51 protein-coding genes (2 of these 51 cut by a window edge) are annotated in these 56,455 nt (G+C 72.7%); 23 read left to right on the forward strand and 28 right to left on the reverse strand.

The window, feature by feature from the left end; all coding sequences use genetic code 11:
- The 4 genes from QRT03_RS09535 to QRT03_RS09550 form a co-directional block, all read right to left on the reverse strand.
- Window positions 1-1,742, reverse strand: partial view of an oxidoreductase gene (locus tag QRT03_RS09535; RefSeq protein ID WP_286052451.1) — the 5' portion only. Its footprint begins 247 nt before the window's first position; 1,742 of the gene's 1,989 nt are visible here — the first part of the coding sequence; its start codon is at window positions 1,740-1,742; the stop codon falls past the left edge of the window.
- Between the two features lie 268 nt (window positions 1,743-2,010).
- Window positions 2,011-2,835, reverse strand: coding sequence for a crotonase/enoyl-CoA hydratase family protein (locus QRT03_RS09540; protein ID WP_286052452.1), 825 nt, complete (start codon window positions 2,833-2,835; stop codon window positions 2,011-2,013).
- Between the two features lie 184 nt (window positions 2,836-3,019).
- Complete coding sequence (locus QRT03_RS09545; RefSeq protein WP_286052453.1) at window positions 3,020-3,514, reverse strand: SCO family protein; 495 nt, start codon at window positions 3,512-3,514, stop codon at window positions 3,020-3,022.
- Window positions 3,511-4,971 (reverse strand): linalool dehydratase/isomerase domain-containing protein, encoded by a 1,461-nt coding sequence (locus QRT03_RS09550; protein ID WP_286052454.1) that lies wholly within the window; start codon window positions 4,969-4,971, stop codon window positions 3,511-3,513. The genes QRT03_RS09545 and QRT03_RS09550 overlap by 4 nt, the downstream gene beginning before the upstream one ends.
- Window positions 4,972-5,078: 107 nt before the next feature.
- Between QRT03_RS09550 and QRT03_RS09555 the strand changes: the two genes are divergently transcribed.
- Genes QRT03_RS09555 through QRT03_RS09565 form a run of 3 tightly spaced genes read left to right on the forward strand, consistent with a single transcriptional unit; the run spans window position 5,079 to window position 8,309 of the window.
- Window positions 5,079-6,593 carry a class I adenylate-forming enzyme family protein gene (locus QRT03_RS09555; RefSeq protein ID WP_286052455.1) on the forward strand — a complete coding sequence of 505 codons (1,515 nt, stop codon included), beginning with the start codon at window positions 5,079-5,081 and terminating at the stop codon, window positions 6,591-6,593.
- A gap of 31 nt (window positions 6,594-6,624) precedes the next feature.
- Window positions 6,625-7,719: a GAF domain-containing sensor histidine kinase gene (locus tag QRT03_RS09560; RefSeq protein WP_286052456.1), complete on the forward strand. Its 1,095-nt coding sequence runs from the start codon at window positions 6,625-6,627 to the stop codon at window positions 7,717-7,719.
- Window positions 7,713-8,309: a response regulator transcription factor gene (locus tag QRT03_RS09565; protein ID WP_286052457.1), complete on the forward strand. Its 597-nt coding sequence runs from the start codon at window positions 7,713-7,715 to the stop codon at window positions 8,307-8,309. The genes QRT03_RS09560 and QRT03_RS09565 overlap by 7 nt, the downstream gene beginning before the upstream one ends.
- A gap of 1 nt (window position 8,310) precedes the next feature.
- On the opposite strand, the gene QRT03_RS09570 is transcribed toward QRT03_RS09565, so the two are convergent.
- On the reverse strand, window positions 8,311-9,828 hold the full coding sequence (locus QRT03_RS09570; RefSeq protein ID WP_286052458.1) for a CocE/NonD family hydrolase: 1,518 nt from the start codon (window positions 9,826-9,828) through the stop codon (window positions 8,311-8,313).
- A gap of 90 nt (window positions 9,829-9,918) precedes the next feature.
- On the opposite strand from QRT03_RS09570, the gene QRT03_RS09575 reads away from it, so the two are divergent.
- Window positions 9,919-10,509 carry a TetR-like C-terminal domain-containing protein gene (locus QRT03_RS09575; protein ID WP_286052459.1) on the forward strand — a complete coding sequence of 197 codons (591 nt, stop codon included), beginning with the start codon at window positions 9,919-9,921 and terminating at the stop codon, window positions 10,507-10,509.
- Window positions 10,510-10,522: 13 nt separating this feature from the next.
- Here QRT03_RS09575 and QRT03_RS09580 read toward each other — a convergent pair whose 3' ends face one another.
- The 3 genes from QRT03_RS09580 to QRT03_RS09590 are packed head-to-tail and all read right to left on the reverse strand — an operon-like array spanning window position 10,523 to window position 14,702.
- On the reverse strand, window positions 10,523-12,481 hold the full coding sequence (locus QRT03_RS09580) for an acetoacetate--CoA ligase (protein WP_286052460.1): 1,959 nt from the start codon (window positions 12,479-12,481) through the stop codon (window positions 10,523-10,525).
- Window positions 12,478-13,674 (reverse strand): cytochrome P450, encoded by a 1,197-nt coding sequence (locus QRT03_RS09585; RefSeq protein ID WP_286052461.1) that lies wholly within the window; start codon window positions 13,672-13,674, stop codon window positions 12,478-12,480. The genes QRT03_RS09580 and QRT03_RS09585 overlap by 4 nt, the downstream gene beginning before the upstream one ends.
- Entirely contained in the window at window positions 13,671-14,702 is a 1,032-nt protein-coding gene (locus QRT03_RS09590) for a VOC family protein (RefSeq protein ID WP_286052462.1), read from the reverse strand. The genes QRT03_RS09585 and QRT03_RS09590 overlap by 4 nt, the downstream gene beginning before the upstream one ends.
- Window positions 14,703-14,919: 217 nt before the next feature.
- On the opposite strand from QRT03_RS09590, the gene QRT03_RS09595 reads away from it, so the two are divergent.
- The 4 genes from QRT03_RS09595 to QRT03_RS09610 all read left to right on the forward strand — a co-directional run bounded on the left by QRT03_RS09595 (window position 14,920) and on the right by QRT03_RS09610 (window position 19,263).
- Window positions 14,920-15,840 carry a LysR family transcriptional regulator gene (locus QRT03_RS09595; protein ID WP_286052463.1) on the forward strand — a complete coding sequence of 307 codons (921 nt, stop codon included), beginning with the start codon at window positions 14,920-14,922 and terminating at the stop codon, window positions 15,838-15,840.
- Between the two features lie 114 nt (window positions 15,841-15,954).
- Complete coding sequence (locus QRT03_RS09600; protein ID WP_286052465.1) at window positions 15,955-17,067, forward strand: FAD-dependent monooxygenase; 1,113 nt, start codon at window positions 15,955-15,957, stop codon at window positions 17,065-17,067.
- A gap of 15 nt (window positions 17,068-17,082) precedes the next feature.
- Window positions 17,083-18,102: an SMP-30/gluconolactonase/LRE family protein gene (locus QRT03_RS09605; RefSeq protein ID WP_286052466.1), complete on the forward strand. Its 1,020-nt coding sequence runs from the start codon at window positions 17,083-17,085 to the stop codon at window positions 18,100-18,102.
- Window positions 18,103-18,123: 21 nt separating this feature from the next.
- Window positions 18,124-19,263: an alpha/beta hydrolase family protein gene (locus QRT03_RS09610; protein WP_286052467.1), complete on the forward strand. Its 1,140-nt coding sequence runs from the start codon at window positions 18,124-18,126 to the stop codon at window positions 19,261-19,263.
- A gap of 50 nt (window positions 19,264-19,313) precedes the next feature.
- On the opposite strand, the gene QRT03_RS09615 is transcribed toward QRT03_RS09610, so the two are convergent.
- The 4 genes from QRT03_RS09615 to QRT03_RS09630 are packed head-to-tail and all read right to left on the reverse strand — an operon-like array spanning window position 19,314 to window position 22,952.
- On the reverse strand, window positions 19,314-19,766 hold the full coding sequence (locus tag QRT03_RS09615; protein ID WP_286052468.1) for a VOC family protein: 453 nt from the start codon (window positions 19,764-19,766) through the stop codon (window positions 19,314-19,316).
- Window positions 19,763-20,638 carry an SMP-30/gluconolactonase/LRE family protein gene (locus tag QRT03_RS09620; protein WP_286052469.1) on the reverse strand — a complete coding sequence of 292 codons (876 nt, stop codon included), beginning with the start codon at window positions 20,636-20,638 and terminating at the stop codon, window positions 19,763-19,765. Before QRT03_RS09620 ends, QRT03_RS09615 begins: the two co-directional genes overlap by 4 nt.
- The gene (locus tag QRT03_RS09625) at window positions 20,635-22,053 is read right to left on the reverse strand and encodes an FAD-dependent monooxygenase (protein WP_286052470.1); all 1,419 of its coding nucleotides are present in this window, start codon (window positions 22,051-22,053) and stop codon (window positions 20,635-20,637) included. Before QRT03_RS09625 ends, QRT03_RS09620 begins: the two co-directional genes overlap by 4 nt.
- 11 nt (window positions 22,054-22,064) lie before the next feature.
- Window positions 22,065-22,952 carry an NAD(P)-dependent oxidoreductase gene (locus tag QRT03_RS09630; protein WP_286052471.1) on the reverse strand — a complete coding sequence of 296 codons (888 nt, stop codon included), beginning with the start codon at window positions 22,950-22,952 and terminating at the stop codon, window positions 22,065-22,067.
- A gap of 102 nt (window positions 22,953-23,054) precedes the next feature.
- Here QRT03_RS09630 and QRT03_RS09635 point away from each other — a divergent pair, with 102 nt between their 5' ends.
- The 3 genes from QRT03_RS09635 (at window position 23,055) to QRT03_RS09645 (ending at window position 25,817) form a co-directional block, all read left to right on the forward strand.
- The gene (locus tag QRT03_RS09635; RefSeq protein WP_286052472.1) at window positions 23,055-23,684 is read left to right on the forward strand and encodes a TetR/AcrR family transcriptional regulator; all 630 of its coding nucleotides are present in this window, start codon (window positions 23,055-23,057) and stop codon (window positions 23,682-23,684) included.
- 264 nt (window positions 23,685-23,948) lie between these two features.
- Entirely contained in the window at window positions 23,949-24,884 is a 936-nt protein-coding gene (locus tag QRT03_RS09640) for a helix-turn-helix transcriptional regulator (protein WP_286052473.1), read from the forward strand.
- A gap of 129 nt (window positions 24,885-25,013) precedes the next feature.
- Complete coding sequence (locus QRT03_RS09645; RefSeq protein ID WP_286052474.1) at window positions 25,014-25,817, forward strand: SDR family NAD(P)-dependent oxidoreductase; 804 nt, start codon at window positions 25,014-25,016, stop codon at window positions 25,815-25,817.
- 96 nt (window positions 25,818-25,913) lie between these two features.
- Here QRT03_RS09645 and QRT03_RS09650 read toward each other — a convergent pair whose 3' ends face one another.
- From QRT03_RS09650 to QRT03_RS09665, 4 genes are all read right to left on the reverse strand, one after another.
- The gene (locus QRT03_RS09650; protein WP_286052475.1) at window positions 25,914-26,843 is read right to left on the reverse strand and encodes an oxidoreductase; all 930 of its coding nucleotides are present in this window, start codon (window positions 26,841-26,843) and stop codon (window positions 25,914-25,916) included.
- Between the two features lie 35 nt (window positions 26,844-26,878).
- Window positions 26,879-27,712: a helix-turn-helix domain-containing protein gene (locus QRT03_RS09655; protein ID WP_286052476.1), complete on the reverse strand. Its 834-nt coding sequence runs from the start codon at window positions 27,710-27,712 to the stop codon at window positions 26,879-26,881.
- 95 nt (window positions 27,713-27,807) lie between these two features.
- Window positions 27,808-28,758: a 4-hydroxy-tetrahydrodipicolinate synthase family protein gene (locus QRT03_RS09660; protein ID WP_286052477.1), complete on the reverse strand. Its 951-nt coding sequence runs from the start codon at window positions 28,756-28,758 to the stop codon at window positions 27,808-27,810.
- Entirely contained in the window at window positions 28,755-30,500 is a 1,746-nt protein-coding gene (locus QRT03_RS09665) for an acetolactate synthase catalytic subunit (RefSeq protein WP_286052479.1), read from the reverse strand. The genes QRT03_RS09660 and QRT03_RS09665 overlap by 4 nt, the downstream gene beginning before the upstream one ends.
- A 116-nt stretch (window positions 30,501-30,616) precedes the next feature.
- Between QRT03_RS09665 and QRT03_RS09670 the strand changes: the two genes are divergently transcribed.
- From QRT03_RS09670 to QRT03_RS09690, 5 genes are all read left to right on the forward strand, one after another.
- A complete protein-coding gene (locus QRT03_RS09670; protein WP_286052480.1) occupies window positions 30,617-31,531 on the forward strand; it encodes a LysR family transcriptional regulator in 915 nt (304 codons plus the stop codon).
- 154 nt (window positions 31,532-31,685) lie between these two features.
- The gene (locus tag QRT03_RS09675; protein WP_286052481.1) at window positions 31,686-32,660 is read left to right on the forward strand and encodes an NAD-dependent epimerase/dehydratase family protein; all 975 of its coding nucleotides are present in this window, start codon (window positions 31,686-31,688) and stop codon (window positions 32,658-32,660) included.
- 44 nt (window positions 32,661-32,704) lie between these two features.
- Entirely contained in the window at window positions 32,705-33,469 is a 765-nt protein-coding gene (locus tag QRT03_RS09680) for an alpha/beta fold hydrolase (RefSeq protein WP_286052482.1), read from the forward strand.
- A gap of 15 nt (window positions 33,470-33,484) precedes the next feature.
- The gene (locus QRT03_RS09685; protein ID WP_286052483.1) at window positions 33,485-34,906 is read left to right on the forward strand and encodes an aldehyde dehydrogenase (NADP(+)); all 1,422 of its coding nucleotides are present in this window, start codon (window positions 33,485-33,487) and stop codon (window positions 34,904-34,906) included.
- On the forward strand, window positions 34,903-35,790 hold the full coding sequence (locus QRT03_RS09690) for a 3-carboxyethylcatechol 2,3-dioxygenase (RefSeq protein ID WP_286052485.1): 888 nt from the start codon (window positions 34,903-34,905) through the stop codon (window positions 35,788-35,790). The genes QRT03_RS09685 and QRT03_RS09690 overlap by 4 nt, the downstream gene beginning before the upstream one ends.
- A 27-nt stretch (window positions 35,791-35,817) precedes the next feature.
- Here the strand turns inward: QRT03_RS09690 and QRT03_RS09695 are convergent, their stop codons facing one another.
- The 6 genes from QRT03_RS09695 to QRT03_RS09720 form a co-directional block, all read right to left on the reverse strand.
- Window positions 35,818-36,690: an LLM class F420-dependent oxidoreductase gene (locus QRT03_RS09695; RefSeq protein ID WP_286052486.1), complete on the reverse strand. Its 873-nt coding sequence runs from the start codon at window positions 36,688-36,690 to the stop codon at window positions 35,818-35,820.
- A gap of 26 nt (window positions 36,691-36,716) precedes the next feature.
- Window positions 36,717-37,994 (reverse strand): epoxide hydrolase family protein, encoded by a 1,278-nt coding sequence (locus QRT03_RS09700; protein ID WP_286052487.1) that lies wholly within the window; start codon window positions 37,992-37,994, stop codon window positions 36,717-36,719.
- Window positions 37,981-38,958 (reverse strand): SMP-30/gluconolactonase/LRE family protein, encoded by a 978-nt coding sequence (locus QRT03_RS09705; RefSeq protein ID WP_286052488.1) that lies wholly within the window; start codon window positions 38,956-38,958, stop codon window positions 37,981-37,983. The genes QRT03_RS09700 and QRT03_RS09705 overlap by 14 nt, the downstream gene beginning before the upstream one ends.
- Complete coding sequence (locus QRT03_RS09710) at window positions 38,958-40,298, reverse strand: MFS transporter (RefSeq protein ID WP_286052489.1); 1,341 nt, start codon at window positions 40,296-40,298, stop codon at window positions 38,958-38,960. Before QRT03_RS09710 ends, QRT03_RS09705 begins: the two co-directional genes overlap by 1 nt.
- Before the next feature lie 192 nt (window positions 40,299-40,490).
- On the reverse strand, window positions 40,491-41,801 hold the full coding sequence (locus QRT03_RS09715) for a Coenzyme F420 hydrogenase/dehydrogenase, beta subunit C-terminal domain (RefSeq protein WP_286052490.1): 1,311 nt from the start codon (window positions 41,799-41,801) through the stop codon (window positions 40,491-40,493).
- 26 nt (window positions 41,802-41,827) lie between these two features.
- On the reverse strand, window positions 41,828-42,295 hold the full coding sequence (locus QRT03_RS09720) for a VOC family protein (protein ID WP_286052491.1): 468 nt from the start codon (window positions 42,293-42,295) through the stop codon (window positions 41,828-41,830).
- 256 nt (window positions 42,296-42,551) lie between these two features.
- Here QRT03_RS09720 and QRT03_RS09725 point away from each other — a divergent pair, with 256 nt between their 5' ends.
- Entirely contained in the window at window positions 42,552-43,307 is a 756-nt protein-coding gene (locus tag QRT03_RS09725; RefSeq protein ID WP_286052492.1) for an SDR family NAD(P)-dependent oxidoreductase, read from the forward strand.
- A 266-nt stretch (window positions 43,308-43,573) separates the two neighbouring features.
- Window positions 43,574-44,992, forward strand: a complete 1,419-nt coding sequence (locus QRT03_RS09730; protein ID WP_286052493.1) for an MFS transporter — start codon at window positions 43,574-43,576, stop codon at window positions 44,990-44,992.
- Window positions 44,993-45,050: 58 nt separating this feature from the next.
- On the opposite strand, the gene QRT03_RS09735 is transcribed toward QRT03_RS09730, so the two are convergent.
- Entirely contained in the window at window positions 45,051-45,422 is a 372-nt protein-coding gene (locus QRT03_RS09735) for a DUF1761 family protein (protein WP_286052494.1), read from the reverse strand.
- Entirely contained in the window at window positions 45,419-45,718 is a 300-nt protein-coding gene (locus QRT03_RS09740) for a DUF1905 domain-containing protein (RefSeq protein ID WP_286052495.1), read from the reverse strand. Before QRT03_RS09740 ends, QRT03_RS09735 begins: the two co-directional genes overlap by 4 nt.
- Before the next feature lie 153 nt (window positions 45,719-45,871).
- Between QRT03_RS09740 and QRT03_RS09745 the strand changes: the two genes are divergently transcribed.
- The 3 genes from QRT03_RS09745 (at window position 45,872) to QRT03_RS09755 (ending at window position 48,961) form a co-directional block, all read left to right on the forward strand.
- Window positions 45,872-46,291, forward strand: a complete 420-nt coding sequence (locus QRT03_RS09745; RefSeq protein ID WP_286052496.1) for a DUF7793 family protein — start codon at window positions 45,872-45,874, stop codon at window positions 46,289-46,291.
- 89 nt (window positions 46,292-46,380) lie between these two features.
- Window positions 46,381-47,244, forward strand: a complete 864-nt coding sequence (locus QRT03_RS09750) for a class I SAM-dependent methyltransferase (RefSeq protein WP_286052497.1) — start codon at window positions 46,381-46,383, stop codon at window positions 47,242-47,244.
- A 31-nt stretch (window positions 47,245-47,275) separates the two neighbouring features.
- A complete protein-coding gene (locus QRT03_RS09755; RefSeq protein WP_286052498.1) occupies window positions 47,276-48,961 on the forward strand; it encodes an HNH endonuclease signature motif containing protein in 1,686 nt (561 codons plus the stop codon).
- Between the two features lie 25 nt (window positions 48,962-48,986).
- On the opposite strand, the gene QRT03_RS09760 is transcribed toward QRT03_RS09755, so the two are convergent.
- Window positions 48,987-50,720, reverse strand: a complete 1,734-nt coding sequence (locus tag QRT03_RS09760) for an FUSC family protein (protein WP_286052499.1) — start codon at window positions 50,718-50,720, stop codon at window positions 48,987-48,989.
- 23 nt (window positions 50,721-50,743) lie between these two features.
- Between QRT03_RS09760 and QRT03_RS09765 the strand changes: the two genes are divergently transcribed.
- Window positions 50,744-51,727 carry a TIGR03617 family F420-dependent LLM class oxidoreductase gene (locus QRT03_RS09765; RefSeq protein ID WP_286052501.1) on the forward strand — a complete coding sequence of 328 codons (984 nt, stop codon included), beginning with the start codon at window positions 50,744-50,746 and terminating at the stop codon, window positions 51,725-51,727.
- 17 nt (window positions 51,728-51,744) lie between these two features.
- Here the strand turns inward: QRT03_RS09765 and QRT03_RS09770 are convergent, their stop codons facing one another.
- The gene (locus QRT03_RS09770; protein ID WP_286052502.1) at window positions 51,745-52,776 is read right to left on the reverse strand and encodes an LLM class flavin-dependent oxidoreductase; all 1,032 of its coding nucleotides are present in this window, start codon (window positions 52,774-52,776) and stop codon (window positions 51,745-51,747) included.
- A gap of 100 nt (window positions 52,777-52,876) precedes the next feature.
- On the opposite strand from QRT03_RS09770, the gene QRT03_RS09775 reads away from it, so the two are divergent.
- Window positions 52,877-53,452, forward strand: a complete 576-nt coding sequence (locus QRT03_RS09775) for a TetR/AcrR family transcriptional regulator (RefSeq protein ID WP_286052503.1) — start codon at window positions 52,877-52,879, stop codon at window positions 53,450-53,452.
- A 41-nt stretch (window positions 53,453-53,493) separates the two neighbouring features.
- Here QRT03_RS09775 and QRT03_RS09780 read toward each other — a convergent pair whose 3' ends face one another.
- A complete protein-coding gene (locus tag QRT03_RS09780) occupies window positions 53,494-54,483 on the reverse strand; it encodes an LLM class flavin-dependent oxidoreductase (RefSeq protein ID WP_286052504.1) in 990 nt (329 codons plus the stop codon).
- A 201-nt stretch (window positions 54,484-54,684) separates the two neighbouring features.
- Window positions 54,685-56,455, reverse strand: partial view of a S9 family peptidase gene (locus QRT03_RS09785; protein ID WP_286052505.1) — the 3' portion only. 155 nt of this gene lie beyond the right edge of the window; only the last 1,771 of its 1,926 coding nucleotides appear in the window; its start codon lies off the right edge, out of view — the gene reads right to left on this strand; the stop codon is at window positions 54,685-54,687.

Below are 56,455 nucleotides of genomic sequence, written 5' to 3' on the forward strand. Positions count from 1 at the left end.
ACGACGCCGGCGGCGTGCAGGCGCGGGTAGACGTGCGCGATGTCCAGGTTCATCAGCGTGTTGTCGCCGATGGTCAGGCGCGTGCTCACGATCTCGACGCTCCGGCCCTCGCCCGCGAGCTTCTCCGCGAGTCCCATGGCCAGGTACTCGCCGGTGTCGTCGATGATCAGCACCCGCTGCCCCGCGCGGTCGCTGTCGACGATCGCGGTGATCGGGTCGAGCGCGACGGTGTGCTCCAGGCCGGGGATGCCGCCGTGGTTGCCGACGGCCGCCAGGTAGCCGTCGGTGCGCCAGGACGAGCCGGTGGCGACGACGACGTGGTCGGGCTCCTCCGCCGCGACGCTCTCCACCGACGCCGTCGTCCCGAGCCGGACGTCGACCTTGTACTTGTCGAGCGTGCGCTCCATGTCGGTGACCGTCGCCGCCCAGCGCCCGCGCGTCGGGAGCTGCGCGGCGTAGCGGATCTGCCCGCCGAGCCGATCGCTGCGCTCGAGGAGGACGACCCGGTGGCCGCGCTGCGCCGCGGTCTCCGCGGCGCGCATCCCGGCCGGTCCGCCACCCACGACGACCACGGTGCGGGGCTCGACGGCGGGCTGGAGGGTCCCGAGGCCGAGCTCGGCCTCGCGTCCCGCCGACGGGTTCTGGGTGCAGGTCAGCGACCAGCCCTTGGCCATGCGGTTGAAGCAGCCCTGGTTGCCGCCCACGCAGTGACGGATCTCGTCCTCGCGCCCGGTGAGGGCCTTCGTGACGAGGTGCGGGTCGGCGATGTGCGCGCGGGTCATCGCGACGAGGTCGGCGTCGCCGCGCTCGACGATGCCGTTCGCGGTGCTCAGTTCGGCGATGCCGTTCGCCGTGATCACGGGCTTGTCGACGACCGACTTCGCACGGACGGCCAGGTCCACCAGCGGGGTCCCGGGGATGCTCATCGGCGAGACCGTGTAGTGGAACGAGGCGGCCGCCCCGCCGCTGACGCTGAAGTAGTCGAACAGCCCGGAGGCGTCGAGCGTGCGGAGGATGCGCTCGCCCTCGTCCGGGTCGATGCCTCCCGCCACGAACTCGTCGAGCGAGAGCCGCACGCCGACCGCGAACGAGGGACCGGTGACGTCCCGGACCGCCCGCGCGCACTCGATCACGAGGCGGCAGCGGTTCTCGGTGGAGCCGCCGTAGGCATCGGTGCGCCGATTGGTGAGCGGCGACAGGAAACTGCACAGCAGATAGCCGTGGGCGGCGTGGATCTCCGCGCCGTCCATTCCGGCGACCTCGGCGTTCCGGGCGCTGCGGGCGAATCCGTCGACGAGCGCCGCGATGTCGTCGTGCGACATCGGGCGCGGAATCTCGCCGTACATCGAGGACGGGAGCCCCGACGCACTCCAGAGCGCCCGCCAGTTGTCGAGGTGCATCGTGTTGGTGTCCTCGGCCCCGAAGTGCGAGAGGTCGACGAACACCCGCGCGCCGTGCCGGTGGACGGCCTTCGCCAGGCGCTCGTAGACCGGGATGACCTCGGTCGGCCAGCTCTGCAGCGTCCGCAGCATCATGCCGCGGCTCGAGGGGTGGACGACCTGGGCCTCGGTCAGGATCAGCCCGGCGCCGCCCTTCGCGCGTTCCTCGTAGTAGTCGACGCTCTGCTGCGTCATCAGGTTGTCGCGGCCGTAGGCGAGGGCGTGCGGCGTGACGACCACGCGATTCTTCAGCGTGACGGGGCCGATCGAGATCGGCTGCCAGAGGGCTTCGTAGTCGCGCATCGTCGCGCTCCCCAAGGTGGAGGTGGTGGATGGGGCTCCGCCCTCTTGCTAACCGATGAGTTGGATAGCTGAACGAGCGGTAACTCATCGAAATGTAGGGAGCGGCTCACCGACGTGTCAAGGGCCGGTGGCGGGCCGGCGGCGCGCCACGAGCGGGCACCGAGAGCTGCGACGAGGCCACACGGGCAGCGCTCAATGCCCGGTGATCACGGTCGCCGCGCGGACGTGAGCCGGGCGAGTGCTCCGATCGCCTCGTCGGGTCCGGTCGTCACCGCTCGCGGGGAGCCACGTCCTCGTACACCGGCGGCCGCTTCTCGAACCCGGCGGTGACGGCCTCGATCTGGTTCGGGCTGCCGATCAGGGCCCCGATCTCGGTCTGCTCGGCGGCGAAGCCGGTGGCGAGGTCGACGCGGCCGGCGAGGTCGAGCAGGCGCTTCGCGGCCCGGACCGCGTGCGGGCTGCGCGCCGCGATCTCCCGGGCGAGCTCGATCCCGGCGGCGTGGGGGTCCGGCGCGGTGCGGGTGCACAACCCGAGCGCGGCGGCCTCCTCGCCGTCGACGAACCGGCCGGTCAGCGTCAGCTCCTTCGCGACGTCGCGGCCGACCAGTTCGGGCAGCACCTGCGACCCGGTCATGTCCGGGACGAGCCCCCAGCGCGTCTCGAGCACCGACAGCCGGGCATCCGGGGCGACGATGCGGATGTCGGCGCCGAGCGCGATCTGCAGTCCGCCGCCGAGCGCGTTGCCGTGGATCGCGGCGATCACCGGCACCTCGAGCTCGGCCCACACCCACGCCGCCCGCTGACCCGTCGCCCGCGCCGGCCCCGACGTCGGCGGGAGCTGCGCGGACGCCGAGAGCCGCTCACCGCCCGCCATCGCGCGGAACGAGCCGAAGTCCAGGCCGGCGCAGAAGTCCGGCCCTTCGCCGGAGAGCACCACGACCCGCACCGAGGGGTCGTGCCGCAGCTGCTCCCCGGTGCGCACGATCGCCTCGAACATCGCGGGATCGAGGGCGTTCCGCTTCTCCGGGCGCGCCAGCCGCACGTCCGCGACGCCCTCGACGACCTCGACCCGGACCCGCTGCTCGGCGCTCACGCCCCCATGGTGCGCTCCCTGCATCGTGATCGACTTCCGGGCGGCAGGGTGCCCGCGTGGAGGGGCACTTCGCCGCCCGGATGTGGATCATGCGCGTCACCCGAGGGCGGCGGCCACCCACGGTGACGGATTTCCTGGCGCCCAGTGCCAGCAGTGACGCATTGCTGGCACGGGACGTGCAGGCTCACGCCGCGAGCGCCGCCTCGAGGTCCGCGGTGAGCGTCTCCTCCTCGGCGGTGTCCGGCCAGTGCCGGACCCACCGGCCGTCCGGGTCGACCAGGTAGGTCATCGCGGTGTGCGGCACGGCGTAGCCGTCCGGGTCCTCGGGGTCCGCGCGGCGGCGCGCGAACACCCGGAAGGTCTCCTTGGCCGCCTCGACCTGCTCCGGCGTACCGGTCAACCCCGTGAAGCGCGGGTACGACGTCGTCAGGAAGGCCTTCATGACGTCGGGTGTGTCCCGGTCGGGGTCGACCGTCACGTAGAGCGGACGCACCCGGTCGACGTCGTCGCCGAGCCCGTCGAGGGCGGCGGTCAGCTTGGTCAGCGCGCGCGGACACACCACGCGGCACGAGGTGAAGCCGAACTGCACCAGCAGCCACGAGCCGCGGTAGGTCCCGGCGTCGACGGGTGTGCCGTGATGGTCGACCAGGTCGAACCCGATCGCGGTCGGTGCGCTCACGGCACGAGCTCCAGGTCGCGGGCCGGGCCCGGAGGCACTTCGAGGGTGACGGTGCCGTCGGCCGCGATCTCCTGCCCGTCGAACCGCAGCCGCGCGCCGGGTGGGACGCGGTCGATGACCACGGTCGCTTCGTCGCCGCTCCGCCGCCGCAGCCGCGCGTGCAGCACGCCGTCGACCACCTGGGCCCGGCTGACCTCGACGTCCCGCCCGACCTCGGTGAGCGCGGGCTCCGCGAAGTGCTCGGCGCCCCACGGCTCCTGGTAGAGCGTGTGGAGCCCGTCGGGGACGTTGAGGCGGGCGTAGCCGATCAGGACGTTCCCGGACATCGGCTCGATGTCGGTGCGGTTCCCGTCGGCGTCGGTCGGGGTGTCGTTGCGGGGGTAGGACAGGGCGCCGTCGCGCCAGGTCGGGTTCATGAAGCGGTCGGCGTGGGCGAGGATGCCGTCCAGCGTCGCCCGGTCGCCCATCTCGGAGGCCCAGGCGGCGACCCACCCGAGGTCGCAGGTGTCGTTGACGACGGTCTGCCCCATGACGTTCATGGCGGGCGTGGACCGGACCGAGATCGTTCCGTCGGGCCCGGGGATCAGGAAGTCGGCGACCTGGCGCGGGTAGTTCTCGCGGACGAAGTCGCGGTTCCAGGTGTTCATCAGCGCGCCGCACCACGCGTCGACCCACGGCGCCTGCAGCGCGTTCGGCGCGACGACCTTGGTGTCCTCGAGGATCATCTGGTTGTAGTGCCCGGCGTCGTCCAGGCGCCCGAAGTCGGCCCAGGCCTTCTGGTAGCCGGCGACGACCTCCTCGGCGCGGTCGCCGCCGGTGATCACGTCGTGCAGCCGGAAGCCGAGGATGGCGGGCTGGTTGCAGATCTGGAACACGCAGTTCGGCTCGCACGCGATGCCGAGGTAGCCGTTCTGCACCATCTGCCAGTACAGGTTCTCGTTGAGCGACTCCCGGTCGTAGACGAAGCGCTTCGGCTCACCGCCCCAGAAGAACGACCAGTGCTCGAAGGTCAGCGCGCCCGGCTGCGCGTACCGGTCGTCGGCGAACAGGACGTCGTGCAGCAGCGCGCACGACTGCACGTACGCCGAGTACATGATGTTGTCGCGCACCACCGGGTCCCACTCCTCGTGGTAGCCCTCGGAGAGGTGCGCGTTCATGACCATCCCGCCGCGGGACGCGTCGCGCCAGTACATCCAGACGTCGGGCATGAGCAGCTTCTCGATCAGCCGCTGGATCGTCGGGCGGACGACGCCGGGTGCGGCCGGGAGGCGGTGGCGGTGGGTCAGGGCGAGCCCGTAGATCATGTAGGCGAGCTGGAAGCGGTAGCTGCCGAAGTCGTCCTCGCCGGCGCCCTTGCCCTGCATGCCGGACCAGTCGTGCGGCAGCCGACGGGACAGGTCGTCCCAGTGGCGCAGGTGTCCCAGCTGGGCCTCGTCGAGCACGGACGGCGTCGTCATGCGCTCCGACCGTACGCAGCGGGGCGACGCGCGCCACACCCGTTCGGGTGTGCCGTGACACGGACTGCACCGGTCTGATGCGCAGGCACATCGACGTGGAGGTGACGGTGGACGGTCCCGGAGACATCCTGCGCGGGGTCGGCCCGCGGTTCGGCGACAAGCCGGCGCTGGTGACGGCGACGCGGACGCTGAGCTTCGCCGAGCTGGACGCGCTGAGCGACCGGGTCGCCGCCGGGCTCGTCGCGCGCGGGGTGACGGCCGGGCGGCCGGTGTCGCTGTACGCGCAGAACCGGTGGGAGTGGGTCGTCGCGTACCACGGGGCGCTCAAGGCGGGTGCGGTCGTGAACCCGGTGAACGTCATGCTCACGCCGGAGGAGCTGGCCTTCGTCCTGCGGGACTGCGGCGCGGCGGCGGTGTTCACCAGCGCCGAGCAGGCCCCGACGGTGCTCGAGCTGACGCGGGACCTGCCCGAGCCGCTCACGGTGGTGGCGTTCGGGTCGGTGGAGGGCGCGGTCGCGTTCGACGAGCTGCTGGCCTGCGAGGAGCCGGCCCCGGCCGTCCTCACGAAGCCCGAGGAGCCGTCGACGATCGGCTACACGTCGGGCACCACCGGCCACCCGAAGGGCGCGGTGCAGAGCCACCGCGCGGTGCTGCTCAACTGCGCGCTCACCGCGACGATGCACGGGCGGCGTGAGGACGACGTCGTCGTGACCGCCCTGCCCGCGCCGCACGTCTACGGCAACGTCGTCATCAACGGGACGTTGCTGGCCGGCGGCACCGTCGTGCTGATGGAGCGGTTCTCGGCGTCGGAGGCGCTGCGGCTGATCGGCGAGCACCGGGCGACGCTGTTCGAGGGCGTCCCCGCGATGTACGCGATGCTGCTCGCGGATCCGGGTCTCGCCGACGCGGACCTGTCGTCGCTCACGCGCTGCACGGTGGGCGGGCAGACGATCCCGCTCTCGACGATCGAGCGGTGGCAGACCCGCTCGGGCGCGCCGCTGATCGAGCTGTGGGGCATGACGGAGGTCGCGGGCCTCGGCACCACGCACGCGCTGTACGCGCCGCCGGTGCCGGGGTCGATCGGGGTGGCCCTGCCCGGGATCGAGCTGCGGATCGCGGACCTCGAGGACGTCCGGCGCGACGCCCCGACCGGCGAGCCAGGGGAGCTGATGGTGCGCGGCCCGATCGTCATGTCCGGGTACCACGGCAACCCGGAGGCGACCGCCGAGACGATCGAACCGGACGGCTGGCTGCACACCGGCGACGTCGCGACGATGGACGCAACCGGCCACGTGTTCGTCGTCGACCGCCGCAAGGACATGATCATCACGGGCGGCTACAACGTCTACCCGGCCGAGGTCGAGCGGGTGCTGGCCGCGCACCCGAAGGTCGCGATGGTGGCGACGGGGCCCGTTCCCGACGACGTCCGGGGCGAGATCGCGTGCGCCTACGTCGTACCGGTCGCGGGGTCGGAGCCGACCGAGGACGAGCTCGTCGAGTATGCCCGCGAGCACCTCGCGGCCTACAAGCGCCCGCGGCTGGTGCGCTTCGTCGAGACGCTGCCCGCGACGTCGACCGGGAAGATCATGCGTCGTGAGCTCATCAAGCAGTTCACGCCGTGACATCGCCGGGACGGCGGCGTTCGATGAGCAGGTGGACCCGACGGAGCTGACGCGCGAGCACGCCGAGCTGGTCGGCCTGCTCGACCGGCGCGCGGCGGTCCGGGCGGCCCTGGACCTGCTGCGCGCCGAGGGCGAGGTCGCGTGGGTGGCGGAGCCGGCCGACCCGTCCTCCGAGGACCTCGTCCTGGCTCAGCTCGTGGGCGACCGGACCGGCCTGCTGCGGGGTCTGACGGTCGCCCGTGGACACGGGCTGACCGGCAAGGTGCACGCGTCCGCGACGCCGGCGTGGGTCGACGACTACCTCGGCTCGGCCGAGATCACGCACACCTTCGACCGGGTCATCGACCTCGAGGGGGTGCAGCGGCTGCTGGCCGTGCCGGTCCGGCGGGACGACCGGCTCCTCGGGGTGCTGGCCGTCGGCGCGCGGTCGGCGGGGACCTTCGGGGGTCGGGCCGCGGAGCGGGCGGAGGCGGTCGCGCACGAGGTGGCGCTCGCCGTGGCGGTGGCCGAGCGGGCGCGGCTGGCCCGGGAGGTCGCCGTCCACGAGGAGCGCAGCCGGATCGCCGCGAACCTGCACGACAGTGTGGGCGCGCTGCTGTTCGCGATCGGGTCCGGGATGGCGGGGCTGAGCGAGGCGATGGGGGCGGATCCTGAGCTGGCGCTCCGGTTGTCGCGGCTGCAGGACCAGGCTCAGGAGGCCTCGGCGGCGTTGCGGGACTCGCTGCGGACGCTCCGGGCGTCGCCCGCGGCGTTGGAACTGTCGGTGGTGCTGCAGGAGGACTGCTCGGCGTTCAGCGACCGCACGGGCGTGCCGGCCGAGCTGGTGATGCTGGACGACCCGCCGTCGTTGCCGCCGTCGCGGACGGACGTGGTGATCGCCGGCGTGCGCGAGGCGCTGCTGAACGTCGAGAAGCACGCGAGCGCCTCTGCCGTGGTGGTCAGCGTGGCGCGCCGGGCCGGATCGCTCGTGGTCGCGGTGACCGACGACGGCGTCGGGCCGGCCGGGACCGCATCGGGACTCGGGTTGACGACGACGTCGGACGCGGTCGGCCGGCTCGGCGGCACCCTGCGCGTCCTGCCCGACCCGCACGGCGGCACCACCTGGAGGCTCGAGCTGCCGTGCTGAGCACGGTGCGCGTGCTCATCGTCGACGACCACCCCGTCGTCCGCGACGGCGTGGCCTCGCAGCTCGCGCGGCACAGCGACATCGAGGTCGTCGGGCACGCGGGCGACGCGGCGGAGGCGACGTCGGTGTGCGGCCGCGAGCGACCCGACGTCGTGCTGCTCGATGTCCGTCTGCCCGACGCGCTGGCCGCGGACGTCGTCCCGCGGTTGCGGGAGGTGTCGCCGTCGACCCGGGTGCTGCTGTTCACGGCGTTCCCGGAGCACTCGGCGGTGGCGCCGTCGCTCGCGGCCGGCGCGGTGGGGCTGTTGGTGAAGGACGCCTCCGGAACGGAGCTGGGCGCGGCGATCCGGGACGTCGCCCGGACCGGGTCGTACCGCGGCGACGTCCCCGGCACGGACGCGCCGCTGACGCCCCGCGAGTACGACGTGCTCCGTCTCGTCGCGTCCGGACACACGAACGGCGAGATCGGGGCCGAGCTGCGGTTGTCCCCGAACACCGTCAAGACCTACCTGCACAACGTCATGCGCAAGCTCGACGCCCGTAACCGCGCTCAGGTCATCACCAACGCCCGCGCCCACGGGCTGCTCTGACTCACGCGGCGTCGGGGATGACCGGCACGAGCAGGTGCGAGGCGTGCTCACCCCCGACGTGGACGACGGCGCCCACCGCGGGCCGGCTCAGGTCCGGGTGGTCGTGGGACATCGCCACGAGTTCGGAGTCCTCGACGACGAGCTCCAGGCGCAGCCGTTCTCCAGGCGCGAGGGAGATGCTGGTGGGCCAGATCTCGACCTCGAGCAGCGTGGGTTCCCCCGGGACCAGCGGGACCGCCCGGCAGTGCGGGTGCCACGGGCGGTAGGGCTCGCTGCGTTCCGGGTCGGTCTCGCGGTGGGACGCCTTGAGCCACCCCATGGCCATGGGCACGTCCTGCCCCTGCGGCCCGACGGCGGGGAGCACGGCGCCGTCGGCGTCGACGTGGTGGACGCGGACGAGGACGTCGAGGTCGTCCTGCTGCGCGGTGATCCAGAGCCGGAGGGCGACGGGGCCGGTGAGTTCGAGGGGCTCGTCGACCGGCGCCGTCTCGAACGTGGCGGGATACGGCACGGTGGCGGGCTCCACCGGAGGTGCCCAGTCCAGGGTGCCCTCGCCGAGGTGCAGCTCCCGCCACTGCGTGCCCGGCACCGGGAGGTCGGTGGTGTCGCGCCACTCGACCTCGCGCCCGTGCCGGACGGCCAGCCGGACCGGCGCCACGCCGTCCATGCGGTCGGCCTGGTCCTTGAGGAAGCGGTCGAGGAAGCGCAGCTGCAGGTCGAGGGCCCAGTCGGCGTAGTAGGGGTCGATGTGGCTGCCCGTGTGCGCCACGAGCCACTTGTGCTCCGACGAGGCCCGGCGCCAGCCCTCGACGTTGCCGCGCAGGTGGAGCTGTACCCCGCCCCAGTTCGCGGCGGAGAGCAGCGGGACGGTGATCGCTTCGAGGTCGGTCTGCCGGGCGCGGTGGTACTCGTCGATCAGCGGGTGCCGGGGGAGGACCTCGCGCCAGTCATCGCCCTCGGGGCCGGTGCGCTGCGGCTCGATCTGCCGGGCCCACCAGAAGTCGATGAACCCGCGGGTGTACAGCCCGCCCTGGTAGGCGGCCTCCCGGTAGAAGTCCGTGAGGCCCTCCCAGGCGATCACCGCGGCGAGGTGCGGCGGCTGGAGGGCGGCGACCCGCCAGCCCATCATCGCCAGCCACGAGATGCCGCTCGACGCGACCTTGCCGGTCGACCACGGCTGCGTGCCCGCCCACTCGACGACGTCGTGGAAGTCCTCGGCGTCCTGCGGCCCGTAGAGGTCGAGCCGCCCCGGCGACGCCCCGGTGCCGCGGGTGTCGGCGCGCAGGACCGCGTACCCGCGCTCGGTCCACCACACGGGGTCCGGGGTCTCCCAGACCATGTGCTCGTGGTGGGGCACGTTCTCGTACTGCGGATAGCGGTCGGGCCAGTGCACGTCCTTGCCGTAGGGGCTGATCGAGGCGATGACCGGCACCGGCCCGTCGTCGTCAGGACGGAAGACGTCCACGACGATCGGGGTGCCGTCGCGGGTGGGGACGGGGACATCGCGGTCGATCTGCACAACGGCTCCCTCGGCTCCGTGGGCGGGTGTCCGGAGTGTGCGGAGCGCGGCGAAACAAAGGCAAGCTGACTTGCGTTAAGGTGTCCGGTCATGACGGAGGTCCGGCGTCGGCCCGGTGGGCGGTCGGCCCGCGTGCGTGCGGCGGTCCTCGATGCCACGACGGAGGTCCTGCTCGCCCGCGGCCTCGCGGACTTCCGCATTGCCGCGGTTGCGGCGGTCGCCGGCGTGCACGAGACCTCGATCTACCGGCGGTGGGGGAGCCGTGAGAACCTCCTCGCCGAGGCGCTCCTGCACGCCAGCGAACAGCACCTGCCGGTGCCCGACACCGGGCGTCTCCGCGACGACCTCCTCGCCTACGCCGCTGCCCTCGCGAGGTTCCTCGCCACCCCGGTCGGCCGGGCCCTCGACCAGGTGCTCGCCCTCGGCGACGACGGGCCGGCCATGCACGATGCCCGGGAGCGGTTCTGGACCGAGCGGGCCGCCGGCTCGATGCGCATGATCACGCGTGCCGTCGAGCGCGGGGAGCTCCCGGACTCCGTCGACCCCCGTCTGGCCATCGAGATGCTCGTCGGCCCGGTGCACTTCCGGCTCCTGCTCGTCCGCGAGCCCGTCGACGCCCGGACGCTCACGCGCCTCGTCGACACCCTCCTGCACGGCATCGCGGGATCGGCATCGGCGTGAGACCTCGCTGTCTTCATCGCCCCGGCCCCGTGGCAGGTGCGTAGCGGGCGAAGGCGGCGAGGAGATCGGGGTCGTCGACGGCGTCGCGCCCGGCGACCCGGTCGAGCTTCGCGCCCTGGAGCAGGCGTTTGACCGGGACCTCGAGCTTCTTGCCGGTCCGCGTGTGCGGGATGGCGTCGACGGCGAGGACGTCGTCGGGGACGTGGCGCGGGGAGGCCTGCGTGCGGATCGCGGCCGTGATCCGGTCGCGGAGCGTCGCATCGAGGTCGGTACCGGGCTCGAGGACCACGAACAGCGGCATCCAGTAGCCCCCGTCGTCGAGCTCCGCGCCGATGACGAGGGCCTCCCGCACCTCGGGCAGTGCCTCGACGACGGCGTAGATGTCGGCGCTGCCCAGGCGCACGCCGTGCCGGTTCAGGGTGGAGTCGGATCGGCCCGAGACGACGACGGAGCCGCGGGAGGTGAGCGTGACCCAGTCGCCGTGGCGCCAGACGCCCGGGTAGGTCGAGAAGTAGGCGTCGCGGTAGCGCTCGCCGTCGGGATCGGCGACGAAGCGGATCGGCATCGAGGGCATCGGCCGGGTGATCACCAGTTCGCCGACCTCGTCGAGGACCGGCCGGCCGTCGGCGTCCCACGCCTCGAGGGCGACCCCGAGCAGCGGCGCGGAGATCTCGCCGGGCCACACCGGAGTGGTCGGTGAGCTGCCGGCGAAGCCGGAGACGACATCGGTGCCCCCGGTGCTCGAGGCGAGCTGGACCGCGGTGCCGACGTGGTCGTGCACCCAGTGGTACGAGCTCGCGGGCAGCGGTGAGCCGGTGCAACCGAGGACCCGCAGGGCGCCGAGGTCGTGGCTGCGACCCGGATCGAGGCCCGCCTTCGCGCTCGCGAGGAGGTAGCCGGGACTGACGCCGAGGAGCGCGACCCGGTGCGCGGCGGCGAGGGTCCAGAGCCGTCCCGGGTCCGGGTGGGCGGGGCTCCCGTCGTAGAGGACCACCGTCGCCCCGACGAGCAGGCCGGAGACCTGGACGTTCCACATCATCCAGTTCGGGGTCGTGTACCAGAGGAACCGGTCGCCGTCGTGCAGGTCGAGGTGCAGGCCCAGGAGCTTGAGGTGGTCCAGCAGCACCCCGCCGTGGCCGTGGACGATGCCCTTCGGGACGCCGGTGGTGCCCGAGGAGAACAACACCCACAGTGGGGCGTCGAAGGCCACGCGCGCGAAGGTCGGCTCCGCCGGCACGGCGAGGGCCTCGTCCCAGCCCACGGCGCCCGGCGGCAGGCCCAGCCCCACGTGCTCCACGCCGACCGTGTGGCGCAGGGTCGGCAGCACGGCGCGCAGTGCCTTGACCTCGTCGCGGCGGTCGTGCACCCGCCCGTTCCACCGGTAGCCGTCGGCGGCGACCAGCACGACCGGTTCGAGCTGGGCGAAGCGGGCCGCAGCACCTCCGGCTGCGTAGTCCTGGCCGCAGACCGACCAGACGGCGCCGAGGCTCGCGCAGGCGAGGAACGCGACGAGGGCGTGGGTGCCGTTCGGCAGGTACCCCACCACCCGGTCCCCGGCGACGACGCCGTGCCCGCGCAGCCACCCGGCGAAGGCGCCGACCTCGGCGCGGAGCTCGCCGCGGGTGCAGGCGGTGGTCGTGCCGTCCTCGGTCTCGGCGACGACGACGAGCTCGTGGCCGTCGCCGCGCAGCGCGTGCTCGGCGTAGTTCAGGGCGACGTCGGGGAACCAGCGCGCACCGGGCATCGCGTCGTCGACGAGGACGCGGCCCCGATCGCCGTCGACCTGCACGTCGAAGAGGTCGAGCACCGCCGTCCAGAACTCCGCGAGGTGCTCCACCGACCAGCGCTGCAGCGCGTCGTAGCCGTCGAGTTCGACGCCGTGCCGCTCGGTGACGAGGCGGGCGAGCGCCGTGATGCGGGCGTCCTGCACGGCCGCCTCGTCCGGGACCCAGATCGGGTCGATGTCGGTCACGACGGCGTGAGGGCGACCGGGAGGTGCTCGAACCCGCGCAGCATCCGGTTGTCCTTGCGCCGCGCGACGCCGGCCGGGTGGATCTCCGCCACGGACGACACCAGCTCCTCGAGGACGACGCGCCCGATCATCCGCGCGACCGGCGCGCCCAGGCAGAAGTGGACCCCGCGGCCGAAGGCGAGGTGCTCGTTGGGCGTGCGGTCGATCAGGAAGCGGTCCGGGTCCGGGAACTGCCGCGGGTCGCGGTTCGCGCTGCCGAAGGCGACCATCACGCGGGCACCGGGCGGGAGGGCGACCCCGGCGACGGTGGTCTCGGTGGTGGTGACCCGGAAGAACCCGGGCTGCACCGGCGACTCGAACCGCAGCGACTCCTCGACCGCGCCCGGCGCCAGGTCCGGCCGCTCCCGCAGCCGCCGCCACTGCTCGGGGTGGGTCGCCAGCGCGTGCAGGAGGTTGCCCAGCATGTTCACGGTCGTGTCCATCGCCGCGACGAGGATGCCGCCGAGCAGCGAGACGACCTCACCCTGCGCGAGCTCGCCCCGTTCACCCGCCCCGACGATGCGGTCGGCCCAGCCCCCGGTGACATATTCACCGTCGGCCGCGATCTGTCCGACGAGGCCGAAGAGCCCGCCGATGGCCTCCCCGAGCACCGACGACTCCCCGCCGGCCGGGCACCCCATCGAGTCGAAGATCGTCGATGCCCACCGGCAGTACTCGTCCCGGTGCCGGTCGGGATAGCCCATCAGCTCGGCCATGACCGTCGTCGGCACGGGCTGGGCGACGTGGCCGACCCAGTCGATCTCGCCCTCGGCCAGTGCGACGTCGAGGGCGCGGCCCACGAGCTCGCGGACCCGCGGTTCGAGCTGACCGATGGCCTTCGGGGTGAAGTCCCGGGCAACGGCGCGGCGCACGCGCGTGTGCTCGGGCGGATCCGTCGACAGGATCACCCCGCCCTCCTCCGGCGTCGCGACCGGCTCGAGGCCGGCGCCCTGCGCGGACGAGAACGTCTCCCAGTCCTTCAGGACGGCTGCGACGTCGTCGTAGCGGGAGACCAGCCAGACGCCGTAGCGGTCGAGGTGCGTGCACGGCGCCTCGTCCCGGAGCGCGGCGAGCGCCGGGTACGGGTCGGCGCGCTGCTCGGGGGCGAACGGGTCGAAGGCCGACCACGTCGGGGACGCCGAGGTCGTGGTCACGACGGCTCCACCTCCGGCGCCCGGGCCGCCCACGGGTTGGTCAGCTCCTCGTGCAGCTGCGGGGAGACGCCGTCCTCGGTGCCCGCCATCCCGGTCGCGGCCGGGAACGCCTCCATCATCGAGTCGGGCATGTGCCAGTTGCGGAAGAAGTCGTTCGACCCCTCCGACGGCCGCCACGTGCGGGCCCGCCAGTCCGGGACGTAGTTGCGGTAGCCCCCGGAGTTCAGCTCGACGCGCAGGCTGCTCGGCTCGCGGAAGTAGAGGAAGTGCTGCTCGCCGATGCCGTGCACCGACGGTCCGTACTCGATGGGCGTGCCGTGCTCGAGGAGGAGGTCCGCCGTCCGGACGAGGTCCTCGGGATGGTCGGCCCAGAAGGCGATGTGGTGGACGCGCCCCGCCGTCGCAGACGTGTCGACGACGATGCCGAGGTCGTGGGACTTCTCGTTGGTGGTCAGGACCGAGAAGACCGTGACGGGGGCGTCCTCGAGGTCGGTGAAGGCCATGACCCGGAAGCCGAGGACCTCGGAGTACCACTGCGCGAAGCCGCGGACGTCGGAGGCCGCGATGGTCACGTGGTCGAGGAAGCGCGGCGCGGCGGCGTGGCTGCTGCGCCGTTCGGGGCGGTCCGGGTAGACCGACGTGTAGCCGTCCTCCGCCTCGAACGGCGGAACGTCCCAGACCAGGCCCATCCGGTGCCCGAAGGGGCCGACGAACGTATAGGTCCGCCCCTGGGCGGGCGGGTCCTCGCGCCACTCCCCGGTGACGCCGGCCGCCTCCACCCGCGCGACCGCCTCGTCGAGGGCCTCGGCGCTGTCGGTCCGCCACGTCATGGTCGCGAGACCGGCGTCGGGCCCCGGGGATACGACCAGGCTGTGGCGGTAGTGGTCCCCCCAGCACCGCAGGTGGACCTTGCCATCGGCCCGGTCGATCACGCGCAGTCCGAAGCGTTCCACGTAGAACGCGACCGACGATTCCACGTCGGGGCTCGTGATCTCGAGCGAGAGCAGGTGGCTCAGCAGGCGGGCCATGAACGTTCCTCCCGGTGTGCGGGTCCCGGCGGAATCGTCCGGCCGGTCCGTCGGGAAGGGACGCTAAATCGCGGCACGGTTCCGCGGAACCGACGCCTCGTCGATGGCTGACATCGTCACGATCGATGGTGAGGAGACAGTTCCGTCGATCGATGGCATCGATGGCCGGCGGCCAGGCGGGGTAGTGTCCGGGCTCCCCGGAGAGAGTGGGCCGACGATGGACCGCGACTCGTTGCTCCAGCACCTGGACCTGAACCTGCTGGTCGCCTTCGACGTCCTGATCGACGAGTGCAGCGTGACCCGGGCGGCGGAGCGGCTGTCGGTGGGGCAGCCGGCGATGAGCGCGTCGCTCGCGCGGATGCGCAAGTTCTTCGGGGACCCGCTCCTCGTTCGGGACGGGCGCACCCTGCGGCCGACCTCGACCGCGCTGGAGCTCGTCGCGCCCATCCGCGACGCGCTGGACACCATCGAGTCGACGGTGCGCGCCGCCCGGGACTTCGACCCGCGGACCGATCGCCGCACGTTCACGCTCATGGCCAGCGACTTCGTCCTCCTGGTCCTGCTGCGACCGCTCCTGGCCGAGCTCGAGCACGAGGCGCCGAACCTGCGCCTCACCGTCCGGCCGACGACGCCCGACGCGGGCGAGCGGCTGGCGCGCGACGAACTCGACCTGCTCGTGCTGCCGACCGAGCTCCTGGGGCGGGGCGCCGAGCTGCGGTCCGCGCCGCTGTTCACCGAGCGCCTGCTGATCACGATCGACCGCGACCACCCCGACGTCGGGGAGACGATCACCGAGCAGCAGTTCCGGGAGCTGCCCTACCTCGCCTACGAGGGCCGACCCGGGACCACCATCAGCGACCTCCGACTCCGGCGGCTGGGCATCGAGCGCCACGTCGACGTCGCCACCCAGAGCTTCGTCATCCAGCCCCTGATGCTGCCGGGCACCCGGATGGTGGCCCTCCTGCACGAGCGGCTCGTCGCGCACTTCGCGCCCACCCTGCCGATCCGGGTGCTCGACCCGCCCTTCGATGTCCCGCCGCTGACCGAGGCGATGTTCTGGTCCCCCCGCACGGACGCCGATCCCGCGCATCGCTGGCTGCGCGACCGCGTGCGGCACGCCGCCGCGGCCCTGGACTGACGACGCATCGATCGCGTCGATGCCAGGCATCGACATCCGTCGCTACCTGCCTGCCGCTCGCCGCCCCTAGCGTCGGGCTCCGACAGCCGACTGCACCGGCGCGGAGGAGGCATCGTGACGAACGCACTGGTCGTCGGGGGCGGGGTCGGCGGGCTCGCCGCTGCGACCGCTCTCGCAACTCGTGGAATCGACGTCGAACTGACCGAACGCGAATCGGAGATTCACGCGCTCGGCAGCGGGATCACGTTGATCGGCGCCGCGCTGCGCGCCCTGGAACGGCTCGGGCTCTACGAGGAGTGCGTCGCGCAGGGCTTCGTCATGAACGATTTCGAGCTGTTCGACCCGGCCGGTCACCCCCTGACGCGCTTCCCGCTCCCGAAGGCGGTCGGGACGGACCACCCCGGCATGGTGGGGATGATGCGGCCGCAGCTGCACCGGATCCTGCTCGACGCCGCGAAGGCACGCGGGGTCGCGATCCGGACGGGGGCCGCCGTCGTCGGCGTCGAGTCCGGGGCGGATTCGGCCTCGGTCACGTTCGAGGACGGTCGCACGGCCCGGTACGACCTCGTGGTCGGTGCGGACGGACTCCGCTCGACGGTGCGCGAGGCCGTCCTCGGACCCGTCGAGGTGCGCGACCTCGGTCAAGGCATCTTCCGGGTGGTGCTGCCCCGCCCGGAGGAGCTGACCACCGAGTGCCAGCTCGTGGGCGACCCGGAGACGACCGTCGGGTTCACGCCCACCGGCCCGGAGAGCATGTACATGTACGTGCTGTTCGCGGTCGACGAGAGCTACCGGCCGGCGGACATGCCGTCCGCCGTCCGTGAGCGGCTCGCGCCGTTCGGCGGATTCGGCGCCACGGCGCGCGCGGCCGTCGACGAGTCCACTCCGATCAACTACACCCGGTTCGAGAACCTGCTCGTCCCCGCGCCGTGGCACCGGGGCCGGGTCCTCGTCCTCGGCGACGCCGCGCACGCCACGACCCCGCACCTCGCGGCCGGGGCCGCGATGTGCCTGGAGGACGCGGTGGCCCTCGGCGAGGAACTCGCCGGGGCGGCGGACCTCGACGAGGGGCTGCACCGCTTCGCCGCGCGGCGGTTCGACCGCTGCCGCTACGTGGTCGAGACCTCCGCGCAGATCAGCTGGTGGGAGACCCACCCGGACACGCCCGGCGCCGACCACGCCGGCCTCATGGGCGAGGCCCTGCACCGCCTCGCCGAGCCGTTCTGACGGGAGGAGCAGACCGTGGGCACCAGGAACCCCCTCCTCGACTGGGAGTTCGACCCGGACGCCGTCCGCCTCGTCGGGAAGGATCTGCAGCGGCCGGAGTGCATCCTGGCCGAGCGCGACGGCACGCTCTGGACCGCCGACGCCCGGGGCGGTGTCGTGCGCATCCACCCCGACGGCACTCAGGACCTCGTCGTGGCCCGCCCTGCCGAGGGCTTCGACACCGAGCACGACCTGGCGGGGAGCCTCCTCGAGGGCACGCTGCCCAACGGGCTCGCCTTCACCGACGACGGCGACATCCTGATCGCCAACTTCGGCACCGACGCGCTCGAGACCATGGACCGGGCCGGGAACGTCCGCACCCTGCACGACACCATCGACGGGCAGCCGCTCGGCAAGGTCAACTTCGTGCTGCGCGACCGTCGCGGGCGCACCTGGATCACGGTGTCGACCATGGTGAACCCCTGGAGCGACGCCATCGGCCGGCACGTGGCCGACGGCTACGTCGCCCTGCTCGACGACCGCGGGCTGCGCGTCGTCGCCGACGGCTTCGCCTTCACCAACGAGATCCGCTTCGACGCCGACGAGCAGTGGCTCTACGTCGCCGAGACCACCGCCAAGCGCGTGTCGCGACTCCGGATCGCCGACGACGGCTCGGTGCTCGAACGGGAGGTCTTCGGGCCGTCCTCGCTCGGGGACGGGCTCGTCGACGGCATCACCTTCGACGCCGTCGGCAACATCTGGGCGACGATGATCTTCGCCGACCGGTTGGTCGCCCTCACGCCGGAGGGCGAGCTGCTGGAGCTGTTCAACGACGGCTACGCGGCGGCGACCGCGCGGTTCGAGGAGGAGTTCGCCGCCGGCGGGCCGGTCGCCTTCGAGACCCTCTCCCGCACCGGCGGCACGCTCGCCCCGTGGTTGGCGAGCGTCACGTTCGGCGGCCCGCGCCTGGACCAGGTCCTGCTCGGGAGCCTACGCGGGACGACCCTGCCGTCCTTCCCCTCACCGGTCCCGGGGCTGCCCCCGGTGCACTGGTAGACCACCCGCGAGGAGTCGTCGATGTTCGAGATGTTCCCGGGCAACTACGTCTGGAACCTGTCGGTCAACATCGCGCTGAACACCGGTGGGCAGATCGGGGAGGTGACCGAGGCCTGCGCGCCCCTCCTCGAGGCGGCCCGGCAGGGCGAGGACGCGGGGACCGAGCTGTTCTTCCGGTCCTGGACGGCGGTGGCGGACCGGCTGGTCGGGCTCGCCCGGGAGGACGAGGCGGCCGGCCACCTGCTCACGGCGAGCGCCCGCTACCAGCGCGCCGCGGTGTACCACCTCACCGCGGAGCGGCTGCAGAGCAGGCACTTCGGCCCACGCCGGACCGCGTACCGCGCGATGCTCGACGCCTTCGGGCGGGCGATCACGACGGGGCGGCTGAACTGCGCGCGAGTCGAGATCCCGTACGAGGGCGTCGGGATGCCGGCGTTGTTCGTCGCCGCCGAGGGCGCGGGCCCCGCGCCCTGCATGGTGTTCACCAACGGCCTGGACAGCACGAAGGAGATGGTCTTCGGGTCCGGGATCGCGCAGGAGCTGGCCCGACGGGGCGTGTCGACCCTGATCGTCGACCACCCGGGCAGCGGCGAGGCGCTCCGGCTGCGCGGCCTGACCGGCCGGCACGACAGCGAGCACTGGGCCGGGCCGTGCGTCGACTGGCTCGAGACGCGGGACGACGTCGATCCCGGCCGCATCGGCGTCATGGGGTGGTCGCTGGGCGGCTACTACGCGCCCCGCGCGGCGGCGTTCGAGAAGCGGATCGCGCTCTGCGTGGCCTGGGGCGCCAACTACGACTGGGGTGAGCTGCAGAAGCGTCGCCTGGCCCGCGAGGGGGACCGGCCCGTGCCGCACTACTGGGACCACGTCGAGTGGGTGTTCGGGAAGGACACCCTCGAGGAGTTCATGGCCTTCGCGCCGGCGATGAGCCTCGTCGGCGTCACCGAGCGGATCACGGTCCCGTTCCTGGTCACCCACGGCACGAACGACCGTCAGATCCCGCGCGAGTACGCCACGGCGCAGTACGAGACCGCCGTGAACAGCCCGAAGCGCGAGCTCACGTGGTTCACCGAGCGCGAGGGTGGAGTCGAGCACGTCAGCGCCGACAACATGCCCGCCGCGACCGGCTACATCGCCGACTGGGTCCACGACAACCTCTGAGCGACCGGCACCGGCACCCACGGCCTGCTCCTCGTCCTGCGCGCGCGACATCAGGTCCGGGGCCGTGTGATCCACGAGTCGTCGACGTTCGTTGGCAGTTCGGGGCCGTGTTGTTCGAGGGTGTAGAGGCGTAGCCGGGTGCCGTCGGGGTCGGCGAACACGACGAGCCACGCCTGGATCGCGGTGATCTGGTCCGAGTGCTCCACCCCGAGGTGGTCGAGGTGAGCAGCCCATTGCTCGAGTGCGGCGCGGTCGTCGACGGCCAGGGTGAGCGGGTCGAAGCCTGCGTGCGCGGCGGCCTGCTCGGGGTCGAGCCGCAGTTCGACCAGCGGGGAGAGGCCGGGCACCCGGAGGATCACGGCGTAGAGGCGGCCGTCGTCGTCGAGGTGGTCGGCCTCGGTGAGTCGGTGGGCGTCGAAGACCGCGGTGTAGAAGTCGATCGATCGCGTCAGGTCGGTGACCGGGAGCTTCACGTGGTGGATGTCGCGCAGGGGCGGGGTCACGGGTGTCCTCCTCCGGACGTGAGGTCGATGCGCACCAGCCGGGCGGGCTCCGGGGTGTCGGGGGCGGCGAGCATGCCGCCGGTGGTGGTGACGACGAGCGCGCGTCCGTCGGGCTCGAGCGCCACCGAGGTCGGTCCGACGACGCCGTCGACGCGGGTCGCGACGTCGGCCCGCGCGCCGTCCGGTCGCAGCCGCAGGACGGAGTCGAACGTGTGGGTGGCCACGTAGAGGGCGCCGTCGGGCGTGACCGTCAGGTCGTCGCCGACGAGGCGTTCGGCGACGACCTCGAGCCCGGCCGCCCCCAGTCGCAGCACCAGACCGCGCCCGGTGCTGGTCATCACGAGATCGCCGGCGGGGCCGACGGCGAGCCCGTTGACCCCCGGCAGCGGGCCCTGCGGGTCGAGTGGCGTGAGCAGGGGGTCGACCACGAGGTCCTCGACCGCACCGTCGGAGGTGAACCGGACCAGTGCGCCGCGCAGGCAGTCGGCGATAACGAGGCCGTTACCGTGGCGCGTCATCCCGTTGGCGAAGGTGACGCCGGGGAGATCGGCGACCGGGACGTAGCCGTCGTCGCGGACCCGGAGGAGCCGCCATCCAGGGGTGCCGGGCTCTCCGCTGGTGACCAGGGCGGTGTCGCCGTCGGCGACGATCCCGGTCGCGGGCGCACCGAGGTCGACCCGCGTGAGCAGGCGTCCGTCGGCGGCCACGTGGTCGACCCGCCGGTGGCTGGGGCTGGTGACCCACCAGGAACCGTCCGGCCCGGGGGCGAGGTTCTCCAGGAACGTGCCCGGCTCCCAGCTCGCCAGCACCGTGGCCGGTGCCGGGTCGGACGGGACGGCATCGTGCGGCGGGTGCAGGGCGTCGAAGATCATGCGAGCTCCCCGAGGTGCTGTTCGGCCTGCTCGCCGGTGATGCCGAGGGCGTCGACCACGCCGTCGGGTCGCACGAGGGCGGTCGTCGGGAGCGTCGGCGCGGGAACCACGCGGACGCGGCCGTGGGTCCGGGTGGCCGTGGTGTCCGGGTCGGCGAGCACCCACTCCGGGGCGAGGGGGGTCGGGAGGGCCGCCGGCGGCAGCCGGTTCCCGGCCTGGACGCCGTCGCCCGAGCCGTAGCCGATGTCGAGTTGCGAGAGGCGGCCGGCGAGGAAGTCGGTCACGGCCGGGATGCCGCGGACCGCGGCGAGGACGGTGTTGCGCAGCGCCCCGAGGCGGGGATCGGTGAGTGTGGCCAGCGCGGTGAGCTGGCCGGTGAACGCGATGAGCTCCTCGGCAACCGGGCGGCGTTCGCGGTCGTAGCCCTCGAGCAGCGACTCGGGGGCGCCGTGCCGGAGGATCTCGGTGAGGCGCCACGCGAGGTCGGCGGCGTCCTGGATCCCGGTGTTCATGCCCTGGCCGCCGGCGGGGCTGTGGGTGTGCGCGGCGTCACCGAGCAGCGCAACGGGCCCGTCGACCAGGCGGGCGGCGACGCGCTGCTGGAAGCGGTAGGTGGTCGAGGCCGCGATGTCCCGGACGTGCGCGCTGCGCAGCACCCCGCCGGTGCGGGTGGCGAGGACCTTCTCGACGTCGGTGGCGCTCGGCGGGGACGTTCCCGGCGGTACGGAGGCGACGACGCGGTGCATCCCGTCGGGCATCGGCGAGATCAGCGCGACCCCGTCGGGCGCGAGGAAGAAGGCGGTGTCGGTGTCCGCCGAGCCCTCGAGGTCGAGGTGGACGTCGGCGAGAGCGAACAGCGCCGCCGGGGAGTCACCGCGGAACTCGATGCCGCTCGACTCCCGGACCGGGCTGTGCAGCCCGTCGGCGCCGACCAGGTAGCGCGCCTCGACCGTCCGCACGACGCCGTCGGGCCCGGCGACGGTGGCGAGCACCCCTGGCCAGGTCCGCTGCCAGGTCAGCAGCCGGTGGCCACGGAACAGGGTCCCGTCGACCTCGGCCAACCGGTCGGCGATGGTCTGCTCGGTGACGTCCTGGCCGACCAGCAGCAGGTAGGGGTGCGGGCTGTCCAGGGTCTCGTAGGAGACCCGCAGCAGGTCCTCGTCTCCCTCGCGCAACGCGAAGCCGGCACCGCGGACCCCGCGGGCGACCAGGCGTTCGCCGACGCCGAGGCGGTCGAGGTACTCGAGGGTCCGCGGCTGCACGCCGGCGGCCTTCGCGCCCGGTGCGACCTGGGTCTTCGGCTCGAGGGTGACGTGGTCGACGCCGGCCAGGGCGAGCGCGGTCGTCAGGGTCAGGCCGGCCGGTCCGGCGCCGACGACGAGGACGTCGGTCCGTGTGGGCAGGGTGGTGGACACGGGGTCTCCCCTCAGTGGTCGGTGGTCGGACGTCGGATCGCGGCGACGGGGTGGTCGAGCGTGCGGGCCAGGCGGGCCATGTCCCGGGCGCCGTCGCCGGACGCGGAGAGGCGGGCGTAGAGCGCGTCGACCAGGTCGACGACGTCGGTCGGCAGGCCGGCGGCGCGGGCGGCCGCGCCGATGAGCGCGACGTCCTTGCGGATGGCGTCGGTCGGGGTGCTGACGGTGTCGTCCTCGCCCAGCGCGACGGCCCGCTTGTACGCGAGGTACGGGCTGTCGGCGGCGGTCCCGGCGACGACGGTGAAGAAGTGGCGCGGGTCGACCCCGAGCCCGGTGGCGAGGGCGACGGCCTGGGACATCGCGACGTTGAGGGTGGACACCCAGGCGTTGGCGGCGAGCTTGACGCGGTTCGCGGGTCCGGGGTGATCGCCGATCCAGGTGACCGTGGCGGCCAGCGCGTCGAGCACCGGGGCGACCCGCGGGCGCAGGGCCTCGTCGCCCGCGGCCATGACGGAGAGCTCGCCGCGCTCGGCCGGGCCGGCGTTGCCCAGCACCGGCGCCTCGACGAGGTCCAACCCGAGCCGGGTGGCGGTCTCGGCGACGGCGTCGATCTCCGCGCCGACGGTCGCGCTGCACACGACGACGGCGTCCTCGGCCGCCGCGCCCGCGATGCCCGACAGCACGGAGAGCACGGCGTCGAGATCGAACACGACCACGACGACGACCTCGGCGCGGGCGACGGCGTCGGCGAGGTCCTCGACCACCACCGCGCCGTCGTCGGCCAGGGGCCGGGCCCGCTGCGGGGTCCGGTTCCACGCGGTGACCGCGTGCCCCGCGCGCAGCAGGCTGTGGACCATTCCGGTGCCGATCGCACCGGTACCGAGTACGGCGACCCTCACGAGGATCATCCCCCTCAAGCGAGAACGTTCGTTTCGCTAAAGGTATGCCTCGTGATGCATCGGGTCAAACGCTGGTGGTCGTTCTCGTTTAAGGTGTCGTGCATGCCGCGCCTGAGTCCCGAGACCTGGAGCCGCCGTCGTCGCCACGTCCTGGTGTGTGCGTGGGGCTGCTTCTCCCGGGACGGCTTCCACGCGACCTCGATGGACCAGGTCATCGAGGCGACCGGCATGTCCTCCAGCGCGGTGTACCGCTACTTCCGCAGCAAGGACGAGCTCATCGACGCGACCGTCGAGGAGGCCTTCGCCGACGCGGAGACCCTGTTCTCGACGCTGCTCGCCGAGGATCCGCCGCCCGGTCCGGCCCACGTCGTCGCGCGGCTCGTCGAGATCGTCGCGTCCCGCCGCGACGACGAGGACTACGACCTTTCCCGGCTGGCGATGCAGGCCTGGACGGAGTCGCTGCGTCGTCCCCACCTGCGGCACCTGGTCGCGGAGTACTACCGGACCGTGGAGGCGCAGTTCGCCACGCTGGCGCGTCGGTGGTGCGACGCCGGAGTCGTGCCGTCCGGGTCGGACCCGGACGCCCTCGCGCGGGTGTTCACCACGCTGATGCCGGGTCTCGTGGTGATGGAGAACCTCGTCGAGCACACCGCCGCGTCCGAGCTGGTCGCTGGGCTGGTCGCCCTCGGGCGGAGCGCGCCGCATGCGGTCGGACCCGACATGTCAGCGTAGGTCGCCACGCATCGTCCCGACTCGTGGCTCACTGCGGCCGGCGGACCCCGCGTCGCCAGGTGGCGTGGATGTCGAGCGAGCGGGAGATGTCCTGCAGCGGGTCTCCGTCGACGAGGAGCAGATCGGCCCGCAGCCCCGCCGCGATCCGGCCGCGATCGTCCCTGCCTCTCTGGGGAGGGCGGGCTCCGGGAACCGGTAACCGGGGGAATGACATACCCCCTCACCACGGGTGAGGGGCGGTCGCCCGGGGGGCACCATGAGGTCATGACCGCGAACGTGGCGCTGGGAGATTTCCTGCGGGCTCGTCGCAGCGAGGTCTCCCCGGAGTCGGTGGGGCTGGCTGCGGTCGGCTCGTACCGGCGGGTGGCCGGGTTGCGCCGCGAGGAGGTCGCCCAGCTCACGGGTGTGTCCACCGACTACTACACCCGACTCGAGCAGGGTCGACACACCTCGCCGTCGCCCGAGGTGCTCGACGCGATCTCCGAGGTGCTGCGGCTGGACTCCACCGCGCGCCGCCATCTCGATGACCTGGTCGGGGCCGGCCGACGTCGCCGGACCACCCTGCCGCGCCAACGGGTCCGCCCGGGCGTGCTGCGGATGATGGACACGCTCGAGGACCAGGCTGCGTTCGTGCTGGGTCGGCGCACCGACGTCCTGGCCGCGAACCGGCTCGCTCGCGCGCTGCTCGCGGACTTCCACGCGATGCCTGCGCGTGAGCGCAATCTGACCCGCTGGATCCTTCTTGATCCCGCGGCCCGTGAGCTCTACCTGGACTGGCGGACCATCGCCTCGGAGATGACGGCGATCCTGCGTCTGGATGCCGGGCGCTACCCCGACGATCCACGTACCGCCGACCTGGTGGGCGAGCTGGCGGTCAAGAGCGAGGACTTCAACCGCTGGTGGGGTCACCAGAAGGTGCTCGAGCGCGGCGGCGGCTCGAAGCGGTTCCACCACCCCGTGGTGGGGGACCTGGCCATCGACTACGAGGCCATGATCCTGCCGGCCGACCCCGATCAGACGTTGTTCGTCTACACGGCGCAGCCCGGTGCTTCCCAGGAGGCGATGCGGCTCCTGGCGAGCTGGAGCCTGGACTCACCCGGCGTGGCGATCACCGACGCTCCGGACCGTCCGGCGGCCGCCGACTCCGCGACGCCCGCAGCCATGTCGAGCCACATCGGCCGATCGAACACGACCGGCTGAGCGCCGGCCAACGACCACCGGCCCGCGACATGCATCGGGTCGGCATCCCCTGCTGCCCACGACATCCGTGCGCGCAGCCACCGGGCCCACCGACTTCCGGGCCTTCACGAGGAGAAGGAGAACGCCCTCATGAGCACTGCCACCCGTCCGCTCGCCTTGATCACCGGCGGCTCGTCCGGCATCGGCTTCGAGCTCGCCGCCCAGCTCGCCGACCGCGGCTACGACGTCGCGATCTCCGGGCAGAGCGAGCGCGTCCACGACTCGGCCAAGAAGTTGGAGGAGTACGGCGTCGAGGCCTACCCGTACCAGGCCGACGCCTCGACCTACGACGGGGTCGAGTCGTTCTGGAAGTTCGTCGCCGAGCTCGACCGGCCGCTCAATGTGGCCTGCCTCAACGTCGGGATCGGCGTCGGCGGACGGTTCCTCGACACCGACCTCGACGACGAGCTGCGCATGATCTCGATCAACTGCTCGGGCACCGTGCACATGGCCAAGCGCGTCGTCCGCGCCATGCACGCCCAGGGCGCCGATTGGGGCGAGCGGCGGATCATGATCGTCTCCTCGGTCTCGGCGACCACCCCCACTCCCTACGAGCCGGCCTACGGCGCGACCAAGGCGTTCGGGTTCAACTTCGCCGAGTCGATCCGCGAGGAGCTGCGCGAGGAGGGCATCGTGGTGACCGCGCTGCTGCCCGGCGCCACCGACTCCGACTTCCACGCCAACGCCGGCATGGGCAACACCCGCTTCGGTGACAACAGCTGGAAGAACGACAGGACCGAGGTCGCCCGGCAGGGCATCGAGGCCCTGCTCGCCGGGGACGACCACGTCGTCGGTGGTGACGAGGCCACCAAGCAGCAGGTCGTCGACCACCGCTCGATGAGCGAGCCCGAGAAGGCCGCCCGACAGGGTGCCGCGGCTCGACCCACCAGCTGATTCGTCGAGCGTGCCCGGACCCGCCGTCGGCCCGCCTTCGTCGTCCGCGAGTCCTTCAGCTGTCCGGGCCACCCCGAGCCCAGGTGAGCGCGGAGGTCAGGACTGCCGCTGGTCGCGAGCCCACTCCGCGGCGTGGGCGATGAGGACGGCCGTCGGGTCCGGCCGCTCGGGGGCTCGAGATCGGGGTGCCGGCGAGGCGAACGACGTCTCCCTCGCCAGCGGCGCCCACCGGTCCATCGAGTCGAGGAACGCGCTGAACTTGGTGCGCGCCAGGGAGTACGCACGGTCGCCGAGGGGCAGGTGGAGGGGCGGGTCGTCGGTGTCGACCGCCTCCAGGATCACCGCGACCGCCTTCGCGGGGTCGCCGGGTTGCGCCCCGTCGTTGTCGGCGCGGTAGCGACGCCGTGCCCCGGCGGTCTCGGCGTACTCGGGCATCTCCACGGCCGCGGTGCGCATGGAGCGGCCGAGGAAGTCGGTCCGGAACGGACCGGGCTCGACGATGATCGTGGCGATCCCGAAGGGCGCGACCTCCTGGGCGAGCGCCTCGGACAGGCCTTCCACGGCGAACTTCGTGGCGTTGTAGTAGCCGTCGCCGGCGATGCCCGCGATCCCGGCCCCCGAAGACATCATGACGATTCGGCCGCCGGCGCCCTGCTTGCGCAGCGTCGGGAGCACCGCGCGGGTGGTCTCGATCAGCCCGAAGACGTTGGTCTCGAACAGCGGCCGGTACTCCTCGGGGGTCACCTCCTCGACGGCGCCGAGCATGCCGTGGCCGGCGTTGTTGACCAGCACGTCGATGCCGCCGAACGCGCTCTCGGCGAGCGCGACGGCCGCCTCGGCGTCGCCGCCGCGCGTGACGTCGAGAGTGGCGGTCCGACAGGTGTCGGGGTGCCGGGCGACCAGGTCATCGAGGGAGCGGGGGTCGCGGGCGGTGGCGAGCACGGAGTCACCGCGCTCCAGTGCCGCCGAGGCGAGCAACCGCCCCAGTCCGCCGGAGCAGCCGGTGATCAGCCAGCGCAGGGTCATGTCCGTCTCCCGTCGGAGTTCGTGGGGATGGCGAGCTACCGCGCGGGGTCCGCCGCGGATGCTCGCGTCGTGGGGGAGGTGAGGGCTGCGAGGCGTGCCTCGCTCGGGCTGCCGGGCTCGGCGGAGTAGACCGAGAGGTGCTGACCCGGCGCACTCACGACGGTCAGCGACTCGAAGTGCAGCGTGAGCTCGCCGACCTCGGGGTGCCGGAAGCGCTTGACCTCGGTGGTGCGGGGACCGACGTCGTGCTCGGCCCACAGGGCGGCGAACGCAGGACTGCGCAGGGAGAGTGCGCCGACCAGCTGTTCGGTGCGCTCGACCGCGTCGGGTGCCGTGGCGCGCAGGTTGCGCACCGCGGTGCGGGCCGCCTGGTCCCAGTCGAGGTAGAAGTCCCGGGCGACCGGGTCGAGGAAGATCATCCGCAGCAGGTTGTCGAAGGCGGAGAAGCCTCGATAGACGGCGGTCGCCGGCGCGTTGGCGGCCAGGACGTCCTGGCCGGGTCCGACGACGAACGCCGGCACGCCCGCCATCCGGTCCAGGAGCCGCTGCAGCTCCGCAGCGACGCGGGTGACCGGTGCTGACGTGGGGTGCAGGTCGGGGAACCCGATGCGCAGCAGGTGGGCGACAGCCTGGTCGTCGAGGTGCAGAGCACGCGCGATCGAGATCAGCACCTGCCGGGACGGGTGCCGTTCGCGACCCTGCTCGAGGCGCACGTAGTAGTCCGTGCTGACCCCCGCCAGCAGGGCGACCTCCTCGCGGCGCAGCCCGGAGACCCGACGGGCGGGGCCGGTCGGCTGCGCGGCGACCTCGGGCGGCACGAGCGCCCGACGGGCACGGAGGAACTCGCCGAGCTCGTTGCCGTGATCCATGCGATCGACGCTAGCCACGCCGTGCGCGGCGCGCGTGGGTGCGCGACACCCACCTCCGGCTCGCCGAGCTCGGCGGCCGTCCCATCCTCGTGCGATCAGCGTCGGGCCGGCTTCGGCACCATCCGGCCGGTACGGGCCCGTCGGGCGAGTCGGGCCGCCTCCGGAGAACAGCGCAGCAGTGGTCCGCGGACATCGGCGGTCGCGATCCGTCCGTCGGCACAGAGGAGCGCCTTCAGGACCACGGGGTTGGGCTCGGCGAACAGGGCTCTGGTGAGGGGAAGCAGCTCCTCGGCGTACTTGCGGCCCTGCTCGAGATGGTGGTGCAGACCGTGCTGCACCATCGCGACGAATGCGGCGGTGTCTATGCCGGAGGAGGCGGCGATGGCTCCGGTCGCCCCCATCGTGATCGACGGGAAGATGAACGGATCGTCTCCCGCGAGTACGGAGAAGCCCTGACGGGTGGCGGGATCCCATGGCGTGCTCCCGGACAGCAGGGCCAGTGTGTCGACGTCGATGCCGTCGACGGCCTGTTTCACACCGGCGATGTTGTCGGTTCCCGCGAGCTCGAGGAGTGCTTCGGAGTCGAGGCCTCGAGCGGTCCGGTACGGGACGTTGTAGACGATGAGCGGCACTGGTGATCGGGCGGCCACGGCTCGGAAGTGGGCGACGACGCCGGCCTGGGTCGGGCGCACGTAGTACGGCACCACCGCCAACGACGCCGTCACGGCCGGCATCTCGTGGAGCCTCTCATGGCGCTCGATCGTGGTGCGGGTGTCGTTGGTCCCCGTACCGACCACCAGCTCCGCTCCGAGGTCGGCGCAGACCCGCGAGCAGGCCGCGACGACCTCGGAGCGTTCGGACGCGCTGAGCGACGAGGCCTCGGCCGTGGTCCCGAGCGCTACGACACCGGCGGAGCCGTCGTGCAGCGCGGTCGCGGCCAGGTGCTCCAACGCGGCGATGTCCACACGTCCCCGCTCGTCGAAGGGCGTGACCAGGGGGACGTAGAGCCCCCGCACAGCAGGCGTGGGCGCAGCGGCTCGGGTCATGACGGGGCGCCGCTCCTCTCCTCGGCGAGCTGGGGCTCGCCCGGCTCGGGAGTCCCTGCCCATCCGGTGATCGGCGGGCGGGCGTGCGGATCACAGCGCACCTCGATCAGCCAGGTGCGGCCGCTGTCGACGGCCTTGCGCAGCGCGGGGGCGAGCTCGGCGGGCTCGGTGACGCACGCGGCCTCGGCGCCGCACGCGCGGGCGACCGCGCTGTGGTCCACGGGGGCGAAGTCGGTGGCGGTGGTGTGCTCACCGAACTGCACGAGCTCGACGTGCTTCTGGAAGCCGAGGATCCCGTTGTCGAGGAGCACCACCACGACCGGGAGATCTTCGCGCGTCGCGGTCTCCAGCTCCGACCACACGTGGCCGAAGCCGCCGTCGCCGACCAGGGAGACGACCGTCGTCCCCGGTGCGGCGGCCTTCGCGCCGAGCGCGAGCGGAACCCCCCAGCCGAGACCGGCCAGGCCGCGCGGGGCCAGGAACCGCTGACCGGGACGCCGTGCGCGCAGGAAGTTCCCCATCCAGATGGTCGAGTAGCTCGCGTCGGCCGTTACCACGGCGTCATGGTCGGCCAGTACGCCGTCGATCTCGGCAGCGACCCGTTCCGGGCGGATCGGGACGGCGTCGGAGCCGATGAGGTCGGCGACGTCGCGCTCGTGGTGGGCGCGGGCCTGTCGGATGCGTTCCTCGACGCCGGAGCGTGCATCGCTGCGAGTGGTCAGGTCGAGCTTCCGGAGCCGGGCGAGCAGGGCTGCGCAGGTGGCGCGCGCGTCTCCGCGCAGCCGCACGCCCGACTCGTAGTTCCGTCCGATCTCGGCGCTGTCCACGTCGATCTGGACGAAGGTCGCGCCGTCGGGGAGGGCGCGCCAGGCATCGGTCCCGTTCTCGTTGGTGCGGGATCCGACGAGGACGACGACGTCGGAGTCGGCGACCAGATCCCGCAGGTGATGGCTCGCCGACGTCGAGCCCATGTAGTTCGACACGACTCCCACCGAGAGCGGGTGGGTCTCGTCGACCGCGCCTTTGCCCATGGTCGTGGTGGCGACGGGCAGGGCGGCCTGCTCCTGGAGTTCGGCCACGGCACGGGCTGCACCCGAGAGATGGACTCCGCCCCCGGCGATGAGCAGCGGAGACCGCGCGGAGGCGATGAGATCGGCGGCTCGTGCGAGGTCGTCGTCGAGCGGAACGGTGCGATCGAGCGGGTAGGCCCCGAGGTTCGCCCGACGGCTCGGCGCGGAGGGCGCGGGCCGGACGAGGACGTCACGAGGCAGCAGGAGTGCGACCGGCCCGGGCCGGCCGGAGCAGGCCTCGGTGAGGGCCATGTCGAGCAGGTCGTCGACCCGTTCCGGGTCGTCGAGGGTCCTGAGCCACTTCGTGCAGGAGGCGAAGAGGCTGCGGTGGTCGAACTCCTGGAAGGCGTTGCGGTCCCGGTTGGCCAGGGGCACGTCCTGGACGAGGGCCAGGATCGGCACCGAGGCCTTGATCGCCTCGGCGAGGGGCGGCACGAGCAGGGTGGCGGCGGGGCCGTTCTGCGCTGCGACCACGCCCACCCGCCCGGTCGTCCGCGCGTAGCCGTCGGCCATCGCGCCGCCCGCGTTCTCGGTCCGGTAGGCCACCTGACGGATCCCGACGGCGGGTGTGGCCAGGAACAGCGCCGACGGCAGGCTCTGTCCGAACACGGTGCTCACGCCGTGCCGGCGCAACCCCTCGGCGAGCGCGATGGCCACGGTGCGATCGGTCATGGGTCCTCCCTGGTGCCCGTCCGGTTGCCCGGCGTGCTGGGAGCCTCCGACGTCGCGTCGAGGCCGGTCCAATACAGCGATGGCCCTCGCTGAGAACGACTGGTTATCGTGAACGGATGGACCTGCGACGGCTCCGGTACTTCGCGATCGTGGCCGAGGAACTGCATTTCCGGCGTGCGGCCGAGCGACTGCACATCGCCCAGCCGGGCCTGTCCCAGCAGATCCGGGTCCTGGAGCGGGAGCTGGGCAGCACCCTGTTCGAACGCAACACCGCCGGGGTGTCGCTGACCGACGCCGGCAGGGTGCTCCTCGCCGAGGGCGTGCCACTGCTGCGGGAGGCCGAACGGGTCGCCGCCCATGTCCGGGCCGCCGCCGAGGGTCGTTCGGGGACCCTGCGTGTGGTCCACTCGCGATCGCTCACCGATGGCCTGCCGGACGAGCTCGTCCGCTCGTTCTCGGCGGAGCGACCGAAGGCCGAGGTCGTCGTCGAGAGTGCCTGGACGACGCGCAACCTCGCGATGATCCGATCCGGCGAGGCCGAGGCCGCCTTCGTGCGACTACCCCTGAGTGACGCGGACGATCTGGGCCTGCTCCCACTCGGCTCCACCGAACTCGTGCTCGTCCTGCCCGCTTCGCATCCACTCGCGAGACGACGTTCCGTGCAGACGGCTGATCTGGTCGAGCTCGAGGTGGTGACCTGGCCACGCGCTCAGGCACCCGGCTACTTCGACGACGTGGCCCGCCGGATCTGGGACGGGCCACCGCCCGAGCCGGTCGCGGTCGAGCCCGATCCCGAGCACCTTCTGGCGGCCGTGGCCCAGGGCCGCGGGGCGTGCGTGATGGACGCGAATCGTGCGAACAAGCTCCGGCCCAAGGGCGTCGTCGTCCGCCGTTTCCGACCGGTGCTGACCGCAGGCTTCGGGGTGATCTGGAATCCGCACTCGCACTCCCCGATGCTCGAGGCCTTCATCGCGCACTGCCGTCGTCACGCGTCGCAGACCTCGCAGGAGCTGAACCCGGCGCCGACGTAGGACCTGCCCGAGTCCGCGGCCCAGCTCGCCCTGCTTGAGAAGAGCTCGATCTCAACGGTGGCGGGTCCCGTATTGGACGGCGGGGCGGGTCGCCCGCTTGTGTTGACGCCGTCACCGTCGCCGTCAACAGGGGTAGGTCGTGCGGACACTGGTCATGGGAGGAACGCGTTTCCTGGGCGTCGAGGTCGTGGAGGCGCTCCTCGAGCGTGGCCACGAGGTCACGGTCTTCCACCGCGGGACCCGGGCCCCCGTCTACAGCGCACCGGTGACCGAGGTGCACGGGGACCGCGACGTCCCCGAGAACCTCGCGCCGCTCGCCGCGCTCGACCTCGACACGGTGCTCGACCTCTCGGCCTACACCCGGGCCCAGACCGAACGCCTTCTCGCGGCGCTTCCCGACGTCGAGCGCTACGTCCACTGCTCGACGCTGAACGTGTACCGCCCTTCGCCCCTGCTCCCGTGGCCCGAGGACACACCGTACGGACCGCACCGGCTGTGGGGCCGCTACGCGACCGAGAAGATCGGCTGCGAACTCGCTCTGCGCGAGGCGCGACCGGAGCCGCTGACGACGGCCAGCATCCGGCTGCCCCTGGTGCTCGGGCCGGGGAACTACATCGCTCGCGAGGAATTCGTCCTCAACCGGCTCCTCGACGCCGAGACCATCCTGCTCTCCGGGGACGGCCAGGCCGTGCACCAGTACGTCTGGCTCCGCCACGCCGCGGCCGCGTTGGCCCGGGCCACGGAGCTGGCCGTCGAGGGGTTCGCCGCCTACAACGTCGCCTCCCGACGGTGCATCACCTCACTGGAGGGGTTCGTCGAGGTGTGCGCAGAGGTGTCGGGGACGACGCCACGCCTGCGGACCGTCGGCGGCGGCCCCACCGGTGAGGACCTCGCGGTGTTCAACGGCGTGGATTGCGTGTTCCCGTTCAGCAACGAGAACACGGTCGGCGACATCGGCGCTGCGGACGCCGCGGGCCTGCTCGAGCCCTACCTCCCCCTGCACGAGATGATCGCCGCGGCCCTGGAGCACCTGCTGGCCCACCCGGAGCGGCGCAGCTGGTCGCGCACCGAGGCGGAGAAGCGGGTGCTGGCCCGCGTCGGCGACGAGCAGCTCACCAGGGCCCGCTGATGGGCTCCCGCGATCACTCCGGAGCGGTACGACCTCTGCCGGCGATGTCGGTCTCCGACCACGGCGACGGCCCGCCGGTGCTGTTGCTGCACGGCACGGCCCCCGGAACCACCGCCGAGGGCAACTTCTCCGCCCTGCGACCCGAACTCGCCGGCTTCCGGACCGTGGCGCCGGACCTGCTCGGGTTCGGCGCCAGTGCCAAGCCCCTGGACCTGCCCTACGGGCCGGAGCTCTGGGCCCGGCAGGCCTGGCATCTCCTCGACGAACGAGGCATCGACCGGGTGGTCGTGATCGGGAACTCGATGGGCGCCCGCGTCGCGCTCACGATGGCATCGACGACGCCGTCGCGTATCCGGGGCCTGGTCCTGCTCAGCACTCGTGTCCTGCCCTCCAGGACATCCGCGCAGACCCTGATGCGCCGCTACACGCCCGACCTCGCGGCGATGGAACGACTCGTCCGCGAATGCTTCGTCACCGATCCCGCCGTCGTCACCGCAGACCTGATCCGGCGGCGCTTCGAGGCCAGCGCCGCGCCCGGCGCCCACGAGGCGATGCAGGCCGTCTTCGCGGGCCTGGCCGCCGACACCGGACTCTCGGAGGACGACCTGGCGAGGGTGGCGACGCCGGCGTTGGTGCTGCACGGGCGGGGGGACCGGGTGGTGCCCGCCGAGAACGCCGTCCGCCTCGCCGAGCTCCTGCCCCACGCCGACGTACACCTGCTCGCAGGCACCGGGCACTGGCTCCAGATCGAGCGCGCGGCACTCGTCGGAGCCCTCATCCGTGACTTCCTCGACCGCTGCCCCGCCTGACCCGGGAGGACACCCATGACCGCTCTCGGTATCCGGCCCGAGGAGGCCCTCGCCGCCGTCGACACGGCAGCGCCGGTGCTGGCACGAACCGCACCGGTGATCCGCGCGAGCTGGCTGCGAGCCATCGCCGACGCCCTCGACACCGCCCGCGACGACCTCGTCGAGCTCGCCGCCGCGGAGACCCACCTCACCGCGCAGCGGCTGCAGGGGGAGCTCCGCCGCACCTCGTTCCAGGCCCGCCTGCTCGCAGAGCGGCTCGCGACGGGCGCGCTGCACGACGTCCGCATCGACCACGCCGATCCCGCCTGGCCGATGGGCGCACGTCCGGACATCCGCCGCACGCAGCTCCCGATCGGGCCGGTGCTGGTGTTCGGCGCCGGGAACTTCCCCTTCGCCTTCGGAGTCCTCGGCGGCGACACGGTCAGCGCGCTGGCCGCCGGCTGCCCGGTCCTCGTCAAGGCGCACCCGGGTCACCCCCGGCTGTGCCGTCGCCTGGCCGAGCTCACCGCGCGGGTGCTGGTCGCCGTGGACGCCCCAGCGGGCGCCTTCGGGCTGATCGAGGACATCGACGCGGGGGCGCGGGCCGTTCAGGACCGCCGCGTCAAGGCAGTCGCCTTCACCGGGTCGACCCGGGGTGGCCGGGCCCTGTTCGACCTCGCCGCCGCCCGCCCCGACCCCGTCCCGTTCTACGGCGAGCTGGGCAGCACCAACCCCGTGATCGTGTCACCGGAGGGCTGGCGGACGCGTGCCTCCACCATCGCCGAGGGGTTCGCGGCCTCCGTCACGCTCGGCGCCGGGCAGTTCTGCACCAAACCCGGGGTCGTCCTGGTCCCCTACGCGGACGACTTCCTCGCCCACCTGCCCCCGCTGCCGACGGCGCCGATGCTCGAGGCGCGCATCGTCGCGCAGTACGTCGACGCCACCACGGAGATGGCGGGGCGGGCACGCCTCGCCGCCGGCGAGCTCCCGGGTCGGCAGCCGACGCCGGTGCTGTTCCGCGCCACCGTCGCCGACCTCCGCCGGGACCCGGACCTGCTCGATCTCGAGATGTTCGGCCCCGCCGCCCTGATCGTCGACTACGACGAGCTGGACGAGCTCCGCGCCGTCGTCGACGCCCTTCCCGGTCAACTGACCGGTACCGTGCAGGGCGGCGACGAGCCGACCGAGACCGAGACCGACCTGCTCCGCCGGCTCGCCGGCCGGGTCGGGCGGGTGCTGTGGAACGACTGGCCGACCGGTGTCACCGTCAGCGACGCCCAGCACCACGGCGGTCCCTACCCGGCGACGACGGCCCCGTTGTCCACGTCGGTCGGGACCGCATCGGTGGCCCGCTTCCTGCGTCCCGTCGCGTTCCAGAACGTGCCGACCACCGCGTTGCCCACCGAACTGCGCGACCCCTCGACCGAGAACGGTCCCGCGGAAGGGAACCCCGCATGAACGCATCGGCGGACGTCGCCGTCGTCGCCCTGTCCCACAGCCCCCAGATGGCCCAGGACCTCGAGCACCGGCAGGGTCTGGAGTTCCGCGCCGGCTTCGCGAGCGTCGCCCGCGACGTCGCCCGCTACGACCCGACCCTGGTCGTGTTCTTCGGGCCGGACCACATGCGGGCGCTCGCCGGGATCGCGCCGTGCTTCACCGTGGTGGAGTCCGCCACCGGCTACGGCGACTGGGGCAGCGCCCACGGCGACTACGACGTCCCGCACGATCTCGCGGTCGGGCTGGGGGCGCATCTGGCCGCCGCCGGCATCGACATCGCGATGGCCCCTGAGCTCCGCCTCGACCACGGGTTCGGCCAGTCCTACAGCGACCTGTTCGGCCCCCTCGCCGCGGTCCCCTGCCTGCCCGTCGTCATCAACTGCGTGGACCGGCCGCTGGCGACCGCCCGCCGCACCGCGGAACTGGGGCGGGCGGTGGGCACCTTCCTACGGACCCAGGTGCCGGCGGACGAACGTGTCCTCGTCGTCGGCTCCGGCGGCATCTCCCACGCCCCGCCCTCGTTGGTACCGGGCGCGCGGGACCTCGACGAGAAGGCCCGCCAGGCCCTCATCACCGACAACCTCGCCCGTGCCGCGGAGGCGATCAACCCCGACTGGGACCGTGCCTTCCTCGACCGGCTCGCCGGCGAACGATGGTCCGAGCTGGCCGAGCTGACGGCCGGCGACCTCGCCCCGGCGGGAACGGGAGGCGCCGAGGTACGAACCTGGATCGCCGCGGCCTTCACCGGTGGCGAGCCGCTGTCGACGGTGGTGTACGAACCCGTGGAGGAATGGATCACGGGCATGGGCATCGCGGCCACCGCGAACGTCCTGAGCGGCACCTGATCGGTCCCCGGTCCGGCCCGGGGACGGCTACCCGTGCTCCGGGGCCGGGCCGAGGACCGCGGCCGCGTCGGTCAGGGCGTCGAGGTGCTCGGACATCGTCGTCGGCCCGGAGCGCAGGGTGTTCACCGACAGGTGGGTCGCGCCCTCGGCGCGCCACCGCTCGAACCCGGCCCGCAGCTCGTCGGCGTCCTCGGTCCAGGGCAGGCGGGCGTGCATCCCGATCGCGGCGACATCACGGCCTGCCTCAGCTGCGCTCTGCGCGATGACCGCGCGGGCGTCGTCGAGCTCGGGCCCGGGCTGCATCTCGGGGATCCAGCCGTCGGCGAGGCGGCCGATGCGGCGGTAGGCCGGCGCTGAGCGGCCGCCGAGCCAGATCGGGATCGTGCGTGCGGGCCGCGGCCGGATCCCGGCGGCGGTCACGGTGTCGTGGTCGCCGTGGAAGGTCACGACCGGTTCGCTCCAGAGCCGCCGCAGCAGGGTGATCTGCTCCTCCATCCGCCGTCCCCGGGCTCCGAACTGCTGGCCCAGCGCCTCGTACTCGACGTGGTTCCAGCCCACTCCGACGCCGAGCCGGAGCCGTCCGGGGGCGAGGAGCTCGACCTGGGCGGCCTGCTTGGCAACCAGGGCGGTCTGTCGCTGCGGGAGGACCAGTACCCCGCTGACCAGTTCCAGTGACGTCGTCGCGGCGAGGAACCCGAACAGGACGAACAGCTCGTGGAAGCTGGAGCTGATGTCGTAGGCGCGGTCCCAGGGCGCGTGGTGCTCCGGGTCGGCGCCCAGCACGTGGTCGTAGGCGAGCAGGTGGGTGTATCCCAGGTCTTCCACGGCGCGGGCGAAGTGGCGGACGTCCTGGGTCGTCGGCTCGACGGCGGCATGCGGGAACACGGCTCCGACCAGCACGGGTCACTCCTGGTTCAGGGGGACGATCAGGTCGTCGGGCGAGGGCGTGTCGGGCGGTGGGCCCGCAGGAACGTGGCGATGTCGTCGACGAAGAGGGCCGGGACCTCCGCCGGGGCGAGGTGACCGCCCTCGTCGTGGACGCGGTACTGCTGGAGGTTGAAGTACTTCTCGGTGAACGAGCGCGGCGGCTTGTAGCTCTCGCCGGCGAAGATGCTCACCGCGGTGGGCGCGCCCACCACCGGGAAGCGGTCGTGGGACCGGGTCCAGGGGTTGTTGCGGCATTCCCAGTAGTAGCGCGACGAGGTGCCGCCGGTGTTGGTGAGGAAGTAGATCGCCGCCGTGGTGATCAGGTCCTCCTTCGGCCAGGCTCGCTCGAACGCCTCGATCCCGCCGCCCCGCTCGGCGAGGCCGCCGATGTAGCGCCGGTCGGTGATCCACGCCAGCTGACCCGCGGGCGAGTCGGCGAGCAGGGCGGCGAGCGTCTGGGGCTTGGTCAGCTGGATGCTGCCGTAGCCGCTCTCGTTGCCGGCGAACTGCTGTCCGCGTTCGAACCAGCCGGCCTCGTCGTCGGCGTACTCGCTGCGGTCCGGGACGCCGAGGACGGGGTCGTAGTCGACGTCGGGTGGGGCGTCGGGGTGCGCGGGCAGGTAGTGGCTCAGCTGCGCCGGGAAGTGGGTGTACACCCCGATGACGTCCTGCTCGTACTTGTGGCCGTGCTGCTGGGCGATCAGCCCGCCCCAGTCGCCTCCGGCGGTGGCGTACCGCCGGTAGCCCAGGACGTCGCGCATGAGGACGTGCTCGAGGTCGGCGGTGGTCCACCAGTTCCAGCCGGTGTCGGCGATCGGCGAGGAGAAGCCGTGCCCGGGCAGGGAGATCAGGACGACGTCGAACGAGTCGGCCGGGTCCCGGCCGTGGGCTGCCGGGTCGGTGAGTGGCCCGATCACCTTGCGCAGTTCCCAGAAGGTCCACGGCCAGCCGTGGTGCAGCAGCAGCGGCATCGGGTCGGGCCCGGTACCCCTGACGTGGACGAAGTGCAGAGGCACGCCCATGAGGTCGACCGTGAAGTGCGGTAGCTCGTTCATCCGCCGTTCGACGTCGCGCCAGTCGTACTCGTCGACCCAGTACTCCACGAGACGGCGGTGGTACTCGCCGTGGTGGCCGTACCGCCAGTCGTCGTTGCCGAAGTCGGGCGCGAAGCGGGTGCGTCGCAGCCGTCGATCGAGGTCGTCGAGGTCCTGTTGCGCGATGTCGATGGTGAACGGGGTGACGGCGGCGCCGGTCGCCGTCGGGTCACGCCGCGCCATCGGCTTCCTCTCCAGCGCCCGCGGAGTCGGTGCGGGGGAGACGGACGTCGTTGAAATTCAGCTGCAGACCCGGTCCGGGCCACGGCATGGCGTACAGGCGCCCACGGCCACCCGAGGTGACGAAAGCCGTACCCATGTCGGTGCCGCCGAACGCGACGTTCGTGGTGAGGGGATCGGGTTCGGGCACGTCGTGCACGGCGACGGTCTCGCCGTGGGGGCTGACGACGACGACGGACCCCTCGACGAGGGTCGCGGCCGCGATGTTCCCGGCCGCGTCGACGCCGATGGAGTCGAAGGTCTTGACGTTCGGCAGCCGGTAGAGGAAGTGGGCGCCGCCGGCGTGGGGCCCGTGGGCGAGGACACCCCGGGACTCGACGTCCCAGTACCAGAGCGCCGAGGTCATGGTGTCCGCGACGTAGACACGGGACCCGTCGGGGGAGAGTGCCACGCCGTTGGGGTGCTCGAGGGGGAAGGCGACCTCGGTGATGCGGTCGAGTCCGGGGGAGATGTAGTAGAGGCCGCCGCGGTCGTGGTGGCGTGGGTAGGTGGAGGCGTTGTCGGTGAAGTAGATGCCTCCGGCCCCGTCGAACACCAGATCGTTGGGCGCTCCCAGCGGTCGGCCGTCGCACTCGGTGAACAGTGTCTCGAGGGCGCCGGTGGCGAGGTCCGCGGCCTGGATGCTGCCGCCGATCCAGTCCTCGGCGCGGCCGCTGACGATGTCCAGCCCCTCGCGGCGGGTCCAGCTGAAGCCGCCGTTGTTGCAGAGGTAGAGCCGACCGTCGGGTCCGACGGCGGCGCCGTTCGGGCCGCCGGGGACCTCGAGGAGCCGCTCGAGGCGCCCGTCGGGGAAGACCCGGGTGACGGCCTGGCCGCGGATCTCGACGACCAGGACGGACCCGTCCGCCGTCACGACGGGGCCTTCCGGGAAACGCAGGCCGTCGGCGACGAGCTCCATCGTGGTCATCAGCGCTCCGAGCGGGTGATCGGGTTTCCGAGGTCCTGCAGGGACACCGTGCTGGTCTCCCGCGCCCACAACGCCGCGGCCGCCGCGACGACCGCCGTCATCGAGACGATCCACGCCGCCGGGGCCCAGTCCAGCGAGAGCCCGACCAGGGCGGTGGCCAGCAGCGGGGTGATGCCACAGACCACGAAGCCGATCTGCATGCCCAGGCCCATGCCGCTGTAGCGGACCCTGACGTTGAACAGCTCGGCGAAGAACGCGGGGTAGACCGCGGTGGGCATGGCGCTGCCCACCGCGATGAGCAGGATGCCGACCGCGAAGACGAGCGGCACGTCGCGGGTCGCGATCGCGTGCAGGAAGGGCCAGATCAGGGCCGCGCAGAGCAGGATTCCGCCCGCGAAGACCGGGCGTCGCCCAGCGCGATCGGACAACAGAGCCATCAGGGGGATGGTGACCGACGACAGGACGTTCCCGCTGATCGTGACCCACAGCATCGTCGACGACGGGATTCCGGCGCGGACCGCGAAGGAGAGCCCGAAGGACTGCATGACGATGAGCAGAACGCTCGACAGCGTCATGAGCGCGACCTGTGCGAGTTCCCGCGGGTGGCTGCGCAGCATGGTCACGACGGGCAGCTTCTCGACACCACGCTGCTCCGCGACCTGCTCGAAGATCACCGGCTCGGCCAGGGTGCGGCGGACGAGGAAGGCCGCCAGGAGCACCAGGACCGACGCCAGGAACGGGATCCGCCAGCCCCACGTGAATCGGTCCCCCTCCGACATGGCGGCGACCGGCAGGAACGCCAGGGAGGCCAGGATGAGACCGCCCGCGATGCCGGACATCGTGAACGAGGGGTAGAAGGCGCGTCGGCCGACCGGCGACTCCTCCATCGCCAGGGACGCCGCGCCCGCGGTCTCGCCGCCGGCCGACACGCCCTGCAACACCCGCATGAGGACGAGGAGGACGGGCGCCCAGAGCCCCACCTGGCCGTAGGTCGGAAGCAGACCGATGAGGAACGTCGAGGTCCCCATCAGCGTCAGCGTCATCACCAGCGTGCGTTTGCGCCCGATGCGGTCGCCCAGATGCCCCCACAGCAGCGCGCCGAAGGGCCTCGCTCCGTAGGCGACCGCCAGGGTGGCGAAGGAGGAGATGGTGGCCAGCGCGGGGTTCCCGCCCGGGAAGAAGACGGTCGGGAAGACGATCGCGGCCGCGGTCCCGTAGAGGTAGAAGTCGTAGTACTCCAGAGTTCCACCGAGATAGGCGGCGAGAGCCGCCCGGCGCACCCGTCGGCGTTGCTCCGCCTCCGGCTCCGTGGCCACCTGGTACTCGATGCCGGCGCTCATCTGTTCTCCTCGTCGATGTGGGGTGCGCGCGGGGCGCGTCGTCGCGCGCAGGACCCTGCGCCCGGGCGGCACCTGCACGCCTCGAGCAGCACGCCGGGATCGACGCGTGACGTCGTCGGCTCCCGGGGCAGGGGCGTCAGCCGCCTCCGCCGGGAGCCGCCCCGGCTCGGGTGCCGGGTGTCGTAGGCGGTTTCAGATCACCGGTTCGCGGTTGTCGCCGCGCAGGACGCGGCGGAGCGTGCCCCGGAACTGCTGCCAGCTCGTCCGCACGCCGGCCCGCCGCACCGACCGCCAGGTCCGGTACCCGCGGATCGAGGGCCGCGGTTGCCGGCTGACCCGCAGTGCGAGGAACGTCGCCGGGGCGCCGACCTTGCGGGCGGGGTGGTTGCCGTGCATGGCCTCGAGCTCGGCCATCGAGACGGGGGCGAGTTCGATGTATCCCGCGGCCACGGCGGCGGCGAGGAGCTCGCGCCCCCGCTCGGTGCGGACCACGGCCACGTTGCGCCCCGGCGCCTCGTCGTAGAGCGGTCGGCCGTCGGCCAGCAACCAGCCGTCCGGGGCGGAGATGTCGGCGACCTCTCCGACGGCATCCGGGCAGATCTTGCATCGGAACTGCATGTCGTAGCCCCACGGACGGCCGGTGTAGGCGCTGCCGTAGGGGACGTCGAAGGTCCGGCCGTCGGAGGTCTCGACCCGGTGCGGGCCGGGCCACCCGTCGCCGCGGAACCGGAAGGTGGTGACCTCGGATTCCTTGACGCCGTGATGGCGGATCATCGCGCGGGGGATGTGGGCGTTCAGCACGCCACCGCAGAACAGGGTCAACATGTACGGAATCTGTTCCTCCACGCGCGGGTCCACCCGCGCGAGGGCACGCAGCGCCGAGATGTCGCACGGCTTGGCGATGACCGCGAACCGTTCGCCCGCGTCGAGCAGGGCGCGGACGTGCACGAGTGGCGCCGCGGGGCCGTAGCGCGACTGCGCGCCCGAGTACACCTCGGTCGCGCAGCGGGACACCTGTGCCTCGGTCAGCCACGGCGTCTCCTCCGAGGCCCGGACGTGCAACACCGCCGAGACCGAGCCGCTGTCGAGCAGGTAACGACCGAGCCCGGTCAGGGTCCCGCCCGCCGCGGCGTGGTGCCGGACCTGCTCCTCGGCGGACCAGGAACGGTGCATCTCACGGATCGGCCCCCACACCGGGTGGGTGGCGACGCCCCCCGGGGCGCCCGGACCGGTGACGGTGGCGCCCGGGCAGCTCGCCAGGATGGTCCGGTTCACGTCCTCGTCCACCGGGTCGAGGACGAGCGGCCGCATGTTGCCCTTCATGTTCAGACCCATGCGGATCTTCTCCGGGCCGGCGAGGCTCGCGCACAGACCGCACCCGCTGCACAGGCCGGACCGGACGACGTCCGTGACATCCCGAGGCGCGGTCGGCAGTCGGGTCGCGCTCCGGGCTCGCGGCTCCGGGTCGGCGAGACCGCGGACCTGGTCGGCGTGCTTCGGCATCCCCAGTGCAACCTTCCTGGTCCCGTTCACGCGGACTCGGCGTCGGGCGCGCCCTCGTGGCCCGGACCCGGTTGCAGGAATTCGACCGAGACGCCGTCCGGGTCTCTCGCATAGACCATGTAGCCGCCGGCATAGTCGCCGGAGTCGATGGGGTTGGGTTCGGAGTAGAACTCCACGCCCTGCGTCCGGAGGGTGTCGTAGAGCTCGGGCAGGTTCTCGACGGTGAAGGCCACGTGGGCGGCGCCGACGTCGCAGTTGTCCGAGGAGTACGCGCGCGACTCCGGAGCGCGGTACTGCAGCAGCTCCAGCACGAGCCCGTCGAACCGGATGAACCGGGTCTCCAGGTCCAGGGTCGACAGACCCAGCGCGCGAGCCGTGCCGACGTCGCCGAACCTCCCGCCGTGCATGACCTCGCCGCCGAACGACGTGTAGAAGGCGGTCGACCGCTCGACGTCGGACACCGTGATACCGACGTGGTTGACGGGCAGCTTCATGCGAGTGACGTCCTCCTGATCGAGGCGCGGCCGGCTCTCCCCGACTGCGCCTCCGACGACGATGGCGTTGTCGGCATCACATCCCGGGGGGCGTGTCGTCGTCCAATAGAGTCTCGCCGCGAGCTGAGAACCAGCATCGATCAGGCCGCGACGGTCTGATCGGTGGTGCTTCTCAAGCGGCCGGAGTGCGGTATTGGACCGAGCCGACCTCCTCGACCCAAGGTTCCAGCACCACCCGGGCAGAGAGGCAGGGACCATGGGCAGCTCGAGGACAGTCATCGTGACCGGCGCGGCCGAGGGGCTCGGGCGCGCCATCGCGGGTCGGCTCGGCGCGGACGGCTACAGCGTCGTCGTCACGGACCTGAAGCTCGCCGGAGCGCAGGAGGTGGCCGAGGACATCGTCGGACGAGGTGGCGCCGCCATCGGCCTCGAGCTCGACGTCACCGACGCTGGATCGGTCCGAGCGGCGATCGACCGCTCGATCGAGGTGTACGGCGCCGTGTTCGGTCTGGTGAACAACGCCGGGATCGCGCGGGCCACGCGGTTCGTCGACATGACCGAGGCCGACTGGGACTCGGTGCAGCTCGTGAACTCCAAGGGGACGTTCCTGACCTGCCGCCACGTGGTGCCCCACATGATCGCGCAGGGTGAGGGCGTCATCGTGAACATGTCATCCATCGGCGGGCGCGACGGCTTCGCCAACTGGGCGCACTACAACGCCTCCAAACACGCCGTCATCGGACTCACCCGAGCGCTGGCGCGCGAGATCGGTCCCGACGGAGTCCGGGTCAACGCCGTCTGCCCCGGAGCCATCAGGACCCAGATGTGGGGAGCCGAGGCACAGGGGACCGACGACCCGGACGCCGCACTGGCCGCGATGGTCGCGAACATGCCGCTGCGGCGAGCGCAGACCCCCGGGGAGATCGCCGGAGCAGTCGCCTTTCTGCTCTCCGACGACGCCTACAGCATCACCGGCCAGTCCCTCGGGGTCGACGGCGGCCTGCTGACCTAGCCGGCGAAGGGGCCCGACCAGGCGAACCGGGGGCGGCGACGGCGTCGGCTGGACAACCGTCGACCGTCTGTCGGGTCCACGGCAGCCGAACCCGGGACCGGGAGGGGTCGCCACCCAACCCGGCGCCTCCGGCCCGTGTCGGGCTCCCGGCAATGCGGAGCTGCCGACGACGTCGGCGCGGCACGAGCCGCTCCGCTCGTCGCAGATGTCGCCGGTGGCATCGCGCCGCGCCCGAGCGCCCACCTCCAGGGCTCCCGCGGGTCCGAGTGCCGTCCCGACCTGCCTACGCGTCGCGAGCACTGCGGCCCGAGGCCTCTTCCCCCGCTCGGCCGCCGTTCAGGGCCGAACTCCGACAACAGAGAGGGATCCCCGTGACGAACACCGATCCGGCGACGCCGAAGACCGACACCCCAGCTGACAGCGCTTCTGTCCCGACCCCGCCCGTCGACCCGCGTGAGGCGCGCACCGTCGTCCTCTCGAGCGCGGTCGGCACGACGATCGAGTTCTACGACTTCGCTCTGTACGGCCTTGCCTCGGCCCTGGTCTTCGCTCCTCAGTTCTTCCCGGCCGACAACCAGCTCGCCGGCCAACTCGGCGCCCTCGCCTCCTTCGCCATCGGCTTCTTCTTCCGCCCCATCGGCGGGATCGTCGCCGGACACTTCGGAGATCGGATCGGCCGGAAGCGGGTGCTGGTCTGGAGCTTCATGGTGATGGGCCTGTCGACCATGCTGATCGCCTTCCTACCGACGTACGCCACGATCGGCCTGGCAGCTCCCGCTCTACTGGTGTTCCTGCGTGCCGTGCAGGGCGTCGCCGCCGGCGCCGAGTGGGGAGGGGCGGCCCTGATGGCCGTCGAACACGCGCCGCCGGGCAAACGCGGACTCTATGGATCGGCTCCCGCATTCGGCACCACGGCGGGACCGCTGCTCGCGTCCACCATGTTCATCGTCGTCTCGACCCTCGATCCCGCCGGCTTCGCCGGCGGCGGCTGGCGCATCGCCTTCGGAATCAGCTTCGTCCTGCTCGTGTTCGGCTTCTACCTCCGCAAGCGGGTCACCGAAAGCCCTCTGTTCGAGTCGGCTCTGGCGCACGAACCGCCGCGTGTGCCGCTGATCCCCGTCCTCCGCGAGCACCCGCTCGGGGTGCTGCGCGCGATGTCGTGGGTCCTCGTCAGCGGGGCGACGGGCTACGTCGTCAACACCTACGGACTCACCTACGCGATCGAGACCACCGGCGCTTCCCGCGCGACGGTCCTCATGCTGCTCAATCTGGCCTACCTCGCGAGTCTGGTCGCGCTGTTCACCGTCGGGCGTCTCGTCGACCGTCGACGCCGCGTCGTCCTGATCACCGTCGCACTGCTCCAGATCCCGGCCGCGGTCCTCCTCTTCCCACTGCTGGCCTTGGGCGACGTCGCTGCGGTCGGCGTCGCCTTCTGCCTGGTGTGGCTGGCCGTGGGTGCGATCGAGGCAACTCGTGGCGCAGTGCTCGCCGACCTGTTCCCGGTCGAGGTCCGCTACAGCGGGGTGTCCCTGTCCTACAACCTCGCGTACGTGCTCGCGGGCCTCGCGCCACTTGCGACCGCTTCGATCGTGGCGGCCACCGGCAGCATCACCTGGATGGTCGTCATCCTCGCCATCGCCGCACTCATCGCTCTCCCCGTCGCACTGACCGGCCCACGTCGATAGACCTCGCGCCGGAGCCTCGCCGCCACCGGGGAGAGCGCGACGACGCGGACGGACGAGTTCAGGCCAGGAGGACGACCACGAGCGTCACGACGACGACCTTCACCAGCCAGTCCCCGGCGTGGACCACGGCCAGCCTCGGGTCGGTCCGCTCGTGGTAGACCGATCCGGTCAGGAGGACCAGCGGGAACGCCACCCACAGGGCCAGCGCGCCGAGCAGCGCCGTCCCCAGCGACGTTGTCAGGAAGAAGCCCGCCACGACCGAGGCGAGGACGACGTTGCGGACCAGCTCGACCACCACCGTCAGCCCTGCCGGTCGCGGGGTGGCATAGGCCGGCGACCACCGCGCCAGCCGTGCTCCGAGGACGGCGTAGTAGACGCTGCTGATGATGAAGACCGCGACCGCGGCCACCCCGACCGCGACGACGGTCACCGGCCGAGCCGCTCGAGCAGGTGCACGGTCACGGTGTCGCCGGCCTGCTTGGCGATCGCCGCGCGCAGGTCGGCGGGGAACGCCAGCTTGTGGGTGCCGTCGCCGAGGGCCATGAAGGAGCCGCGGAAGGGGTGCCCGTCGACGGTGCCGGTGACCTTGACCAGGCCGCGGGTGCCGAAGTAGGCCGCCGACCAGTCGGTGCGGACGTAGGTCCAGCCGCCCTTCGCGGAGCTGCGCTCGAGGGTGGCGGTGAAGGTGTGGTCGAGCGTTGTGGTGGAGGCGGTGTCGGTCGGCATCGGGGTGCTCCCTTCGGGGTGGACACCCGGATGTCGCGACGGACGGCTCCCGCTCGACACGAGGACCGTGACGACACCCGATCGGAGTAGTCGTCGCTCACACTCGGCCTCTCGTCGTCGTCGGAGTCGAACGCCCGGCCCTACGATCCGGCCGTGCAGCACGACGACGCGATGGCCGTGCGGGAGGACCCTCGCGGCTTCCTCGTGCTGACGTGGACCCCGGGGCTGGACATCGACGGCGAGCTCGCCGACGCCGCGATCGGGCTCATCGACGACCTCAACGGCGACGAGATGCGCCCCCTGCTGGTGAAGATGGCCGGCACCCGCTCGTTGTCCCGCGACGCCCGACTCGAGTTCACCCGTCCCTGCTCGGTGTCGCGGCTCGCCCTGCTCGGCAGCTCCCGGGTGGACTCCATCATCGCGAACTTCGCGCTGGGGGTCGCGGCCCATCCGATGCCGATGCGGTTCTTCGTGGACGACGACGATGCCGTGTCGTGGCTGCTCGGGACGGCGGACCCGCCGTCGGTCTTCCGCTGGTGGCGTGGCCGGGAGGGTGCGCGGCCGCCGCGGTGAGGCCCGGCGACGCCCGTTCGGCCCTGTGGACGGGTTCGCGCCGCGCCTAGCGTTCCTCGCGGCGATCCCGCACGCCGAGGGGGACGACGATGCCGCTGCGCCGGTTGCTTCTGCTGCCCCACCTCGCGTGGTGGGGAGTCCGCGCTCCGCGCGGTGGCAGGGACCGGTGGGACCTCTACTGGGCCGGGGTCGGGTCCACGGGGGACGGCGGAGACGTGCTGTGGGATTCCGGCGATCCGGCGGAGCCGGACCGGTACCTGGAACTCCTCGAGAGGTTCGCCGACCCGGCCCTCCCGGTGATCGATCTCGGGTGCGGCAACGGTCGGTTCACCCGCGCGCTGTGTCGAGCGGGATGGCGGGGCATCGGGGTCGACGTGTCGGACGCGGCGATCGCGCTCGCCCGCGAGGAGGCCGACCGGGTCCCGGAGGAACCGGGGTTCCTGGTCGCCGACCTCGCGGCACCCGACGCGGTCGATCGGATCCGCGCGGATCCGGGCCCGGCGAACGTGTTCGTGCGCGGCGTGCTGCACGTGCTCACCGCGGAGGCACGAGGACGGGCCGCGGCGAACATCGGGCGCCTCCTGGGCGACCGCGGCGTCGCGGTGATCGCCGAGACCAACCACCGGGGATCCCTGCTGAGCTACGTGGAGAACCTGGGCGCCGGGCCCCGCGGGCTGCCGCACCCGCTGGCCCGGGCGATCGCCTCGGGTCTGCCCACCCCACGTCCCTTCGGCGGGGACGAGCTGGACCGGACGTTCCCGGCCGACGAGTGGGAGCGGGTGCACGTCGACGACACCGCGGTGATCCACGCCGTCCCGATGCACCGCCGCAGCGAGGAACCCGAACGGATCCGGGGCCTCGTCGCCGTCGTCCGGCCTCGCCCCCGGATCCCCGAGCCCCGGCGGGGTGGGGAGGAGACCGGCCGGGTCGAGGTTGCTCCGAACGGCTCTTGATCTTCTCGAACACGTGTTCGACTATGGGTGCATGACGGCGGGCGTGTGGTACCTGGATCCGAACGGGTCCTGGCAACCCCGCGCCGAGCGGACACCGATGCCGCCGCCCGGCGAGCCGGGTGAGCGGCTGGCGCGGGTCCTGCCGCTCCGCCCACCGGATCCTGAGCCCGACGCCGGGTGGGCGGTGCCCGGGGTCGAGCCCGAGACGTGCGACAGCGGTGAGGAGCGGCTGTCGCGGTCCTCGCGGGCGGCGCTGGCCGAGATCGCCGACGCGGTCACCGCCCACCGGCTGGCCGGGGCGCGCGTCTATCGGGCGATCCTGGCCCTGGAGGGCTCGGACGCGGTCGCCGAGTCCGGCTACCGCGACCTGCCGCGGCTGCTTTCCGACCACGTCCGGCTCGACCCCGCCGAATCCAGACGGCTGGCCAGGCATGCCGAGGCTCTGCACCCCACGGTCACACCCGCGGGCGCCACGCTGGAACCGGACCTGCCGGCGACCTCGACGGTGGTCGACCACGGCGAGGCCGGCGACGGCCACGTCGAGGTGATCCGGAAGACCATGACCCGGCTGCGTGGGGTCGAGGACCTGCCCGCCGAGGTGCTGGCGACCACGGAGGAGCAGCTCGCGCAGCTGGCGCGCACCCACTGCCCGGCCGCACTCACCCGCGCCGCCGTGGTGATCGCCGACCGACTCGACCCCGACGGGGCCGCCCCGGCGGAGGATCCGGCGCCGGAGAACGAACTGACCTACACCCGCCGCAAGAACGGTCACCTGCACGCCAAGACCATCCTGCGCGACCCGGTCGCCGCGGAGTTGTTCGACCAGGCCATCCGCGGGGCGACCTTGCCGCCCCAGTCGGCGGCCGTGGTCGACCCGGACACCGGGCAGCCGCCCACCGGTGCCGACGGGGCGCGTGGGGAAGACCCGCAGATCGAGGCGCGGGAGTCCAAGCCCTCCCGCCAGGCTGCGGCCCTGATGGACCTGATCGAGGCCGGCCACGCCGCCGGCCTCGACGAACCCGGCGACCCCGACGAGCCCGATGGGCAGAGGGAGTTCGGCGGCCCGGACAACGACGACGTCCACCCCGGCGAGGACCCCGGAGGAAACGCCGAGTCGGGCGTCGACGACGACCCGGGCGCGGGTCCTGCCACCGATGCCGGCCTCGACGGCCCGGTAGCCCCACCTCCACGGCCGGCACCGGCGCGGGCCAGAGACGTCCCGTCGCTGCAGCTGACCGTGACCGTCGACTTCGACACCCTGCGCGACCAGCTCGCCGACCGCAGCAAGGCCCTCGCGCTGCTCGAGGACACCACGTGGATCCGCCCCGAGACCGTACGCCGCCTGGCATGTGACGCGGAGATCATCCCGATGGTGATGGGGTCGAAGGGCGAGGTCCTCGACGTCGGGCGCAAGACCCGCAACCCACCCGCCGGGCTACGCCGCGCCGTGCGCCGCCGCGACCGGCACTGCGCCTTCCCCGGCTGCCGCCGAAGAGCCCGCCACACCCAGGTCCACCACATCGCGCACTGGGGCCACGGCGGTGAGACCGAGCTCGACAACCTCGTGTGCCTCTGCGGCTACCACCACACGCTGGTCCACCACTCCGGCTGGGAGATCGTCATGGACCAGCGCATGCCCTGGTTCATCCCACCGAAGTGGCTCGACCCCACCCGCACCCCCCGACACAACCGCCCCTGGACCATCGAGGCGGCGTGAGCTGGAGTCGACCCGGGTGTCGGTGTCAGGGGCATGCGCTCTCCAACGCTCGCCGTTCGGTGCGCACCTCGTCGGCGAGGGCGGACAGGACACCGCTCGGGGCGTCGGGCGCGTCGACCAACAGCCGTGTCCGGGCCTCGATGAGCGGGACGGACCCGTCGTCGGGACCGGTCCGGGTGACGGTGGCCAGCAGGGCGAGATCGTCGAGCCCGAGGCGGACCCGCTCGAGCTGTTCGGTCTGGTGGTCGGTGAGCCGGTCGTGCTCCCCGACGAGGTCGCGGCGGGCGCGGGCGGCGTCCCGCCAGGCGGAAGCCACCCGCGTCCGGTCCGGGGCGTCCTCGGCGAGGGCGTCGAGCGCGGTGACCGTCGCGGCGACGGCGGCTTCGAGTCGCCGGCGGAGGTCGGGCCGGCGGCGGGAGGGGACGACGGCGAAGGCGACGACCACGCTGACCAGGACCGCGACCACCATGAGGATCCCGTACTCGACGAGCACGGCGACCGGGTCGAGGCCGCGCAGTGAGCTGGAGAAGCCGACGCTGACGCAGACCATGGCCGCACTGCCGAGGGTCGGGCGGGAGGTGATCGTCGCGAGCCCCAGGACGAGGGCGACGAGGGCGATCGGGAGCAGGGTCGCCGGGGGGAGGACGAGGATGATCGCGACCGCCACGGCCGCCCCGGCGAGGAGCCCGAGAATCTTGGGGCGGGCGCGGGCCAGGGTGGCGCCCCAGCTGGTCTGCAGGATCGAGAAGGTCGTCATGAGCAGCGTCGGCAGGAGCGGGTCCCCGGGCCGCAGCGTCAGGGAGACCAGCAGGACGAGCAGCACCCCCAGCGTGGTGCGGAGTGCGTGCCGCACCTGGGTCGAGCGCCAGGCGTCGGTGCTCGCCAGGGCCGCGCGGAGCCCGTGGTGGGCGCGGTCGTCGTCGGCGAGAGGCGTGGCGTCGCGCCGGACGACGAGTTCGGCGACCCGGTCGAGGGCGTCGTCGGCGGTGCGCAACGGGTCCTCGAGCTCCGGCACGGGGGTGGCGCGGCCGGGCGGCTCGTCGGACGGCCGCTTCGCGCGGACGGCGGCGGCGAGGCTCCGTGCCCGCTCGCGGACGGCCTCCACGGCCCGGTCCCCTGCGGCGCGGTCCTCGACCGGCAGCCGTCGGACCGTGGCGTCCGCGGTGGCGACGGCCAGGCGGGTCCGGACGGCGGCCGTGATCACGGCTGCGAGCCAGGTCGGCCGGCCGTCCCGGAGCCAGAGGTCCACCGCGCCGGCCACCGAGGGCTCGGGCTCGTCGAGGAGCCCCGCGACCTTCGCGCGCGCCGGCCCGTGGGGGTCCCGGAGCCCGGTGACGCACCGGAACAGCGCCGCGACGACGAGCCCGGCCACAGTGGCGACGACGAGCTGCAGTGCCGGGATCCCGCCGCCGATCGGGAGGCCGTAGCTGATCAGCGTCAGCAGGCCCAGGCCGAGGCCCAACGTCGTCAGGCCGGGACGACGCAGCGGGAGCAGCCCGGCGATCAGGACGAGCGCGAGGATGAGCGCGAAGGCCGCGGGACGGGACCACTCGGCGAGGAGTCGGGGGCCGCACGCCGCGACGAGGAGTACCGGGCTGGACGCCGCCAGCGCCCGCAGGTCGGACCACAGCGGCCCGCCGGCGACGCCGATGAAGGAGAACAGCCCGGCGAACGCGCCCACGATCGCGGCCGGCCCGGCGCCGAAGAGCAGACCCAGCGCGAACGCCGGAACGACGAGGACGACGAAGAGCCCGAGCACCGTCCTGACCCTAGGGTGCCCTCGTGAAGATCGACGCGAGGCTCCGGGCGACGCTGGCCGACGTGGCCGCAGACGTCCGGGAGTGCGAGGAGATCGGCTTCGACGGCGCCTGGAACAACGAGAACCAGCACGACCCGTTCCTGTCGCTCGCGCTCGCGTGCGAGCACTCCACGCGCCTCGAACTCGGACCGTCGGTGGCGATCGCGTTCGCCCGGACCCCGATGACGGTGGCCCACCCGGCCTGGGACCTGCAGGGGTTCTCGGACGGGCGGTTGGTGGTCGGGCTGGGGCCGCAGATCCGGCCGCACGTCACGAACCGCTTCTCCATGCCGTGGTCGCAGCCCGCCGAGCGGATGCGCGAGTTCGTGACGGCGTTGCGTGCGATCTGGCATGCGTGGGAGACCGGCGAGCCGCTCGACCACCGCGGCTCGTTCTACCGTCACACGCTGATGACCCCGGCCTTCACGCCGCCGTTCCACAGGGCCGGGCCGCCACCGGTGTACCTGGCCGCGGTCGGCCCGCGGATGCTGCGCGTCGCCGCCGAGGTCGCGGACGGGCTGTTCGTGCACCCGTTCTGCGGCCCGCGCTACCTGACCGAGGTCATCCTGGCCGCGGTGGCCCGGCACCGTCCGGCCGACCGGGCGCCGCTGCAGATCGCGCTGTCCCCGTTCGTCGCCCTCGACGAGGCCGACCGCGAGGCGACCCGCCGCCAGATCGCCTTCTACGCCTCCACCCCCGCCTACCGGCCGGTGCTCGAACAGCACGGGCGGGAGGACCTGCAGGAGGTTCTCCGGACGCTGTCGAAGGAGGGACGCTGGGACGACATGACCGCGCTCGTCGACGACGACCTGCTCGACGAGATGTGCTCCAGCGGCTCCGCGACCGAGGTGGCCGCCGACCTGCGGCGGCGCTACGGCGCGGTGGCGGATCGAGTGCGGCTCAACCGGCCCGGCGACACGCCGCCACCCCGCCACTTCGCCGGCGTGGTGGAGGCGTTGAGGGCCTGACCCGCGACCAGGTCACATCAGGAAGCGGCCAGCGCGGGCTCGGTCAGGACTCGCCGGTCCGGGGCGGGGGCCAGCAACTCGAGGGTCCGGTGCTGGTGCTGCTCCTCGGTGGCGGCGTTGACGACGATGAGCTCGTCGGCGTGGACCTCCTCGGCCAGTGCGTCCAGTCCGGCGACGACCTCGGGGCCGGTGCCGACCAGGGTGCGGCGCAGCATGCCGAGGACCTGCCGGCCCTGCGGGTGGTCGCGGAGGACGGCGAGCTGGTCGTCGGTGAGGTCCCGGCCGCGGCCCAGGATGGAGCGCAGCCACTCCAACTCGGTCTTGCGGTACTGCTCGGTGGCGGTGTCCGCGTCGTCGGCGGCGATGACGTTGGCCGCGGCGATGAAGTGCGGGGCCGCGTCCGGGCCCGCCAGGGGGCCGGACGGGTCGAACCGCGTCCGGTAGATCTCGGCCGCCTCCTCGAGGGCCTCCGGGGCGAAGTGGGAGGCGAACGCGTACGGCAGGCCGAGGTGCGCGGCGAGCTGCGCGCCGTAGAGCGACGAGCCCAGGATGTACAGCGGTACGCCGGAGCTGCGGTGCGGGTAGGCCTGGACGCCGGGGACCTTGGTGGCGCCGGTCAGGAACCCGTCGAGCTCGACGATGTCGGACGGGAAGTGCTCGGAGGCGCGGGCATCGCGGCGCAGGGCCTGCATGGTGGGGCCGTCGGTGCCGGGGGCGCGCCCGAGGCCGAGGTCGATCCGCCCGGGGAAGAGGGTCTCCAGCAGCCCGAACTGCTCGGCGATCACCAGCGGGGAGTGGTTCGGCAGCATGATCCCGCCGGACCCGACGCGCACGGTCGTGGTGTGCGCGGCGATGTGCTGGATGTACAGCGACGTCGCCGAGGACGCGAGACCGGGCATGTTGTGGTGCTCGGAGATCCAGATGCGGCGGTAGCCCAGGCCGTCCGCCGTCTGCGCGAGGCGCACGCTGCGGGCGATGCCCTCGGACGCGGTCTCCGTGGGCAGGACCCGGGCCAGGTCCAGGAGGGAGAGCGGGACGGACGCGGGCATGGTGGTCCTCTCGTGGACGACGGGAGCGGAGGCAGCCTCCGGTCAGCGTACACGGAGGCTCCCTCCGGTAAGCTCCGTGAGGTCAGGAGAGGACGGTCCGATGGCGAGCACCGATCGAGCGATGCGCGCGGACGCCCGCAAGAACCGCGACCTGCTGATCGCGGTCGCGCGCGAGCACGTGCGACGCCACGGCGTCACGACGTCGCTGGAGGCCATCGCCCGGGACGCCGGGGTGGGGCCGGGGACGCTCTACCGGCACTTCCCCGACCGCGAGTGCCTGCTCGCCGAGGTCCTGCGCCTCGAGAGCGACGAGCTCGACGAGGCCCGCGACCGCGTGGCCCGCGAGGTCGACGTCGCCCGGCGGTTGGACGCGTGGCTGGGCGAGGTGGAGCAGCACATGGCGACCTACCGAGGGCTGTCCGGCCCGCTCGTCGGGGCCCTCGAGGGCGCGGAGCCCACGCCGCTCGGTCTCGCGTGCCAGGAGATGATCGCGACGACCGAGCGGTTCCTGGCGGAGGCCCAGGAGGCCGGCGTGGCTCGCACCGACGTCACCGCCCACGACCTCGTCGGGTGCGCCGCCATGCTGGCGTGGCTCGGGTCCACCGGCCCCGCGGGCACCCGCCAGGCCGACGGGGCGCGGGACATCCTCCGGCACGGGTACCGCGCCGGAGCGTGAGCCCGGCGCCCCGGGTACCCCGGCCCGTCGGGACGACGTCGCTATCTCTGCACTGCCTCGTGGAAGCGCTCGAGCTCGGAACGCGTGTCGGGGCCGCACGGCTGGAAGACGATCTCGGTGACCCCTTGCTCACCGAGCTCGTCCACCCGCCGGCGAACCTCGTCGCGGGTTCCGCTGACGGTGACGTCCGGGAGCATGGCGGCCCCGCCGGCGTCCCACGCCGCGCGGTCGGCGTCGTTGAGCTCGACGCAGTGGCCCTGGTGCACCGCGAGGTGGTGCTGCCCGTCGGGTGCCTTCTCGACGGTGTCCATCCAGGCGTCACCGCCCGGCATCGCCCGGACGGCCTCGGGACCGCCGAACTCGTAGGCCCCGTGGTAGGCCAACGCCCATCCCGGCCCGCCGGCCGCACGGGCGTGGTCCGAGGTCGCCGGCTCACCCTCGTCGAGCACGGTGCCCCACGCCAGGAAGGGCACCCAGGAGTACTCCCCGAGGAAGTCGGGCACCTGCAGCGTCGCGAAGAGCCCGTCCCCGAGCTCGCGCGCCACCGCGTTGCCCTTCGGGCCCAGCGCTCCGATCAGGACGGGCACGTCGACCGGGCGCGCGGGCGCGTGGCCATCGGGGTGCATCATCCGCATCTGCGCGCCCTCCCACTCGACGACCTCGCCGCGCAGGAGACCGCGGTAGGCGCGGAGATAGGACTCCATGAACGCCCAGGTGATGGCCCGGTAACCCATCGCGCGGCGGCCGGTGAACCCCGTGCCGAACGCCACGGCCGTGCGTTCGGGTGCGAGGGCGGCGAGCGTGGCGGTGGCGGCCGCGTTGACCATCGGGTGGCGCAGGCTCGGGATCAGCACACCGGGTCCGAGCCCGATACGGCTGGTGCGCTGTGCGGCCAGCGCGAGGACCATCCAGACGTCCGGGCTCTGCTGGGGTGTGTCGTAGACCCAGGCGCGGTCGAAGCCGAGTTCCTCGGCGAGCGCGATGTCGTCCGGTGAGCTCAGGGCGGTGGGGAACGCGCACGACACCTGCATGGGGACCTCCGGTCCGACTGCCGAGCCGGGGCCGGCGCCCGGCGACCGCAGTTGGTGTGACTCACGACACCGCCGACGTGCTCATCGTCACGTGACCGCCCCGGCCCCGGCAAGGTCCCTCGCTTCGGCGGAAGCTGTGCCACGTCTCCGACGGCTTCTCCGACAGGCGCGGGCTCCGTCATCAGCTGCGAGACGCCGCCGTCAGGAACGCTCTTCCCGACGGCGCCCGCCCAGGTGCTCGGCGAAGTGTGCCTCGATGGCCCGGTAGAGCCGGAACTGGTTCTCCGGGTTCGCGAAGCCGTGGCCCTCGTCGTCGGCGAGCAGGTACTCCACCGGGACGCCGCGCTCGCGCAGCGACGCGACGATGTTGTCGGACTCGGCCTGCACCACGCGGGCGTCGTTCGCGCCCTGGGCGACCAGCAGCGGGGTGCGGATGCGGTCGACCATGGTGATGGGGGAGCGGGCGAGCATGTCCGCCTCCTGGGCCGGGTCGTCCGGGTCGCCGGCGTAGAGCAGCCAGTTCGTGGCCTGGAAGGGGCGGCTGAACGCCGGGAGGCTGCGCATGAAGTTCGGCAGGTCGGAGACGCCGACGTAGTCGACGGCGGCGGCGAACAGGTCGGGGGTGACGGTGACGCCGACGAGTGCGGCGTACCCGCCGTAGGAGCCGCCGTAGATGCCCACGCGGTCCGGGTCGGCGATCCCCTCGGCGACGGCCCAGCGGACGGCGTCGACGAGGTCGTCGTGCATCGCGCCGGCCAGCTCGCCCACCGCCGACGTGGTGTGCCGCTTCCCGTAGCCGGACGAGCCCCGGAAGTTGAGGTGGAGCACCGCGTAGCCCCGGTTGGCCAGGAACTGCGACTCCGGGTCGTAGCCCCAGGCGTCGTGGGCCCACGGTCCGCCGTGCACGACGAGCACGAGCGGCAGGTCCCGCGGCTCCACACCGACCGGGAGGCTGAGGAAGCCGTGCAGCGGCAGCCCGTCGCGGGCGGTCAGGGCGACCGGCTCCATCGTCGCGAGCTCCGCCCGGTCGAGGTGCGTGTGCAGCCGGAAGAGCAGCCGGCTCTCCCCGGTCTCGCGGTCGTAGAGCCACGTGCCGCCGGGCTCGCGGTCGCCGCCGATGTTCGCGACCCAGAGGCGTTCCGCGTCGTCCGAGGACGCCGAGCGCAGCACGCCGTCGGCCAGCCCGCCCAGCGCGGCGAAGACGTCGTCGTAGCCGTGATCGACCACCTCGACCGTCGACCGCTCGCCGACGAAGCGCACGGCGATCACCTCGCCGGTCCGGGCGCTGGTGAACACGGTGGACGGCAGGCCCGGGGCCAGCAGCCCCATGGTGTCCACGCTGCGGCCCTCGACCGCGGCGACCACGCTCTCCTCGCCGGTCTCCCGGTCGACGCGCGCCAACCGCAGGTCGTCGGAGTCCTGGTAGAGCCCGAGCAGCAGGCCCGAGCCGTCCGGCGTCGCCATCTGCGGCTGCACGCCCAGCGGGTGCTCCGCGCCGCCGACGCGGCGCAGGAACCGCGTCGCCCCGGTGTCCGGGTCGACCGCGGAGAACTCGTAGTGGCCGTCCTCGGTGAGCGTCGAGAGGAACGCGGGCCGGCCGCTGCGGTCGAACAGATAGTTCGACGTCAGGCCCGGCTGCTCGACGAGCAGGGTGGTCTCGCCGGTCGCCACCTCGATCCGGAAGGTGTCGAAGAACATCGGCCGGCGGTTCATCCACACCAGGACGTGCCCCGGCTCGTCCGGCAGCGGCGCCACGTCGACCACGCGGGAGCCCGGCTCGAGCGGGGTCAGGTCGACGGCGGGCTCCTCGGGTGCGGTGAGGTCCACGCGGAACAGGTGCCAGTCCTCGTTGCCGTCGGTGTCCTGCTGGTAGAGCAGCCACTGGGGGTCGTCGGTCCAGGAGTAGGTCTTCACGCCGCGGCGACGGTCGTCGGTGACACAGACGGCCTCGTCGTGACCCTCGTCGATCCCG

The organism is Actinomycetospora termitidis, from assembly GCF_030286555.1.
Taxonomy (GTDB): domain Bacteria; phylum Actinomycetota; class Actinomycetes; order Mycobacteriales; family Pseudonocardiaceae; genus Actinomycetospora; species Actinomycetospora termitidis.

Excerpts from the sequence above, each read along its gene's own strand:
- QRT03_RS09725 (WP_286052492.1), top strand. The coding sequence starts at position 42,552 with ATGGGCAGCTCGAGGACAGTCATCGTGACCGGCGCGGCCGAGGGGCTC.
- QRT03_RS09610 (WP_286052467.1), top strand. The coding sequence starts at position 18,124 with ATGTTCGAGATGTTCCCGGGCAACTACGTCTGGAACCTGTCGGTCAAC.
- QRT03_RS09685 (WP_286052483.1), top strand. The coding sequence starts at position 33,485 with ATGACCGCTCTCGGTATCCGGCCCGAGGAGGCCCTCGCCGCCGTCGAC.
- QRT03_RS09655 (WP_286052476.1), bottom strand. The coding sequence starts at position 27,712 with ATGGATCACGGCAACGAGCTCGGCGAGTTCCTCCGTGCCCGTCGGGCG.
- QRT03_RS09595 (WP_286052463.1), top strand. The coding sequence starts at position 14,920 with ATGGACCGCGACTCGTTGCTCCAGCACCTGGACCTGAACCTGCTGGTC.
- QRT03_RS09650 (WP_286052475.1), bottom strand. The coding sequence starts at position 26,843 with ATGACCCTGCGCTGGCTGATCACCGGCTGCTCCGGCGGACTGGGGCGG.
- QRT03_RS09675 (WP_286052481.1), top strand. The coding sequence starts at position 31,686 with ATGGGAGGAACGCGTTTCCTGGGCGTCGAGGTCGTGGAGGCGCTCCTC.
- QRT03_RS09775 (WP_286052503.1), top strand. The coding sequence starts at position 52,877 with ATGGCGAGCACCGATCGAGCGATGCGCGCGGACGCCCGCAAGAACCGC.
- QRT03_RS09575 (WP_286052459.1), top strand. The coding sequence starts at position 9,919 with ATGACGGAGGTCCGGCGTCGGCCCGGTGGGCGGTCGGCCCGCGTGCGT.
- QRT03_RS09680 (WP_286052482.1), top strand. The coding sequence starts at position 32,705 with ATGTCGGTCTCCGACCACGGCGACGGCCCGCCGGTGCTGTTGCTGCAC.
- QRT03_RS09640 (WP_286052473.1), top strand. The coding sequence starts at position 23,949 with ATGACCGCGAACGTGGCGCTGGGAGATTTCCTGCGGGCTCGTCGCAGC.
- QRT03_RS09750 (WP_286052497.1), top strand. The coding sequence starts at position 46,381 with ATGCCGCTGCGCCGGTTGCTTCTGCTGCCCCACCTCGCGTGGTGGGGA.
- QRT03_RS09780 (WP_286052504.1), bottom strand. The coding sequence starts at position 54,483 with ATGCAGGTGTCGTGCGCGTTCCCCACCGCCCTGAGCTCACCGGACGAC.
- QRT03_RS09720 (WP_286052491.1), bottom strand. The coding sequence starts at position 42,295 with ATGAAGCTGCCCGTCAACCACGTCGGTATCACGGTGTCCGACGTCGAG.
- QRT03_RS09665 (WP_286052479.1), bottom strand. The coding sequence starts at position 30,500 with ATGACCGATCGCACCGTGGCCATCGCGCTCGCCGAGGGGTTGCGCCGG.
- QRT03_RS09740 (WP_286052495.1), bottom strand. The coding sequence starts at position 45,718 with ATGCCGACCGACACCGCCTCCACCACAACGCTCGACCACACCTTCACC.
- QRT03_RS09670 (WP_286052480.1), top strand. The coding sequence starts at position 30,617 with ATGGACCTGCGACGGCTCCGGTACTTCGCGATCGTGGCCGAGGAACTG.
- QRT03_RS09710 (WP_286052489.1), bottom strand. The coding sequence starts at position 40,298 with ATGAGCGCCGGCATCGAGTACCAGGTGGCCACGGAGCCGGAGGCGGAG.
- QRT03_RS09620 (WP_286052469.1), bottom strand. The coding sequence starts at position 20,638 with ATGATCTTCGACGCCCTGCACCCGCCGCACGATGCCGTCCCGTCCGAC.
- QRT03_RS09635 (WP_286052472.1), top strand. The coding sequence starts at position 23,055 with ATGCCGCGCCTGAGTCCCGAGACCTGGAGCCGCCGTCGTCGCCACGTC.
- QRT03_RS09770 (WP_286052502.1), bottom strand. The coding sequence starts at position 52,776 with ATGCCCGCGTCCGTCCCGCTCTCCCTCCTGGACCTGGCCCGGGTCCTG.
- QRT03_RS09715 (WP_286052490.1), bottom strand. The coding sequence starts at position 41,801 with ATGCCGAAGCACGCCGACCAGGTCCGCGGTCTCGCCGACCCGGAGCCG.
- QRT03_RS09700 (WP_286052487.1), bottom strand. The coding sequence starts at position 37,994 with ATGGCGCGGCGTGACCCGACGGCGACCGGCGCCGCCGTCACCCCGTTC.
- QRT03_RS09660 (WP_286052477.1), bottom strand. The coding sequence starts at position 28,758 with ATGACCCGAGCCGCTGCGCCCACGCCTGCTGTGCGGGGGCTCTACGTC.
- QRT03_RS09550 (WP_286052454.1), bottom strand. The coding sequence starts at position 4,971 with ATGACGACGCCGTCCGTGCTCGACGAGGCCCAGCTGGGACACCTGCGC.
- QRT03_RS09590 (WP_286052462.1), bottom strand. The coding sequence starts at position 14,702 with ATGGCCCGCCTGCTGAGCCACCTGCTCTCGCTCGAGATCACGAGCCCC.
- QRT03_RS09690 (WP_286052485.1), top strand. The coding sequence starts at position 34,903 with ATGAACGCATCGGCGGACGTCGCCGTCGTCGCCCTGTCCCACAGCCCC.
- QRT03_RS09755 (WP_286052498.1), top strand. The coding sequence starts at position 47,276 with ATGACGGCGGGCGTGTGGTACCTGGATCCGAACGGGTCCTGGCAACCC.
- QRT03_RS09705 (WP_286052488.1), bottom strand. The coding sequence starts at position 38,958 with ATGACCACGATGGAGCTCGTCGCCGACGGCCTGCGTTTCCCGGAAGGC.
- QRT03_RS09645 (WP_286052474.1), top strand. The coding sequence starts at position 25,014 with ATGAGCACTGCCACCCGTCCGCTCGCCTTGATCACCGGCGGCTCGTCC.